Annotated in this window: 58 protein-coding genes (2 of these 58 only partly in view); 22 read left to right on the top strand and 36 right to left on the bottom strand. The window is 64.0% G+C overall.

The genetic code is table 11. The features are described 5' to 3' along the window. Window positions 1-1,167 carry the 5' portion of a pilus assembly protein TadG-related protein gene (locus tag RBB42_RS09845; protein ID WP_305969545.1) on the bottom strand. Its footprint begins 645 nt before the window's first position, so the window shows 1,167 of its 1,812 coding nt (coding positions 1-1,167); it begins with the start codon at window positions 1,165-1,167; its stop codon lies off the left edge, out of view. A 192-nt stretch (window positions 1,168-1,359) separates the two neighbouring features. Further along, window positions 1,360-2,814, bottom strand: a complete 1,455-nt coding sequence (locus RBB42_RS09840) for a Glu/Leu/Phe/Val family dehydrogenase (protein ID WP_305969546.1) — start codon at window positions 2,812-2,814, stop codon at window positions 1,360-1,362. 352 nt (window positions 2,815-3,166) lie between these two features. Between RBB42_RS09840 and RBB42_RS09835 the strand changes: the two genes are divergently transcribed. The 3 genes from RBB42_RS09835 to RBB42_RS09825 are packed head-to-tail and all read left to right on the top strand — an operon-like array spanning window position 3,167 to window position 6,294. Further along, a complete protein-coding gene (locus RBB42_RS09835; protein ID WP_305969547.1) occupies window positions 3,167-5,200 on the top strand; it encodes a TadE/TadG family type IV pilus assembly protein in 2,034 nt (677 codons plus the stop codon). Then, window positions 5,197-5,730: a TadE/TadG family type IV pilus assembly protein gene (locus tag RBB42_RS09830; protein WP_305969548.1), complete on the top strand. Its 534-nt coding sequence runs from the start codon at window positions 5,197-5,199 to the stop codon at window positions 5,728-5,730. The genes RBB42_RS09835 and RBB42_RS09830 overlap by 4 nt, the downstream gene beginning before the upstream one ends. A 12-nt stretch (window positions 5,731-5,742) precedes the next feature. Beyond that, entirely contained in the window at window positions 5,743-6,294 is a 552-nt protein-coding gene (locus tag RBB42_RS09825; RefSeq protein WP_305969549.1) for a TadE/TadG family type IV pilus assembly protein, read from the top strand. Between the two features lie 66 nt (window positions 6,295-6,360). On the opposite strand, the gene RBB42_RS09820 is transcribed toward RBB42_RS09825, so the two are convergent. Further along, window positions 6,361-6,837: a hypothetical protein gene (locus RBB42_RS09820; RefSeq protein ID WP_305969550.1), complete on the bottom strand. Its 477-nt coding sequence runs from the start codon at window positions 6,835-6,837 to the stop codon at window positions 6,361-6,363. A 182-nt stretch (window positions 6,838-7,019) separates the two neighbouring features. Here RBB42_RS09820 and RBB42_RS09815 point away from each other — a divergent pair, with 182 nt between their 5' ends. Together RBB42_RS09815 and RBB42_RS09810 are read left to right on the top strand one after the other, a co-directional pair. Beyond that, window positions 7,020-8,762: an alpha-amylase family glycosyl hydrolase gene (locus RBB42_RS09815; RefSeq protein ID WP_305969652.1), complete on the top strand. Its 1,743-nt coding sequence runs from the start codon at window positions 7,020-7,022 to the stop codon at window positions 8,760-8,762. Between the two features lie 213 nt (window positions 8,763-8,975). Further along, window positions 8,976-10,496: a COG3904 family protein gene (locus tag RBB42_RS09810; protein WP_305969551.1), complete on the top strand. Its 1,521-nt coding sequence runs from the start codon at window positions 8,976-8,978 to the stop codon at window positions 10,494-10,496. Window positions 10,497-10,616: 120 nt separating this feature from the next. On the opposite strand, the gene guaD is transcribed toward RBB42_RS09810, so the two are convergent. The 5 genes from guaD to xdhA are packed head-to-tail and all read right to left on the bottom strand — an operon-like array spanning window position 10,617 to window position 18,317. After that, window positions 10,617-11,939 carry a guanine deaminase gene (gene guaD / locus RBB42_RS09805; RefSeq protein ID WP_305969552.1) on the bottom strand — a complete coding sequence of 441 codons (1,323 nt, stop codon included), beginning with the start codon at window positions 11,937-11,939 and terminating at the stop codon, window positions 10,617-10,619. 51 nt (window positions 11,940-11,990) lie between these two features. Next, window positions 11,991-13,592 (bottom strand): xanthine/uracil/vitamin C permease, encoded by a 1,602-nt coding sequence (locus RBB42_RS09800; RefSeq protein WP_305969553.1) that lies wholly within the window; start codon window positions 13,590-13,592, stop codon window positions 11,991-11,993. Between the two features lie 42 nt (window positions 13,593-13,634). Further along, on the bottom strand, window positions 13,635-14,516 hold the full coding sequence (gene xdhC / locus RBB42_RS09795) for a xanthine dehydrogenase accessory protein XdhC (RefSeq protein WP_305969554.1): 882 nt from the start codon (window positions 14,514-14,516) through the stop codon (window positions 13,635-13,637). Between the two features lie 4 nt (window positions 14,517-14,520). Then, window positions 14,521-16,839 (bottom strand): xanthine dehydrogenase molybdopterin binding subunit, encoded by a 2,319-nt coding sequence (gene xdhB / locus RBB42_RS09790; protein WP_305969555.1) that lies wholly within the window; start codon window positions 16,837-16,839, stop codon window positions 14,521-14,523. 14 nt (window positions 16,840-16,853) lie between these two features. After that, window positions 16,854-18,317 (bottom strand): xanthine dehydrogenase small subunit, encoded by a 1,464-nt coding sequence (gene xdhA / locus RBB42_RS09785; RefSeq protein ID WP_305969556.1) that lies wholly within the window; start codon window positions 18,315-18,317, stop codon window positions 16,854-16,856. Between the two features lie 163 nt (window positions 18,318-18,480). Between xdhA and RBB42_RS09780 the strand changes: the two genes are divergently transcribed. Next, window positions 18,481-19,404, top strand: coding sequence for a LysR family transcriptional regulator (locus RBB42_RS09780; RefSeq protein WP_305969557.1), 924 nt, complete (start codon window positions 18,481-18,483; stop codon window positions 19,402-19,404). Here the strand turns inward: RBB42_RS09780 and RBB42_RS09775 are convergent. The 10 genes from RBB42_RS09775 to RBB42_RS09730 all read right to left on the bottom strand — a co-directional run bounded on the left by RBB42_RS09775 (window position 19,401) and on the right by RBB42_RS09730 (window position 28,623). Beyond that, window positions 19,401-19,751 carry a RidA family protein gene (locus tag RBB42_RS09775; protein ID WP_305969558.1) on the bottom strand — a complete coding sequence of 117 codons (351 nt, stop codon included), beginning with the start codon at window positions 19,749-19,751 and terminating at the stop codon, window positions 19,401-19,403. The genes RBB42_RS09780 and RBB42_RS09775 overlap by 4 nt on opposite strands. Window positions 19,752-19,767: 16 nt before the next feature. Further along, window positions 19,768-20,868: an NAD(P)/FAD-dependent oxidoreductase gene (locus RBB42_RS09770; RefSeq protein ID WP_305969559.1), complete on the bottom strand. Its 1,101-nt coding sequence runs from the start codon at window positions 20,866-20,868 to the stop codon at window positions 19,768-19,770. Next, the gene (locus tag RBB42_RS09765) at window positions 20,865-21,890 is read right to left on the bottom strand and encodes a histone deacetylase family protein (RefSeq protein WP_305969560.1); all 1,026 of its coding nucleotides are present in this window, start codon (window positions 21,888-21,890) and stop codon (window positions 20,865-20,867) included. The genes RBB42_RS09770 and RBB42_RS09765 overlap by 4 nt, the downstream gene beginning before the upstream one ends. Next, window positions 21,887-22,366, bottom strand: coding sequence for a GNAT family N-acetyltransferase (locus RBB42_RS09760; RefSeq protein WP_305969561.1), 480 nt, complete (start codon window positions 22,364-22,366; stop codon window positions 21,887-21,889). The genes RBB42_RS09765 and RBB42_RS09760 overlap by 4 nt, the downstream gene beginning before the upstream one ends. Next, on the bottom strand, window positions 22,366-23,292 hold the full coding sequence (gene kce / locus RBB42_RS09755) for a 3,5-dioxohexanoate:acetyl-CoA acetone transferase (RefSeq protein ID WP_305969562.1): 927 nt from the start codon (window positions 23,290-23,292) through the stop codon (window positions 22,366-22,368). Before kce ends, RBB42_RS09760 begins: the two co-directional genes overlap by 1 nt. A 1-nt stretch (window position 23,293) precedes the next feature. After that, window positions 23,294-24,631: an aminotransferase family protein gene (locus RBB42_RS09750; protein WP_305969563.1), complete on the bottom strand. Its 1,338-nt coding sequence runs from the start codon at window positions 24,629-24,631 to the stop codon at window positions 23,294-23,296. 4 nt (window positions 24,632-24,635) lie between these two features. Next, the gene (locus tag RBB42_RS09745) at window positions 24,636-25,709 is read right to left on the bottom strand and encodes an ABC transporter ATP-binding protein (RefSeq protein ID WP_305969564.1); all 1,074 of its coding nucleotides are present in this window, start codon (window positions 25,707-25,709) and stop codon (window positions 24,636-24,638) included. 69 nt (window positions 25,710-25,778) lie between these two features. Further along, window positions 25,779-26,927, bottom strand: coding sequence for an ABC transporter substrate-binding protein (locus RBB42_RS09740; protein WP_305969565.1), 1,149 nt, complete (start codon window positions 26,925-26,927; stop codon window positions 25,779-25,781). Between the two features lie 38 nt (window positions 26,928-26,965). Then, window positions 26,966-27,757 (bottom strand): ABC transporter permease, encoded by a 792-nt coding sequence (locus RBB42_RS09735; protein WP_305969566.1) that lies wholly within the window; start codon window positions 27,755-27,757, stop codon window positions 26,966-26,968. Next, complete coding sequence (locus RBB42_RS09730; protein WP_305969567.1) at window positions 27,757-28,623, bottom strand: ABC transporter permease; 867 nt, start codon at window positions 28,621-28,623, stop codon at window positions 27,757-27,759. Before RBB42_RS09730 ends, RBB42_RS09735 begins: the two co-directional genes overlap by 1 nt. Window positions 28,624-28,717: 94 nt before the next feature. Here RBB42_RS09730 and RBB42_RS09725 point away from each other — a divergent pair, with 94 nt between their 5' ends. After that, window positions 28,718-29,698, top strand: coding sequence for a LysR family transcriptional regulator (locus RBB42_RS09725; protein ID WP_305969568.1), 981 nt, complete (start codon window positions 28,718-28,720; stop codon window positions 29,696-29,698). A 1-nt stretch (window position 29,699) separates the two neighbouring features. Here the strand turns inward: RBB42_RS09725 and RBB42_RS09720 are convergent, their stop codons facing one another. The 4 genes from RBB42_RS09720 to RBB42_RS09705 form a co-directional block, all read right to left on the bottom strand. Next, on the bottom strand, window positions 29,700-30,932 hold the full coding sequence (locus tag RBB42_RS09720) for a glycosyltransferase family protein (protein ID WP_305969569.1): 1,233 nt from the start codon (window positions 30,930-30,932) through the stop codon (window positions 29,700-29,702). Between the two features lie 4 nt (window positions 30,933-30,936). Next, window positions 30,937-31,707 (bottom strand): HAD-IIB family hydrolase, encoded by a 771-nt coding sequence (locus RBB42_RS09715; protein ID WP_305969570.1) that lies wholly within the window; start codon window positions 31,705-31,707, stop codon window positions 30,937-30,939. Between the two features lie 136 nt (window positions 31,708-31,843). Next, window positions 31,844-32,473, bottom strand: a complete 630-nt coding sequence (locus RBB42_RS09710; protein WP_305969571.1) for a nucleoside triphosphate hydrolase — start codon at window positions 32,471-32,473, stop codon at window positions 31,844-31,846. 464 nt (window positions 32,474-32,937) lie between these two features. Further along, window positions 32,938-33,228: a hypothetical protein gene (locus RBB42_RS09705; RefSeq protein ID WP_305969572.1), complete on the bottom strand. Its 291-nt coding sequence runs from the start codon at window positions 33,226-33,228 to the stop codon at window positions 32,938-32,940. A 487-nt stretch (window positions 33,229-33,715) separates the two neighbouring features. Here RBB42_RS09705 and RBB42_RS09700 point away from each other — a divergent pair, with 487 nt between their 5' ends. Continuing rightward, window positions 33,716-34,567 (top strand): alpha/beta fold hydrolase, encoded by an 852-nt coding sequence (locus tag RBB42_RS09700; protein ID WP_305969573.1) that lies wholly within the window; start codon window positions 33,716-33,718, stop codon window positions 34,565-34,567. 4 nt (window positions 34,568-34,571) lie between these two features. Next, window positions 34,572-35,828, top strand: a complete 1,257-nt coding sequence (locus RBB42_RS09695; RefSeq protein ID WP_305969574.1) for a DUF2254 domain-containing protein — start codon at window positions 34,572-34,574, stop codon at window positions 35,826-35,828. 6 nt (window positions 35,829-35,834) lie between these two features. Here the strand turns inward: RBB42_RS09695 and RBB42_RS09690 are convergent, their stop codons facing one another. The 6 genes from RBB42_RS09690 to RBB42_RS09665 all read right to left on the bottom strand — a co-directional run bounded on the left by RBB42_RS09690 (window position 35,835) and on the right by RBB42_RS09665 (window position 38,603). Next, window positions 35,835-36,851, bottom strand: a complete 1,017-nt coding sequence (locus RBB42_RS09690; RefSeq protein WP_305969575.1) for an AI-2E family transporter — start codon at window positions 36,849-36,851, stop codon at window positions 35,835-35,837. 16 nt (window positions 36,852-36,867) lie between these two features. Then, a complete protein-coding gene (locus tag RBB42_RS09685; protein WP_305969576.1) occupies window positions 36,868-37,248 on the bottom strand; it encodes a hypothetical protein in 381 nt (126 codons plus the stop codon). After that, window positions 37,241-37,636: a phage holin family protein gene (locus RBB42_RS09680; protein ID WP_305969577.1), complete on the bottom strand. Its 396-nt coding sequence runs from the start codon at window positions 37,634-37,636 to the stop codon at window positions 37,241-37,243. Before RBB42_RS09680 ends, RBB42_RS09685 begins: the two co-directional genes overlap by 8 nt. Continuing rightward, window positions 37,623-37,982, bottom strand: a complete 360-nt coding sequence (locus RBB42_RS09675) for a hypothetical protein (protein WP_305969578.1) — start codon at window positions 37,980-37,982, stop codon at window positions 37,623-37,625. The genes RBB42_RS09680 and RBB42_RS09675 overlap by 14 nt, the downstream gene beginning before the upstream one ends. A gap of 131 nt (window positions 37,983-38,113) precedes the next feature. After that, a complete protein-coding gene (locus tag RBB42_RS09670; protein WP_305969579.1) occupies window positions 38,114-38,374 on the bottom strand; it encodes a hypothetical protein in 261 nt (86 codons plus the stop codon). Between the two features lie 67 nt (window positions 38,375-38,441). Next, the gene (locus tag RBB42_RS09665; protein ID WP_219514833.1) at window positions 38,442-38,603 is read right to left on the bottom strand and encodes a DUF1328 family protein; all 162 of its coding nucleotides are present in this window, start codon (window positions 38,601-38,603) and stop codon (window positions 38,442-38,444) included. Between the two features lie 205 nt (window positions 38,604-38,808). Between RBB42_RS09665 and RBB42_RS09660 the strand changes: the two genes are divergently transcribed. From RBB42_RS09660 to RBB42_RS09640, 5 genes are all read left to right on the top strand, one after another. Beyond that, window positions 38,809-39,963, top strand: coding sequence for a GAF domain-containing protein (locus RBB42_RS09660; protein WP_305969580.1), 1,155 nt, complete (start codon window positions 38,809-38,811; stop codon window positions 39,961-39,963). A 293-nt stretch (window positions 39,964-40,256) separates the two neighbouring features. Further along, entirely contained in the window at window positions 40,257-41,906 is a 1,650-nt protein-coding gene (locus RBB42_RS09655; RefSeq protein WP_306043675.1) for a sensor histidine kinase, read from the top strand. 12 nt (window positions 41,907-41,918) lie between these two features. After that, window positions 41,919-43,394 (top strand): phospholipase D family protein, encoded by a 1,476-nt coding sequence (locus tag RBB42_RS09650; RefSeq protein ID WP_305969582.1) that lies wholly within the window; start codon window positions 41,919-41,921, stop codon window positions 43,392-43,394. 143 nt (window positions 43,395-43,537) lie between these two features. Further along, window positions 43,538-44,005, top strand: coding sequence for a baeRF12 domain-containing protein (locus tag RBB42_RS09645; protein WP_305969583.1), 468 nt, complete (start codon window positions 43,538-43,540; stop codon window positions 44,003-44,005). Window positions 44,006-44,088: 83 nt separating this feature from the next. Further along, entirely contained in the window at window positions 44,089-44,286 is a 198-nt protein-coding gene (locus RBB42_RS09640; RefSeq protein WP_305969584.1) for a CsbD family protein, read from the top strand. A 67-nt stretch (window positions 44,287-44,353) separates the two neighbouring features. Here the strand turns inward: RBB42_RS09640 and RBB42_RS09635 are convergent, their stop codons facing one another. Both RBB42_RS09635 and RBB42_RS09630 read right to left on the bottom strand, forming a co-directional pair. Then, window positions 44,354-45,055, bottom strand: a complete 702-nt coding sequence (locus RBB42_RS09635) for a gamma-glutamyl-gamma-aminobutyrate hydrolase family protein (RefSeq protein ID WP_305969585.1) — start codon at window positions 45,053-45,055, stop codon at window positions 44,354-44,356. Beyond that, entirely contained in the window at window positions 45,052-46,014 is a 963-nt protein-coding gene (locus RBB42_RS09630) for an amidoligase family protein (protein WP_305969586.1), read from the bottom strand. The genes RBB42_RS09635 and RBB42_RS09630 overlap by 4 nt, the downstream gene beginning before the upstream one ends. 195 nt (window positions 46,015-46,209) lie before the next feature. On the opposite strand from RBB42_RS09630, the gene RBB42_RS09625 reads away from it, so the two are divergent. Both RBB42_RS09625 and RBB42_RS09620 read left to right on the top strand, forming a co-directional pair. Beyond that, a complete protein-coding gene (locus tag RBB42_RS09625; RefSeq protein ID WP_305969587.1) occupies window positions 46,210-46,470 on the top strand; it encodes a DUF7218 family protein in 261 nt (86 codons plus the stop codon). A gap of 36 nt (window positions 46,471-46,506) precedes the next feature. Further along, entirely contained in the window at window positions 46,507-46,695 is a 189-nt protein-coding gene (locus RBB42_RS09620; protein WP_371931736.1) for a PLDc N-terminal domain-containing protein, read from the top strand. A 69-nt stretch (window positions 46,696-46,764) separates the two neighbouring features. Here RBB42_RS09620 and RBB42_RS09615 read toward each other — a convergent pair whose 3' ends face one another. After that, window positions 46,765-46,962 (bottom strand): hypothetical protein, encoded by a 198-nt coding sequence (locus RBB42_RS09615; protein WP_305969589.1) that lies wholly within the window; start codon window positions 46,960-46,962, stop codon window positions 46,765-46,767. Window positions 46,963-47,087: 125 nt separating this feature from the next. Here RBB42_RS09615 and RBB42_RS09610 point away from each other — a divergent pair, with 125 nt between their 5' ends. Beyond that, window positions 47,088-47,585 (top strand): Dps family protein, encoded by a 498-nt coding sequence (locus RBB42_RS09610; protein ID WP_305969590.1) that lies wholly within the window; start codon window positions 47,088-47,090, stop codon window positions 47,583-47,585. 71 nt (window positions 47,586-47,656) lie between these two features. Here RBB42_RS09610 and RBB42_RS09605 read toward each other — a convergent pair whose 3' ends face one another. Continuing rightward, window positions 47,657-48,469 (bottom strand): response regulator, encoded by an 813-nt coding sequence (locus tag RBB42_RS09605; protein WP_305969591.1) that lies wholly within the window; start codon window positions 48,467-48,469, stop codon window positions 47,657-47,659. Between the two features lie 102 nt (window positions 48,470-48,571). Between RBB42_RS09605 and RBB42_RS09600 the strand changes: the two genes are divergently transcribed. Further along, window positions 48,572-48,742 (top strand): NepR family anti-sigma factor, encoded by a 171-nt coding sequence (locus RBB42_RS09600; RefSeq protein WP_305969592.1) that lies wholly within the window; start codon window positions 48,572-48,574, stop codon window positions 48,740-48,742. After that, the gene (locus RBB42_RS09595; RefSeq protein WP_305969593.1) at window positions 48,735-49,280 is read left to right on the top strand and encodes an RNA polymerase sigma factor; all 546 of its coding nucleotides are present in this window, start codon (window positions 48,735-48,737) and stop codon (window positions 49,278-49,280) included. Before RBB42_RS09600 ends, RBB42_RS09595 begins: the two co-directional genes overlap by 8 nt. Before the next feature lie 55 nt (window positions 49,281-49,335). On the opposite strand, the gene RBB42_RS09590 is transcribed toward RBB42_RS09595, so the two are convergent. Genes RBB42_RS09590 through RBB42_RS09575 form a run of 4 tightly spaced genes read right to left on the bottom strand, consistent with a single transcriptional unit; the run spans window position 49,336 to window position 53,241 of the window. Further along, complete coding sequence (locus RBB42_RS09590; RefSeq protein WP_305969594.1) at window positions 49,336-50,265, bottom strand: metal ABC transporter permease; 930 nt, start codon at window positions 50,263-50,265, stop codon at window positions 49,336-49,338. Beyond that, window positions 50,262-51,479, bottom strand: coding sequence for a metal ABC transporter permease (locus tag RBB42_RS09585; protein ID WP_305969595.1), 1,218 nt, complete (start codon window positions 51,477-51,479; stop codon window positions 50,262-50,264). The genes RBB42_RS09590 and RBB42_RS09585 overlap by 4 nt, the downstream gene beginning before the upstream one ends. Then, window positions 51,476-52,291, bottom strand: coding sequence for a metal ABC transporter ATP-binding protein (locus RBB42_RS09580; RefSeq protein ID WP_305969596.1), 816 nt, complete (start codon window positions 52,289-52,291; stop codon window positions 51,476-51,478). The genes RBB42_RS09585 and RBB42_RS09580 overlap by 4 nt, the downstream gene beginning before the upstream one ends. Beyond that, window positions 52,288-53,241 carry a metal ABC transporter solute-binding protein, Zn/Mn family gene (locus tag RBB42_RS09575; protein ID WP_371931735.1) on the bottom strand — a complete coding sequence of 318 codons (954 nt, stop codon included), beginning with the start codon at window positions 53,239-53,241 and terminating at the stop codon, window positions 52,288-52,290. The genes RBB42_RS09580 and RBB42_RS09575 overlap by 4 nt, the downstream gene beginning before the upstream one ends. 273 nt (window positions 53,242-53,514) lie before the next feature. Between RBB42_RS09575 and RBB42_RS09570 the strand changes: the two genes are divergently transcribed. The 3 genes from RBB42_RS09570 to RBB42_RS09560 all read left to right on the top strand — a co-directional run. Continuing rightward, complete coding sequence (locus tag RBB42_RS09570; RefSeq protein ID WP_305969597.1) at window positions 53,515-54,399, top strand: sulfotransferase; 885 nt, start codon at window positions 53,515-53,517, stop codon at window positions 54,397-54,399. Between the two features lie 130 nt (window positions 54,400-54,529). Next, entirely contained in the window at window positions 54,530-54,799 is a 270-nt protein-coding gene (locus RBB42_RS09565; RefSeq protein WP_305969598.1) for a hypothetical protein, read from the top strand. Window positions 54,800-54,935: 136 nt separating this feature from the next. Continuing rightward, on the top strand, window positions 54,936-55,331 hold the start of the coding sequence (locus RBB42_RS09560) for an adenosylcobalamin-dependent ribonucleoside-diphosphate reductase (protein ID WP_305969599.1). 2,106 nt of this gene lie beyond the right edge of the window; only the first 396 of its 2,502 coding nucleotides appear in the window; the start codon lies at window positions 54,936-54,938; its stop codon lies off the right edge, out of view.

Here is a 55,331-nt window from a genome sequence, read left to right as displayed (position 1 = left end):
GTCTGACACGGGCAGGTTGGAATTGGCGAATTCGAAGCTGTCGATCTCGATGCAGCTGGACGGCATGTTGATATTGATCTCGGCCAGCCCCTGCGCCGCGCCCGGGCCGTCGTAGGACGCCTCCCAACTCTCGAAGTCGATCGACCCATAGGACACTTCCGTCCCGGGGATCTTGCCCTTGTTCTTGGTGGGACCAAGGTCGGACAAGGGTCCGTTGGAATCGCCCCGCACCGTGAAATACCTGGTGGTTTGTGTGCCCCCCTTGATCGAGATGCCCAGAAACTCGCTGGAGGACGACAGTCGCCAGTCCCGTGAAACCGCCTCGGCCACGGCACCGCGAAAAAACTCATCGACGTCGCGCGGCGCGTCTTCGGGGAACCCTTGGATCTTGTGCGCGCGGTCAAAGATATCGTCACCGTCCGTGTCAAAATACATCACGATGTTCGAGATCGCCTGCTCCCAGGGCGGGAAGAAATCCGGTGTGCCGCCGTCAGGCACCTCGAGTTCGACCACCGGGACAGAAGGCCGCTCGCCGCGAAAATACTCGAACATCTCGTCGCCCGGGTTCACCTGGCCCGCGAAGGGGATCAGGTTCAGGGTCGTGACGCTTTCGGCGCTTTCGGACATGACCTTCTGGACAAAGTTCTTGGCGGCCGGCTTGAGATTGTCCAGCCGACCGTTCCAGCGCATCGATCCGGAAATATCCAGCACAAGGCTGATCTCGACGTTGGCGATGCGCTCCTCGGCAGTGGCCAGCGCGTTTGCGGGCAGAACGTCCCGGCCTGACATGCGCAGGAACAGGGTCGACAGGCTGGACGCCGCATCGGCGCCGACGGTGCGTTCGTTCAGGCCCTGGGTGACATTGATACTGGTGACGAACGAATCCAGCCCTGCCTTGGCGACGTAATCGTTCACCACGAAGGTCGGATCCTGGAACTGGTCCAGATCGGCGGCGGCCAGCACCGCGCGGTCCAGTGTCGTCTGCAGTCGCGCCCGCGACGCTTCTTGCCGCATGAGATCGACAGAGGCGCCCATGATCGTCATGGCCAGCAGCGCGATGTAGACCGAATAGATGGTGATGGTGCCGCTCTCGTCGCGGACGAAACGTCCGATCGCGCTTGAGGCGCGCAGCAGGGGGGAGCGGGACGTGAATGCAAATCTTGCCATCTTGGGTCTCCGATTTGACCGCACGGAACGAAACCGGCGGAACGGAACCCGTTTTCGAGTAAGATTCGGTCAACCCTCCGGCCAGAAATGCGGCAGAAGAATGGCCTAAGAAGATGATTTTCTACAAGTTCGGTCGGCTTTCATCACAAAGGGCGACCGATCCGGCCGCCCCTTGCGGTGCATTTGCCGCGATCAGAGCCCCTTGGCGCGATAGCTGGCCGCAACCCTGTCGATGGCCACGATGAAGGCGGCGGTGCGCAGGTCGGTGACATCCTTGCGGCTGTGCCAGACCTCGCTGATGGACTGGTAGGCGATACGCATCGTGTCATCCAGCCCCGAGCGCACCAGTTCCAGTTCGTCCGCCCCGCGCAGGTAGCGCGCCTTGAAGTCCGGCGTCATTGACCACTTGTCGCCCAAATGATCCGACAACCGCTCTAGCTCGCGCACGATCAGCTCGTGCCGGGCCTCTTCCTGGCGGCGCTGCATCCGGCCAAAGCGGATGTGACTCAGGTTCTTGACCCATTCGAAATAGGACACCGTCACACCACCGGCGTTGGCGTACATGTCGGGAATGATGACGACGCCCCTTTCACGCAGGATGTCATCGGCCCCGGCAGTGATCGGGCCGTTCGCGGCCTCGATGATCAGCGAGGCCTTGATGTTATGCGCGTTGCCAAGGTTGATGACCCCTTCCAGCGCGGCCGGGATAAGGATGTCGCATTCCGCTTCCAGCACCTGTGCGCCCTCGGCGGTATGATTGGCGTCCGGATAGCCCGTCACTCCACCATGACGGACGATCCAGTCACGCACCGATTGCACGTCCAGCCCGTCTGGATTGAACAGCGCCCCGTCCCTCTCGATGATACCGGTGATCCGGGCGCCGTCTTCCTCCTGCAGGAACTTGGCGGCGTGGAAACCCACGTTGCCCAGCCCCTGGACGACGATGCGCTTGCCGTCCAGCGTGCCCGCAAGCCCCGCCTTGGCCTTGTCCTCGGTATGGCGAAAGAACTCGCGCAGCGCGTATTGCACGCCGCGACCGGTGGCCTCTGTCCGGCCCTGGATACCGCCGGCATTGGTCGGCTTGCCGGTGACACAGGCGTTGCCGTTGATGTCGGTGGTATGCATGCGCCGGTACTGGTCGGCGATCCAGGCCATCTCGCGCTCGCTGGTGCCCATGTCGGGCGCGGGCACGTTCTGCGAGGGATTGATCAGGTCCCGCTTGATCAGCTCATAGGCAAAGCGCCGGGTGATCTGCTCCAGCTCATGCTCGTCGTATTGGCGGGGATCGACGCAAAGCCCGCCCTTGGACCCGCCGAACGGCGTTTCGACCAGGGCACATTTATAGGTCATCAGTGCGGCCAGGGCCTCGACCTCGTCCTGGTTGACCTCGGGGGCGAAACGGATGCCGCCCTTGACCGGCTCCATGTGTTCCGAGTGCACCGAGCGATAGCCGGTAAACGTCTGGATCTTGCCCCGCAGCCGCACGCCGAAGCGGACCGTGTAGGTGGCGTTGCACACCCTGATCTTTTCCTCCAGGCCGGGCGGAAGGTCCATCAGCGCAACCGCGCGGTTGAACATAAGATCGACTGACTGTCTGAAGGTCGGCTCATTGGACGGCACGGCGGGCCGCTCGGTAACGACGGACATGGGTTTCCTTCCTTTCCAGTGTCCGCGCGGGGCGCGCCGCACCCCGCGCGCATGGCTCCTCTTGACGGGAGCACGCAGGATCAGCCTAGCCCGGCATGGGCCGTGTCCCAACCCCGGATTTGACCGAGTCGCCCGCAGCGCCTGCCACAACCCCTGCGGGACCATCGTCGGCCCAGGTGAAACAATGCCACAAAGCCGCCTCGCACTGTCCCGCCAACCCCTTGAGTTCAAGGAAAACTCGACCACGACCGCCCAAGTTTGGCCATTTTGAAATGGCATAAAATTGTCATCAAATCTGATCCGTCCACGGCGTTCCGGGGCTGCCGTGGCGACCCGGTTGAAAGGTGTCCGAATGTTTAGATCAACCACCAGCCTCACGGCGCTCGCGTCGTGCGGCGCCGGCCTGCGAAACGAGCTTCGCCGCTTTGCCGCCGACACATCCGGCAACATGTCCTACCTCGCGATCGTCGGATCGCTGGTCATGATGATCTTCGGGGGCGTCGGCGTCGACATGATGCATGCCGAACTGAAGCGCACCAAGGTCCAGAACACGCTTGACCGCGCGGTTCTGGCCGCCGCCAACCTCGACAACGTGCAAGCGCCCGAGACCGTCGTCCGCGACTATCTCACGGTCATGGGGTTGGGCGACGCGCTGACCACGGTGCAGATCGAACAGGACCTGTCTTCGAAACGCGTGGCGGCAAGGGGCGAGGCATCGATCCAATCCGGTTTCATGTCACTGATCGGCGTGGATTCGCTGGACTCTTCCGGCCTTGCCGCAGCCGAGCATTACAGTTCCAACCTGGAAATCTCGATGGTGCTCGACGTGTCGGGGTCGATGGGCAGAAACAGCAAGATCGACAACCTGCGCGACGCCGCACAGGAGTTCGTCAACATCCTGATGCCGCCCGGAACCGACACGGGGGTTTCGATCTCGGTCATTCCCTACAACGCGACCGTCAACATGGGTGCCACGGTATCGCAGTATTTCGCACTGGACCGCCAGCATTTCCATTCGGCCTGCGCCGAGTTCTCCGCGGCCTCCTTTGCGACGACGGCACTTGCCCCCGACACACCATTGCAACAGGTCGGCCATTTCGACCCCTATTCACGCTCGACCGCCGGAGGCCACACCCCCTATCAGTGGTGTCGCGATGGCGACAACGCCGCGATTGTGCCGCACAGTTCCGATGCCACCCAGCTGAAGACGCAGATCGCCGCGCTCGAGGCCTGGGGCAATACGGCAATCGACGTGGGCATGAAATGGGGCACCGCACTGCTTGATCCCGCAGCCCGCCCGGCGGTTCAGGCAATGGCCGACGATGGCCTTGTCGCCGTGTCCAATGCCGCGCGCCCCGTGGATTTCGACGTGAACAACACGATGAAATACATCGTCGTGATGACGGATGGGGAAAACACCACGCAATTCGACCTGCCCGAAACCATGAAGGATCCCGGCGCTATGACCGGCGTCTGGGTCAACACCAAGGGCACAGAGACATTCGCAGACGATGACTACTCGGTCCGCCTGGAACGCTACAGTAGCAGCACGGATATCACCGACTACTTCCCGACCTATTCGAAAGACATTTCGAACGTCGTGTTCTACTTCGACACGAACAACGACGGAATTCATGACATCGCGCACAAGATCGAAGGCTTCCCGGACGGGGGCCCGAAGGACGTTGACGATTTCCTTGAAGGTGCAATCGCGACCCTGATCGCGACAGACGCTGATCTGACCGACAGCGCGCAATTCATGGGCGCGTCGGTCAAGGCTGGCAGGACTTCGCTTTACTACGGGGTGAACAACGACACCAATGGTTCCCTGCCCGATTTGGGACCGGTCATGAACCACGAGACGATCCCGGGACGCACCTACAACTATTCGACCTTCGATTTCACAAGCTGGTCAACCGGCACAGAGATCGCGAAATACTACTGGACCCGCACGGCAAGCGACTGGTCCGAACGATACCAGTCCACGGTTGACGGGGTTGGTGGCGATCCGGATCACGTCCACGAACTGAATTACATCGAACTCTACGACCGGTTCGGGACGCAGGCCGCGGCAAGCTACCTTTTCTCTCAGCCGGTCAACCACGGTTTCATCAGCAACGCGCGATACCATACGATCTCGCAGCCTTACGAGGTGGTGGCCGGCCCCAACAGCGCCGATGCGCGGCTGGACGCGATCTGCGACTCCGCCAAGGCGCAGGGGATCGTGGTTTTTGCAATCGGTTTCGAAGCCCCCTCGCGCGGCCTGGAGGCCATGTCGAACTGCGCCTCCTCGCCCGCGCATTTCTTCGATGTCGAAGGCGCCGACCTGCATGACACCTTCGCAGGTATAGCGCAGACCATCACCCAACTGAGGCTGACCCAATGACCCGCGCGTCCTGTCCCGCCCTGCGCCGCTTCTGGTCCGACGAGGCCGGCAACGCGGTTGTCCCCTACGCCCTCTGGGTGCCGCTGTTCGTGGCCATCATCGTCTCGGCGGTCGAAATCGGCATGATCACCGTGCGCCACACCCAATTGGAGCGCGCCCTGGACCAGTCCGTGCGCGAACTCAAGATCGGCGTGACCGCGCCCAGCCATGACGCGCTCAAGGCATCGATCTGTGCCAAGACCACGGTCCTGCCCGGCTGCAACGAGACGCTGCACCTGGAAATGATCCCGCTGGACATGCGCAACTACGTCGCCCCGCCGGCCTCGGCCGATTGCGCGGACATCAGCCAGGAGGCGACGCCCCAGCGCAATTTCAGTCACGGGGCCGGAGGCCAGATGATGTTCCTGCGCGCCTGCTACAAGTTCCGCCCACTGACACCCGCGTCGACGCTGAACGCCAGCCTGCCCAAGGACACCGAGGGCTATACCGCCATCGTGTCGACCTCTGCCTTCGTCTACGAGCCCAGCTGAGGAGATCCAGCCATGCGACTTCCCGCTTTCCTTGCCCGCTTTGCGCGCGACACCCGTGGCTTCGTCAACGTCGAGGCAGTGATCGTCTTTCCCGCACTGCTGTTCCTGTTCGGTGTCGGATGGACCTATTTCGACGCCTTCCGACAGCAAGCGGTCAACCAGAAGGCCAACTACGTCATCGGTGACATGCTGTCCCGCGAGACCGGGGCGATCACGCCGGATTACCTGACCAATGCCCGCCACCTCCTGCGCAACCTGACCAAGACCAGCGGCGCCGAGAGCGACCTGCGCATCACGATCGTGCAATACAGCGAAAGCCATGGCGGTTGGCGGGTGAGCTGGTCGCAGCAACGCGGCGACTATCCCAGTCTCGCAGACGCGGACCTCGCGGCCTATGCAGACAAGCTGCCGTCCGGCGTCAACGGTGAACAGCTGATCCTGGTCGAGACATGGGACAACTACAGCCCGGTGTTCAGCGTCGGCCTCGATACTTTCGAGATCCGCACCTACAGTTTCACGCGCCCGCGCTACGCACCGCAAGTCGTCTTCGAGCAGCCGGCCTGATTACCCCAATCGGTTGTCCGAAGAGCAAGGGGCCGCGGCATCTGCCGTGGCCCCTTCGCTATCCGATCAGCTCTTTCGCTGGCTCAGCAGGTGGATCATGATATCGGCCACCGGCTTTGTCTGCGAGGCGGCGGTGACGCCGCCAATGGCCACCCTGCGGCCCAGCCGCCACCAAAGGCCCAGCCGCCAGACGCGGCTCCCCGGTTCCTTGAGAATGATGATGAATCCGTTCGACGGCTTCATCGCAAACATGCCGCGGTCGACCTTCTCGATCTCGTCCAGACGGGCCACCACGGTGCCGTCGCTGTCGGTCAGCGCGTCTTCGGTGAGGATCAGGGAATGCCCCGTCGCCTGCCACATCACCTGCCCCGCCCAGAGCGCCCCCGCGCCCAGCGCAATCAGCACGACCTTCCAGCCCAGCGCCATTCCCGCCGTCATGAAGGCCATCCACAGCATCAGGCCACCCAGGCCCAGCATCGAGACGACCCCGATCACCCGGCGCGATGCGGATGTCGTGATGCGTGCCAGTTCTTCCTCTGCCATCTCCGGGCCTCCCGCGGTTGCGCCGGTCCGTCCTACTGTGGGTCCAGCCCGGGGGAAAGACCCCAGCCCGCCCAACATCCGTGCAAAAGGCCTTAAATCGCGCCGGTTACGGCCCGCACCGCTTCCAAGCCCGGGCACGACGCGATTATATGGTTGGCATGACCACAGCCGGACCATCCGCGATGACGCCCCCCGCCCAGCTTTCCAACCGCCTGCGCGCCCTGTTGATGCGCATTTACCCCGACCGTGACACCGATGAGCTGACCACCAGGTTGATCGAGGCGTTTTGGCCGGAAAGCGCGACGGCCCGCAAACGCGCCCGCAAGCCGGGAAACTCGCTATGGTCGCAAAAGGACGCGGTGCTGATCACCTATGGCGACAGCCTCATCGACGGGGTCTACAAGCCGTTGGACCTGCTGCGCGATTTCCTGGGCAACTACATGACGGGCGTGGTCAACGGCGTGCATATCCTGCCCTTCTTTCCCTTCACCTCGGACGACGGATTTGCCGTCACGGATTACCGCAAGGTGAACCCGACGCTGGGGGACTGGCCCGACATCAGCAGGATCGGCGCGGAATGGCACCTGATGTCCGACCTGGTATTGAACCATGTCTCAAGCCAGGGCACCTGGTTCAACGCCTACCGGCAGGGCCAGGAACCCTACGACAAGTTCTTTTACGAGGCCTCGCCCGAGGACGACCTCTCCGCCGTGGTCCGTCCCCGCACCACGCCCCTGTTGCAGGAGGTCGAGACCTCGAACGGGCTCAAGCATGTCTGGTGCACCTTCAGCCACGACCAGGTGGACCTTGATTTCCGCAACCCCGAGGTGCTGCTGGAAATCATTCGCATCATCCGGCTGCACGTCGATGCCGGGGTCAAGATCATCCGACTGGATGCCGTGGCCTTCATCTGGAAAGAGCCGGGCACCCCCTCGATCCACCTGCCCAAGACCCACGCCATCGTGCAGCTGTTGCGCGTGCTGGCGGATTTCGCCGCCGAACCGATTGTCCTGCTGACCGAAACCAACGTCCCCAAGACGGAAAACCTCAGCTATTTCGGCCAGTTGAACGAGGCGCACTGGATCTACAATTTCCCGCTGCCGCCGCTGATCCTGCACGCGATGCTGGCCGGCGATGCGCGGGCGCTGTCCAACTGGCAAAGGGCCATGCCCCCTGCCCCGCACGGCTGCGCCTATCTCAACTTCTCGTCCAGCCATGACGGTATCGGGATGCGTCCCGCTGAGGGGCTGTTGCCGGACGAGGAAATCGCCCAGATGATCAAGACGGTCCAGGCGACGGGCGGGCTTGCCTCGATGCGGGCACTGCCCGGCGGCGGCACGGCGGTCTACGAGTTGAACACCACCTTCTTTTCCGCCATGCAGCGCACCTACAAGGGCGAGGACGGGCTGCAGGTGGATCGCTTCATCTGCTCGCAGACCATCGTCATGTCGCTGGAGGGCATCCCGGCCTTCTACATCCACGCCATGCTGGCGACGGAAAACGACCTGGAGGGCGTGGCGCGGCGCGGCATGAACCGGGCGATCAACCGGCATCGCTGGAACTACCCGGAATTGCGGGAAAAGCTGGCCGATCCGGACAGCGACCAGTCCCGCGTGCTGACCGCCCTGTCAGACCGGTTGCGGTTGCGCGCCAAACAACCGGCGTTCCATCCCAACGCCACGAATTTCACGCTCTCCGTGGACGACCGGGTTTTTGCGGTCTGGCGGCAAGCACTGGACCGCAGCCAGTCGATCTTTGCCCTGCACAATGTTTCCGCCGAAGAGCTGGAACTGCCGCCCAAGTCGCTCAACCTGATTGCGGACGAGGAATGGGTGGACCTGCTGTCTGGGGAAACGCTGCATCCTGAGGAGGACGGCGTGACGCTGGCCCCCTACCAGTGCCGCTGGATCACCAACAGAGGTTAGGAGAGATGAGCGACGGCCTTAACGGTTGATCGCGACGAGCCATCTCAAAATCAGAAACGATCCTTTGCCGGACGGCCTCAACTATATGTCGGCGAAAGGCAAAGTTTGGATCAACCTGACTCGTCAGGGGCACTTTACTTCAGAGCGGAATACTGGACTTGGAAAGGAGCCAATGTCACACTCCGATCACCAAGAAATTCGATGAGAGCTATTATGTCGAGATTTCTCTCTTTGTTGTTTTTCCTTTTCCCCATGCAACTTTTCGCGGCTGACTTCGAGTTGGTAGAGGGGCGCGACTGTGGCATCTTACTCACCGGTCAGATTCAACCCGGAGATCTGGATCGTTTCCGCGATGCCTATGAACGGGCCTACCCGGAAGAGTCCCAGTTCACAAGCGGGCAGACCATCTGCCTGGATAGCCCGGGCGGAAGCATCGCCGAAGCGCTGCGGCTTGCGGAGGAAATTCGAAACCTTGGTGTGGGCACGGTTCTGCGCCAGGATTCGTCTTGCTTATCAGCCTGTGCAGTTCTGTTTATGTTCGGAACGAAGAAAGGCTTGGACGGGCGGGAATTCAACCGTCGCATGCACTACACAGCCACCCTTGGCTTCCATCGGCCCAGCCTGACAGTTGACGAGACGCAAACGTACAGCGCGGACGCAGTAAGCCAAGGTTTTGACCTGTCCACGGATGTATTGCAGCGCTTGACAGAATTGGGGTCGCAAACTCACCAGAACTCGCCAATTCCCATAATCTCGACCGACATACTTGTCCAGATGATGATATATGAGGGGCAGAACTTTTTTTACATCGACACCGTTGACAAGGCGGGGAAGTGGATGATCGACGTCTACGGCATTCGATCCCGGGAACGATACGGCATGAAACAAGTGCTGATTGCCTGTGACAATCTCTGGAACTGGAGCAGTTCCGGCCCCTATCAACCCGTGATTGAGCCGACGTTCGATGAAATTAGAGAAAGGGTTTACAAGGTCTACTACGACAAAAGAGAACCTTATGCCACATACACAGAAGAACAACTTCGAAACCCCGCCTGGACCCACAACGTTCAGTACTTGGTCCATGCTCGCGCACAAACTAAAATTCAGGGGTTCGAGACGACACGTTTTTGCCGGATTGACGACTCAAATGTTAGCGCCTGCGGGTATGATTCTCCATACGAAACAAGTCTACTAAGGCGCGCCCACCCAAACTCCATTTGCCACTCAAGGATTGATGCTGATGTAGGATTTAATGATTACCCACTAATTTCTCTCGCTCCCTCCAATTTCCTCCTAAAAGATCTGCAAGGTTATTTCGACGGATTTGAAAAGGAAACCCTAGAGGATGTCCAGAAATTCGCATTGGACATCGTTGGACACTGCTCGCCATCTACAAGTTTTGGCGCCATCGTCAAGTCAACCACAACAGATGTGTCAGTCAAGGCCTCACCGGATCCAAATTCAGAAGACGTCGGAAAACTTATCACCCTGGAATGGGTGGATATTGCCAGCGAAACTCCCAAGTTCAGTGGACCAGCCGACGCCGTCGCAAGATGTAAATCCATTTGTGAAAGCTACGAAGTGGTTTGGGGCGACGACTCGGTAACAAATTGGGCCCCGCTGAACCCGACGCAGAAGGCGCTTCGTCAGTGTCTCGATGATGACATTATCTGGTGGCAGGTCAAAATCAAGAACGGTCCAAAGGGCTTGGTGAGTGTGCGCCACTTCGGGTGAGGAATGTTTTTTCCTGCTGCCCCTTGCAGTTCTGCGCGGGGCAACATGTCGCCAGCATTGAGTTCGCATTCGTCTCCCTGACGCTGGTCTACGACCAGATGCAACGCGACTGATACCAGGTCAAGCCGCCACCCGGGCGGAGTGTGCGCCCGGCGACTTGCTCGCCTGCCCTGCTACATAGACCTCTTCCACCGCCCGATCGTCGCCCATGACCTGAAGGATGAACAGCTCTTCGGCGAGCGTTTCCGCGCGCTCCATGCGCAGCGCCATCGCCCCGGTCGCGCGGGCGTTCAGCACGACGATATCCGCTTCGGAGCCTTCCTCCAGAGTGCCGATCCTGTCGGCCATGCCCAGCACTTCGGCATTGCCGCGCGTGGCCCAGTCAAAGGCCTGCAACGGGTGTAGGGCTTGGCCCTGCAGTTGCAGCACCTTGTAGCCTTCGTTCAGAGTCTGCAGCATGGAATAGCTGGTGCCCGCCCCGACGTCCGTGGCGATCCCGCTGGTGATCCCGCGCGCGGACAGCCCGCCGTGATCAAACAGGCCGGATCCGAGGAACAGGTTGGAGGTCGGGCAGAACACGGGATGCGCGCCGGTCTCTGCCAAGGCGTCGATCTCGCGTGGTTCCAGGTGGATGGCATGGCCCAGCAGGCTGTTGTCCCGCAGCAGGCCGTAGCCCTGGTAGACGTCCAGATAATCGCGCGCCTGCGGGTATAGCTCCAGCGTGTAGGCGATCTCATCTCGGTTTTCCGACAGGTGGGTCTGGATCGGGCACGTCGGGTTTTCCTGCGCCAGCGCCTGCGCCATCTCCATCTGTTCAGGCGTCGAGGTGATTGCGAAGCGCGGCGAGATCACATAGCCGCAGCGCCCCTTGCCGTGCCATCTGCCAATCAGCGCGGTGCTGTCGTCATAGCCCGATTGCGGCGTGTCGCGCAGACCATCGGGCGCGTTGCGGTCCATCAGAACCTTGCCACCCAGCATCCGCATGTTGCGGCGCACAGCCTCGGTGAAAAAGGCCTCGACCGAGGTGCCATGCACCGAACAGAAGGCCACGGCGCTGGTCGTGCCATGCGCCACCAATTGATCCATGAAGGCCGTCGCCATGCGCGCTGCGTGCGCCTCATCGGAAAAGCGCGTTTCCTCGGGGAAGGTGTAGCTGTTCAACCAATCCAGAAGTTGTGCGCCCCAGGAGGCGATCACCTGAACCTGCGGGAAATGAATATGGGTGTCGATGAAACCGGCCAACAGCAGGTGCGGGCGGTGATCTGTCACGGGCACGCCGGGGGCCGTCCTGGCCACTTCGTCGAAATCCCCGCGCCGGACGATCATCCCGTCCCGTAGCCACAGGGCGCCATCCTCGATGTAGGTAAAGGCGTCGGTATCCTTGCCATCCGCTGGGGCGCGGTGAAAGCTCAGGATGCGGCCGCGCAAGAGTGTCTCTGTCATGGGGTTTCTCGTCTGTTGGCGGGGCGGCCTCTGAGGCCGCCCCTTGGTGTGTCAAGCGCGTTGCGCGGGCGGAATATCGTCCATCATGTCCGGTTCATCCGGCACGATCACACGCTCTTCCAGGTCCTCTTTCGGGGCCACGAGCGGGTAGAGGTACAGAAAGGCCCCGATGATGACGTAGCCCAGGGTGATCCCGTCGAACTGCGGCATCTGGAGGGTCGGCGCGTGGATGATCCCCAGCGAGGACATCGCGGCAGCCGCCAGCGCAAAGGCCCCCGCCATGCGGAACCGCGCGTCGATCACGTCGGCAACGATGGCGCCCCAGATCAGCCCGGTCAGGATCGCCCCCTGGCTGAGCGCAAGGTGCCCCTCGTAATGCGCTCCTTCCATCAGCAGGGCGGCGGTCAGGTTCGCATCGCCCAGGGCGGGCAGTCCCTCGACGCCCGAACTGCGCAACGCGTTCATCAGCGACCCCCATTTGACCATCAGGAACTCCGAGATATGCGGCAGGATGGCAAAGGACACGGCGGCCATGTGCATCGGTTTGATCGACCATGCGGTGTTTGTGATGAGGCTCACCGAGACAAAGACCAGCACGGGGGCGGCGGCGGCAATCGGGATCAACCCGGCCAAGAACGACAGGAAGCCCAGAAAGGCTGCGGCCGCGATCACGACAGCGACGCCGACGATATAGCCTGCGTGGGCATCCAGTCGCTTGTAGGCCGGGTGGCCGATGTAGACCGTGGTCGGAAAGGGAGAGCCGAAGACCGCGCCGATCATCGTGCCCGCCCCGTCCGTCACCTGGCACAGGCCCACGGGATAGCTGTCCCCGGCGGCCTCGGCGCTCTCGACATTGTTCATCGTCTCGATGAAGTTGTAGATCTGCACCGGGATCAGCACCAGGAACAGTTCCGGGTTGGCGAACAGGTACTGGATACCCGCGATCATGTCGCCGAGATAGGGCACCGGCGGATAGGCCCCGACGTCGGAGAAATCGAACTTTGCCTCCCCCAGAACGATGGCGATCACGGTGCCGGCGCCGATGGCCACAAGCCCCGCAGGCACGTTGCCCGGCAGGCGAAAGCGTCCGATCAGCCCCCAGAGGATGAACAGCAGCGAGGTGAAGCCGATGACCGGGTTTTCAAAGATCTCTGCCAGCGGCACCGACCCGATAAAGACCAGAGCGATCCCGCAAAGCGTCCCCAGCATCCCCGCGCGCGGCGTGATGCGTTTGAGGAAGGGACCGACCACGGCGCCCAGCGCCGCGACGATCCCGCCCATGAAGCCTGCGCCGATGCCCACCTGCCATGCCAGCAGCGGATCCTGCGTCGCCCAGTAGATCGGGCCGATGACGCCAAAGAGATAGACGAACATCACCGGGGTGGAGATGCCGTAGGGCAAGGCCGTCACGTCGCGGCCCTGCCGCGTCGCCGCCCATTTCGCCATGACAGTATAGACCGCGACCCCAGCCAGGATGGCCACCGCCGCGCCCGGTACGATGCGGCCATAGACGATCTCGGCCGGCATCTGGAACACGAACTGGCAGACCCCAGACAGGATCAGCAGATTCACGAGATTGTCGGTGAACAACGCCCAGAAGGCGCTGAAATCGCTGCGTGTGAACAGCCTGTAGGTGTAGCTTGCACCGTCCATGACGGTTTCCTCCTCCGATGTGACCAGCTCCACGGCCCGGTGTCAGGCCGTCAGTCCCTCCTGGTCTTGGTGATGGCCCTTTCGGGCCGCCTGGGTTGCCCTCTCTGGGCAGGTCGCGGCAGGTTCAGAGGTCAATTCAGCCATGACTTCGGCCACCACGAAGGCGGCGATCAGGCTGGGCCGCTTGTCGCGGCTACCGCTTGCCCCGATGGGGCAGATCAATGTGTCGATGTCACCGGCCTCGCAGTTCCGGTGCATCCAGTTCCTGAATTTTGCCCGCTTGGTGGCAGAGCCGATCATGCCGACATAGGCCGCGTCACCGCGTTCCAGAGCGGCGGCGGTCAGCAGGAAGTCCAGCGCATGATCATGCGTCAGCACGACAAAGGCGCTGCCCGCCGGGGCCGTCATGATGTCGATCTCGGGGATCGCGCGGACACGCGTGTCGACCTCCGCAGTGCAGAGCGCGATTTCCTCGGGCCGCGTGTCGATCACGATGCAGGTGACCGGCAGGTGCTGGAACAGGTCGGCCAGTGCGCGGCCCACATGGCCCGCGCCCAGAACGTAGACATGCGGGCGGCTGTCCTTGGCGCGCGCCTCGCGGGTAATGGCCGCGCGCCTGTCCGAGGCGCGCAGCCGCGTCAGACCCATTTCGACCCGCCCGCCACAGCATTGCCCGATCTCGGGTCCCAGCGGCAGGTCCAACGTTCGGCTCAGAACGCCGTCACGCAGCATCCCGCGCGCCGTTTCGATGGCCCGGTATTCCAACTGGCCGCCGCCAATCGTGCCCCAGAGGCCGGAGGCGGCGACGAACATCTCCGTACCCTCGCCGCGCGGAGAAGAGCCGCGCACCCGCGTCAGCTCCACACGGATCACTGCGCCTTCCGCGCCAAGGAACTCCGCCAATGACGTGATTGCGGATGCCATCGGCTCACCCCCCGGCCTGCAGACGGGTGACGGCCATCAGCACGCGTTCCGGCGTGGCCGGGGCATCGAGACGCGGGCAGACGCGGTAATCGGCAACCGAGGCCACCGCCATCGACAGCGCCTCGAAGACCGAGATGCCCAACATGAAGGGCGGCTCGCCCACGGCCTTGGACCGCTTGATCGTCAGTTCGCGGTTCTCAGACCAATCCGCGAGGTTCACGTTGAAGATACGCGGCCGGTCCGAGGCCAGCGGGATCTTGTAGGTCGAAGGCGCATGGGTGCGCAGACGGCCCGCGTCGTCCCACCAGAGTTCCTCACTGGTCAGCCAGCCCATGCCCTGCACGAAGGCGCCTTCGACCTGCCCCTTGTCCAGCACCGGGTTCAGCGAGCGGCCCACGTCATGCAGGATATCGGTGCGGTCGATCCGGTATTCCCCGGTCAGCGTGTCGATCGTCACCTCGGAACAGGCGGCGCCATAGGCATAGTAGTAGAACGGCCGCCCCTGCCCCTTGTCGCGGTCCCAGTGGATCTTGGGGGTCTTGTAGAACCCGGCCGCCGAAAGTTGGACCCGCGCCATGTAGGCGGCCTTGATGACCGCATCGAAGGACAGAACCTCGTCCCCGATCTGCACCCGATTGGCGAGGAACCGCACCTCTTCCGGCGCGACGCCCCATTTCTCGGCGGCGAACTCCACCAGCCGCGCCTTAATCTGCTCGACCGCGTTCAGCGCCGCCATGCCGTTCAGGTCCGACCCCGAAGACGCCGCGGTGGCCGAAGTATTGGGCACCTTCTCGGTCGTGGTCCTGGTGATCTTGATGCGTTCGAAATCCACCTGGAAGGCATCGGCCACCACCTGCGCCACCTTGGTGTTCAGCCCCTGACCCATCTCTGTCCCGCCGTGGTTCAGGTGGATGGACCCGTCGTTGTAGACATGCACCAAGGCGCCCGCCTGATTGTAATGCGTCGCTGTAAAGGAGATGCCGAATTTCACCGGCGTCAGCGCGATGCCCTTTTTCAGAACCGGCGACGTTCGGTTGGTGTCGACGATCTCTGCACGGCGGCGGCGATACTCGGCGCTTTCCTCCAGTTCAGTCACGAGCCGGTCCAGGATGTTGTCCTCGACCTGCTGATGATAGGGGGTCACGTCCCGCCCCTCTCCGCCATAGAAATTGGCCTTGCGCACATCCAGCGGGTCTTGCCCCGTGGCATAGGCGATTTCCTCGATGATGCGTTCTGCGGCAACCACGCCCTGCGGCCCGCCAAAGCCCCGGAAGGCGGTGTTGGAGACCGTGTTCGTCTTCATCGGGCGCGAGGTCAGGCGCACATGGGGATAGAAATAGGCGTTGTCCGCATGGAACAGCGCGCGGTCGGTGACCGGCCCCGAAAGATCGGACGAGTAGCCGCAGCGCGCTGCGAAACTGCCTTCGACCGCCTGTATTCGGCCTCCGTCGTCAAAACTCACGTCATAGTCGATCACAAAGTCATGGCGCTTGCCCGTGGCGGTCATGTCCTGATCGCGGTCGGGGCGGATCTTGACGGCGCGGTTCCATTTCTTCGCGGCCACGGCGGCGATGGCACAGAACAGGTTCATCTGGCTTTCCTTGCCGCCGAACCCGCCCCCCATGCGCCGCACGTTCACCGTGACCGCATTGGAGGGCACGCCAAGCACATGGGCCACCATGTGCTGCGCCTCGGAGGGGTGCTGCGTCGAACAATGCACCTGCACGTCATCGTCCTCTCCCGGAATGGCGCAGGCGATATGGCCTTCGAGGTACATGTGGTCCTGACCACCGACCTGCATCCGGCCCTTGATCCGATGCACTGCCGCCTGACGCCCGGCCTCCACGTCGCCGCGTTCCAGCTTTAGCGGCAGGGTGACATGGGGATAGCCCGCATCCATGGCCGCCTGCGGATCCAGCGCATGGGGCAGAACCTCGTAGTCCACCTTGGCCAGCGTTGCCGCGCGTCGAGCTGCATCGCGGGTTTCGGCGATCACCGCGAACAAGGGCTGGCCGTGGAACTCGATCTTTTCCGTGGGAAAGACCGGCTCGTCGTTGCGGCCCGTGGGGCTGATGTCGTTGACGCCCGGAATGTCGTCGGCGGTCAACACGCCGATGACGCCGGGCGCCGCCCGAACGGCGGTCAGGTCGATGCCCTTCAACGTGGCATGGGCCACGTCCGAAACACCCAGGTAGGCGTGCAGTGTGCCCTCGGGCAGCGCGATATCGTCGGTGTAGTCGGCACGCCCGGTGACATGCTTGGTGGCGCTGTCGTGGATACGGTCCTGATGCACGGTGCCGGTGATGGTCACGGCGTCTTTCATCGATCTGTCCCCTCTCAGGCGGTGGTCAGTTGCACGGGCGCATCCGTCGCCGCGTCGTTTTCAAGGAAGAACCGGCGCAGAAGGTTGCCTGCCGAAAGGCTGCGATAGTCGGCAGAGGCGCGCCAGTCGCTCAGCGGCGTGAAATCCTGCGCGAGAGCGGCGGCCGCCTTGGCGAATGCCTCTTCGGACCAGACCTGCCCAAGCAGCGCGTTTTCGGCCTTGGCGGCCCGTTTCGGCGTCGCTGCCATGCCGCCAAAGGCGATGCGACAATCGGTGATCCGGCCCTCTTCGACCGTGACGCGGATGCCCGCCGCAACCGAGGAAATATCCTCGTCCCGGCGCTTGGAAATCTTGTAGGCTGCGTGTCGCTGGCCGGGTTGCGGCAGCGGCACGCGGATCGCCTCGACGAATTCGCCCGCCTGCCGGTCCTGCTTGCCGTAATCGACAAAGAACTCCTGCAGCGGCAGCACGCGGCGGGCATCGCCTTTGCGCAGCGTGATCTCTGCCCCCAGCGCAATCAGCACCGGCGGCGTGTCCCCGATGGGTGAGCCGTTGGCGATATTGCCGCCCACGGTCCCCATGTTGCGCACCTGCCAACCTGCGATCCGGTCCCAGTAACCGGCGAGATGCGGAAAGGCCCCGGTCAGTTCATCCTGGCATTCGGTGTAGCTGGCCCCCGCCCCGATCCAGAGCGCGTCATCGCGGATCTCGACCGCCTTCAGCCCCTCGAGGTGCCCGGTGAAGATCGCCGGGCCGATGGGCCGCAGGAATTTGGTCACCCAAAGGCCCACATCCGTTGCTCCGGCGACAATGGTCGCCTCCGGATGATCCAGCAGGCAGGCGGCCAGATCGTCCACATCCGCCGGCAGGATCGCGCGGTTGTCCTCGGGGCCGGTCTCCACCCGTTGACCGTCGCGCAGCGCCGTCAGGCGGGCGGTGATCTCTTCGCGTTCACGGGCGATCGGGTCGGCGGCAGGAGAGCCATAGCGGCTGATCGCAACGGCAGCGCGGATGATCGGCGCATAGCCCGTGCAACGGCAGAGATTGCCCTGAAGCGCCGTTTCCACCTGCGCCTCGGTCGGCTCGGGAACCGCCATCCAAAGCGCGTAGAGCGACATGACGAACCCCGGGGTGCAGAACCCGCACTGGCTGCCGTGATGATCGACAAGCGCCTGTTGCACCGGGTGCAATCCGCCATCCGCCCCGGCAAGATGTTCGACGGTCACGACATGGCAGCCATCCAGCGAGGCCAAAAAGCGGATGCAGGCGTTGACCGGGTCATAGCGCAGGCCATCCCGCGTCAGGCGGCCCACCAGAACCGTGCAGGCACCGCAATCGCCCTCGGCGCAGCCTTCCTTGGTGCCGGTCAGGCGACGGTCCAACCGCAGGAAATCCAGCAGGGTGCGATCTGCCCCGACGTCGCTGATGGAAACATCGCGCCCGTTCAGAATGAATCGGATCTCGGATCGGTGCGGCATGACTTCCTCCCTGAAGACTCGCTGGATTGCGGGGTTGCCAGGAAGGCTACAGCTTGCATTAGCCTCAAAAAACATCCGCAAGCGGCAAATACTTTCAACAGGATGTTGATAATGACCCCCGGGCCTGCAAGGCTGCGACGGGTCTTGCCCGGGGGGTAACGTCATGTCCTACATTGAAAGCCTGCAAGTCTTTGTCCGCGTCACGGAACTGGGCAGCATCACATCGGGCGGGCGCGATCTGCGCCTGACCCCGGCGGTGGCCAGCAAAAGAATCAAGGAGTTGGAGCGCCACCTGGGCGTTCGGCTGTTCAATCGGACCACCCGATCCATCACGCCGACAGAGGTGGGCCGCGTCTTTTACGAAGAGGCCCGCAGGGTGTTGCAGGCGCTGGAGACCGCCGAGGCACGGGTGGCCAGTTTTTCCGACACCCCGCGCGGCGCGCTGCGCGTGACGGCGCCCCTTGGCGTCGGTCGCCGGATCGTGGCACCGCTGGTGCCCGCCTTCACCGATTCCTACCCGGAAACAGAAGTGCGGATGCGCCTGTCGGACCGGCGAGTCGACATTCTGGCAGACGGTCAGGACGTGGCATTCTTTATCGGTGCGCCCAAGGACAGCAACATGAAGCTGCGCAAGATCGCCGATTGCGCCCGCGTGCTTTGCGCCTCGCCGGACTACCTGCGCACGGCGGGCACTCCCATGCAGCCCGAGGATCTGCTGAACCAGAACCACAACTGCCTGTTGCTGCGCTATCCACGCTCGCCCGAGTATTTCTGGACGCTGAACACCGCCGGAGGTCCCCTGAAACTGGAGGTTCGGGGACGGTTCGATGCCGACGATGGCGACGTTCTCACCGATTGGGCATTGGCCGGGTGCGGGATCGTCAACAAGCCCCGCTTTGACGTTGCCCATCACCTGGCAGACGGGCGGCTGATCGAGGTTCTGCCCGACACGCCGCCCTTGCCGATGATTTTTGGTTGTCTCTATCCGCACAAGAAACTGCAGGACCCGAAGGTCCGGCTGTTCGTGGAACATGTCGCCAGCCACAGCAAGGCACTGCTGGCAGGGTCAGAGACGGCCCCGGTCTAGGCCTTCGCCGCGATGACGATGAATTCGACCTTGTAGTCCGGCGTCGCCAGCTGGGCCTCGCCACAGGCGCGGGCGGGCGCGTGGCCCTCTGGCACCCAGGCGTCCCAGACCGCGTTCATCTCGGCGAAGTCGCCCATGTCCGCCAGCCAGATCACGCATTGCAGGATGCGCGTCTTGTCCGACCCGGCCTCGGCAAGAAGCGCGTCGATCTTTTCCAGGCAATCCAGCGTCTGCTGCGTGACGCTGGCGCCAGCGGTGCCGACTTGGCCCGCCAGGTAGATCGTATCGCCATGCGTCACGATCTGGCTCATGCGCGGGCCGGTATGGCTTCGTGTGATCTCTGTCATGTCTTGCCTCTTGGGATCAGGAAGAAAACCGCGCCGGGGACAGCGCCCCGATGACGGTGTCGGAAACGGGTGGGGCCGTGTCAGTGACAAGCCGGGCGGTGACGCGGGACAGCACGGGCGCGGTCTGCACGCCATAGCCCCCCTGGCCCGCCAGCCAGAAGAAGCTCGGTTCATCGGGATCGTGGCCGACAACCGGCGTCCGGTCCGGTGTAAAGCTGCGCAGCCCCGCCCAGGTATGTTCGACACGGGTAACGGGCATCGTGACCGCCTGTTCGAACCTATGCAGTCCCTCGGCCAGCACCATGTCGTCGGCCCAAGCGTCATGAGGTTCCACCGGGTCCTCGTCGGCGGGGCTGACCATCAGCTTGCCTGCCTCGGGTTTGGCGTACCACTGCTCGGATGCCGAGACGAAGAGAGGCCAGCGGGTGACGTCATGGGCCTCCGGCGCGGGCAGGATCGCCGCCGAGCGCCGCAAGGGATGCATCGGGATGGTGCGGACGCCAGCCAGGTCCGCCACCTGCGCAGCCCAGGCCCCGGCGGCATTGACGATCAACGGCGCGCGGTAATCCTGCGTGCCGGCGGTGACGACCCACTGCCATCCCTCGCGCCGGATCTCCGTCACCTGGGCGCCTGTCTCGATCCGGCCGCCCCGGCCGCGCAGCAACCGCGCGTAGCCATTCAGCATCCGGTCCACGTCGATGTCCTGCGCGTCCCACTCGATCACCGCCGCGGCGATCAGTTCGGGCCGCAGGATCGGCACCAACTCGACCGCCTGCGCGGCGCTCAGTCGTTCGAGGCCCTGGGCCCCGGCGCAGTAGTCCTCCAGCGTGGCCACCTCGTCCTCGGTGGCCACCATCATCTCGCCGCGCGGCGACAGCAGGCTGCTGTCCGACACGCCCTCGGGCCGTTCCATCAGGCCCGCGGACACCGCGTTGAGTGCCCGCAGCGTCGCATTGCCATAGTTGCGGATGAAGATCGCCGCAGATCGGCCCGTGGAATGATAACCGATCTGGCGCTCACCCTCGAGCACGGTCACCGACATGTCCGCGGCCAGTTCCGCGCCTGCGCTGATCCCGGCGATGCCGCCGCCGATCACGATCACGTCCGAGGTTGTCACGCGCCCTCCTGAAACCCGGTCAGGGTTTTGGTCAGGTTCGCGCCCAGCGTGTCCGAAAGGTATCCGCCCTCCTGGACAAACAGCACGGGCAGGCCGGTGGCGGCGATGGCAGCACCAATGCGGGCAAAACCGTCCTGCGTGACCGCCAGCCCCTGAAAGGGATCGTCGATCGAGGCATCGAGGCCCAGGGCCACAACAAGCGCATCAGTGCCAAAGCTGCGTACCCGCCCCAGCGCCGTGTCCAGCGTCTTGAGGAAATCCGCGTCCCCCGTGCCGCGCGCCAGCGGCAGGTTCAGGTTGCAGCCCATCCCCCGGCCCGCGCCGCGTTCCTGCGCGTGGCCCCAGAAAAACGGGTAGAACCGCGCCGGATCGGCGTGAATGGATACGGTCAGCACGTCGTCGCGGTCATAGAACATGCCCTGCGTGCCGTTGCCGTGGTGCACGTCCACATCAAGGATCGCGGGGCGGAAACCCCAGCCGCGCAAGCGTTCGGCGGCAATGCCCGAGTTGTTGAGGAAGCAGAAGCCCCCCGCCAGGTCCGCAAAGGCATGGTGCCCCGGCGGGCGCGACAGGGCATAGACGGCGCGTTCGTCACTGGCGATCAGGTCGGCTCCGGTGATGGCGCTCTGCGCGGACCAATAGGCCGCCTGCCATGTGCCTTCGGCGATGGGACAGGCGGTGTCGGCCTGGTGATAGCCGGCCTGACCCACGGCGGATTTGGGATAGCCATCGGTGCGGTTGGCCGGGTGGACGTTGGGGATCACCTCTTCGCCCGCGCCCTCGATCCGGCGCCAGCGGGTGTAGATGCTTTCGAGAAAGGTCAGGTACTCGGGGGTATGCACCGCCGCGATGGGGCCAAGGCCCGCGTCCTGCGGCGGCTGAAACGCACAGCCCGCCTCTTCGGCGGCGGCCTTCAGCACCTCGATCCGGCGCGGTTGCTCAGGGTTGGGCATGATCGCCCCGTTGGCCATGAAATGCTTGGGATCATGGCGCCATTGTCGGTCGTCAAAGACGGCTTTCATCGCTCTCCTTCCAGGGCCGCGCATCCGGCCTCATCCAAGAACAAATCGGTGTGACCCTTGGCGGGGACAAATCCCAGCCGGTCGTAGAAACGGCGCGCCGCGGGGGTCCGGTCATAGACTTGCAGGCGCAGGAAGCAAGCCCCCCAAGCCGACGCTGCGTCGGCATAGGCCGCGGCCAGCAACCGCCGTCCGAGCCCTCCGGATCGCTGGGCAGGCGACACCCAGAGGTCCGAGACATAGAGCCCCGCACCGCCGCGCACCGTGGACAGCCCCGGCGAGTAGAGCGCCAGCCCGGCCATCGCGCCGCTCTCCTCGGCCAGTTGGGCGCGAAAGGCCGGAACCTCACCCCAGCCCGCACGCGCTAGAGCCTCGGGCGAGGCGTTGTAGGTATCACCCAGGTCCCGCGCCAGGGCGGCAAGCGCCTGGTCGAGCCGCTCCACGTCAGAGCGCGCGGCCGTCCTGATCGTCAATCCCATCAGATCGCCGTCCTGTCCGCGCCCTTCAGCCCCAGCATTCGGCGGGCGTCCTCCGGCGTGGCTACCTCGCGGCCCATGTCCTCGACGATGCGGCGGATCTTGGCCACCTGCTCGGCATTGCTCCGCGCCAGTTGCCCGCGCGCGATCATCAGGCTGTCTTCCAGCCCGACGCGCACATGCCCCCCCATCGCAGCGGCCATGCTGGTCAGCGGGATCTGGTGCCGCCCGGCCGCCAGAACCGAAAACATGTAATCCTCGCCGAACAGCTTGTCGGCGATGGTCTTCATGTGGGTCAGATTCTCCGGGTCCGGTCCCATGCCCCCCAGCACGCCAAAGACGAACTGGATGAAGAATGGCGCCAATACCAATCCGCGATCCGCGAAATGGCGCAGCATGTAGAGGTGACTCAGGTCGTAGCATTCGAACTCGAACCGCGCGCCGCGCTCCTTGCCCATCGTCTGCAGGATGCCTGCGATGTCGCGCGGCGTGTTCTTGAAGACGAGGTCGTCGGAGTTTTCCAGGAACGGCTGTTCCCAGTCATGTTTCCATTCGTCGATCCGCGCCGCCGCAGGATAAAGAGCAAAGTTCATCGACCCCATGTTCAGGCTGCACATCTCTGGTTCGGCCAACCTGGGCGCGGCCAGCCGCTGGTCCAGCGTCATCACCGCGCTGCCGCCGGTGGAAATGTTCAGGACCGCGCCTGTCGCCTGCTTGATCCGCGGCAGGAAGGCCATGAAATGCGCCGGGTCGGCAGAGGGCTGCCCGGTCTCGGGATCGCGGGCGTGCAGGTGCAGGATCGATGCCCCGGCCTCTGCCGCGCCAACGGCGTGTTCCGTGATCTGATCCGCCGTCACCGGCAGGTGGGGCGACATCGACGGCGTATGGATCGAGCCGGTGACAGCGCAGGTGATGAGGATCTTGCTCATGTCATCCGGCCTGCATCGCGGGTGCGATTTCATGTGCAAACTGGACAAGGGACGCATCCAGCCCCTCGATGATCTCGTCGATATGCCCCTCGTTCAGGATCAGCGGCGGGCAGACAAGGATGTGATCCCCTTCCAGCCCGTCGCGCGTGCGACGCGAATAGACGATCAACCCCTTGTCATAGGCGATGTCCACGAACCGCTGATGCGCGTTCAGGTGTTTCGGCAGGGGCGCCTTTGTGCTCCGGTCCGACATGAACTCGAAGGCGGTCAACAGGCCCTTGCCGCGCACGTCCCCGATGATGTCGTGGCGTTGCATCAAGCCGTTCAGCCGCGCCAGCAGTTTTTCCCCCATCGCGGCGGCATTGGCGCAAAGATCCTGCCTGTCGATCTCTTCCAGAACGGCAAGGCCCGCCGCGCAGGCCAGCGGGTTGCCCGCGTAGGTGAACCCATGCGCAAACCCGCCCGCGTCCAGCACGGGATCCACCAGCCGCCTGTCGGCCACCATCGCGCCCAGAGGCGCATAGCCAGAGCCGATCCCTTTGGACAGAACCACGATGTCGGGCCGCACGCCCCAGTGATCGACCCCCAGAAAGGCGCCGGTGCGCCCCGCCCCGGTCATGACCTCGTCGAGGATCAGCAGGATACCATAGGCGTCGCAGATCTCGCGTACCCGTTCGAGATAACCCGGCGGAGAGACCAGCGCCCCCGTCGAAGCACCGCCGATCGGCTCGACGATGAAGGCCAGCACGCTGTCCGGGCCCTCCTCTTCGATCCTCTGGGCCAGCATGTCGGCATAGTGCCGCCCCGTCGCCGCGTCCTCTGGGTCCAGCCCGTCGAGATAGGCGCGCGGCGCCGGCACCTTGGGCATGATCCGCATCATGGGTTCAAACGGCGCGGTCAGCGTGGTGTAGCCCGTGGTTGCCAGCGCCCCCAAAGTGCAGCCGTGATAGGAGGGCGTGCGCGAGATGATCTTCCACCGGCTGCCCTGCCCCGCCGCCAGCGCGTATTGCCGCGCCAGTTTCATCGCGCTCTCCACCGCCTCGGACCCGCCAGAGACAAAGAACACGCGGTCCAGCCCTTCGGGCATTTTCCCGGCCAGTTTCTCGGCCATGTTCTCCGAGGCCTCGGTCTCGAAATGCAGGCGATAGCCAAAGGTGGATTTTTCCATCTGGCGCTGCATCGCCGCCAGCACATGTTCGTTGGAATGACCGATATTGCAGACCATCGCGCCGGACGACCCGTCAAGATAGCGGCGCCCGTTCTTGTCCCACATGTAGACGCCGCGGGCCTGGTCCAGCACCGGTTTGCGCCCGCGGCCCTGGTAGAAAAGCTTGCTCATCCCGTCACCCCGGCAATGCAGCGCAATCGATGGGCCGAAACCCTGCTGTCACTGTCGTGCCTTCGGCAAAGGGATGACCGTCGATCATGTTGATCGCCTGGAACTGGCGATCACCGGCACGGATGAAATAGCGTACGGTCTGGCCCTGGTAGTCGACGGTTTCCACCACCGCCTCGGATGTGACCATGCCGGTCGTGTCCGCGCCCTGCGGCATCAATTGCAGTTTCTCGGCCCGCAGCACCAGCTTGGCAGCGCCTTCGCTGACCTGCGGCGCCTTGTCGGCGGGCACCGGCACATGGCCGAACACCGGCACATCTAGCGCAGCCGTCTCTGCATCCTTGCCGGTGCATTTGCCCTCGATGATGTTGGAGGCGCCCAGGAAATTGGCGACGAATTCGCTGGCTGGGCGATTATAGACTTCTTCCGGCGTGCCGACCTGTTCGACGCGGCCCGCGCTCATGACGACGATCTGGTCGGACATGGCCAGCGCTTCGGACTGGTCATGCGTGACAAAGACGGTCGTGACACCGATCTGGTCCTGGATGCGCTTCAACTCCACGCGCATGTCCTCGCGCAGGTTGGCATCCAGTGCGGACAGCGGTTCGTCCAGCAGCAGCACGTCCGGTTCGATGACGATGGCGCGGGCCAGCGCGATACGCTGTTGCTGACCGCCCGACAGTGCCTTGGGGTAGCGGCCACCCACATCGGGCAATTGCACCAGGTCCAGCGCCTTTTGCACGCGCCCCGGGATCTCGGAGGCGGGCACATCGCGGTATTTCAGGCCAAAGGCCACGTTGTCGGCCACGCTCTTGTGCGGGAACAGGGCGTAGTTCTGGAACACGATGCCAAGGTTGCGCTTGTGGATCGGCACGTTGTTCACGCTTTTGCCGCCGATGCGGATTTCGCCCTCGGTCGGGTCCAGCAGGCCGGCGATCATCCGCAGGTTGGTCGTCTTGCCACAGCCCGATGGTCCGAGCAGCGTCAGGAAGGTGCCCTCGGGGATTTCCAGGTTGGTCGGATGCACGGCGGTGAAGGTGCCGAACCGCTTGACGATATTGTCCAGGGTGACGGTACTCATGGGCAAGGTCCTGCGACAGAGGGGCGCCCGCCCCGACACGCTGGCCGGGGCAGGCAGGTTGGCTTGGGGTCAGTAGCCCTTCTGGACACGGCCGAAGGTCTTCGACCAGGCGGCCTCGTGGCCGTTCCAGTAGTCCGGATCGGCAAAGGTAAGACCATCCAGCGTGCCCGTGGGGTCGAAGGCAGGCAGCGTCGGGATCTTGTCGCCCAGGTCGACCTTCTGGGGGTCCAGTGCAGGCGGATAGCTCTGCCCCTCGGCCACGGCGATCGAGGTCGCCGGATCAAGCATGAAGTTCAGCAGTTCCTCGCAGGCCTCCAGCGGCGAGCCCTTGATGACGAACATGCATTCCTGCCAGCCAAAGCCGTTGGGCGGGTCCATGTAGCCGATGTCATGCCCCTGTTCCTGCAGGGCGTAGATGCGGCCGGACCAGCCCTCGGTGACGTGGATCTCTTCCTCGGCCAAAAGGCTCATCAGCTCGGCGCCCGAACCCCAGTATTTCAGCGCGAGGTCGCGGTGCTGGCGCACGGCATCCCAGCAGGCCTCTTCGTCGGTGACGCCGTTCGGATCCTGCCCGGTCTGCAGAGAGGCATACCACATCCGCGTGCGCCAGTCGGACCAACCGCCGATCTTGCCCTTGTGGGCTTCGTCGATCAGGATCTTGGCGCCCTTTTCCTGCATCTCCTCGTCCGAGATGTACTTGCGGTTATAGGCCAGCCCGGTGGTGCCGTAATCATAGGGCACGCAGCTGAGCGATCCGTCGGTGACGTTCCGGAAGACGTCGACCAGCTTGGGGATCACGAACTGCAGGTTGGGGATCCTTTCCTCGTTCAGCTTGGTGGTCAGGCCCAGCCCGTGATAGCGCGCGTAGTCGAAAACGCCCGACAGGTGGGCGATGTTGTATTCGCCCGGCTGACTGGCCTTGACCCGGCTGAGGTATTCGTCACCGCCGCCGAACGTGCCGTCGACCACCTCGATGCCGGTTTTCGCGGTGAACGGGTCGAAGGCATTGGCGCGCAGCGCCTCGGAGACCACGCCGCCCCAGCCGTCGAACCGGACCTGGCTGACGCTTTGTGCCAAGGCGCGGTAGGGTGTCACAAGGCCGTAGGCCGTGCCTGCGGCGCCCAGAAGGCCCAGGAAACTGCGGCGGTCCAGCCCACCGTTCATGTAGCGCTCGCGCAGGCGTTCATAACGTGTCGTGTCGTCGATTTTCCGTGTCATCTTCATCTCCTTGTCGGGTCGTGGATATGCAGGCGGTTCTATGTGCCGCTCTTGCGGGCGAGTTGCCGTGCGATCGCCGCCCCGATCAGGGGCAGACCGACCGTCATGACAATCATGACAGTGCCAAGCGCGTTGATTTCCGGGCTGATGGAATTGCGCAGCATGGCAAAGATCTGCGTCGGCACGGTTTCCACCCCGCCGGGTTTCCAGAAAAGCGTGCCGGTGATGTCGTCAAAGCTGATGGTGAAGGCAAAGAGCGCCCCCGCCAGCACCGCCGGCATCATCAGCGGCAGCGTGATCTGAAAGAAGGTCTGGACCGGGCTGGCGCCAAGGCTCATCGCCGCTTCCTCGACGTCGCGGCGGATGGAAACCAATCGCGCCTGGACCACGAGGATCACGAAGGGCAGCGTAAAGATCACATGGCCGAACAGCAGCAGGGCAAAGCTCTTGTGCAGGCCGAGGAAGTTGAGGAACAGCAGGAGCGCCACCGCCAGCACCACTTCCGGCACCAGGATGGGCGCGATCAGAAGGGTCGAGATCATGTTGGCGCCCGGCACCTTGTACCGGACCAGCGCGAGGCTGGCCAAGACCCCCAAGGTGGTCGAGATCAGTGCCGTCATCAGGCCAAGAACGATAGAGGTGCGAAAGGCGCGCATGATCGCGTCGTTGTTCCACAGCTCCACGAACCAGCGGAAGGAAAAGCCCGTCATCGGAAAACTGCCGAACTGGCTGGCGTTGAAGCTCAGCAGAACCACGACGGCCACTGGCAGGAACATGAAACCGTAGACAAGCAGGCTCCACAGGCGGATCAGGTGCCATCCCCAGCGCATCAGCCCAGCCCCTTCATCAGTTGCGCCATGCCCAGATAGCGGTTGTAGATCATGACCAGAGCCCCCAGCACGACCAGAAGCATCAGGCTGAGTGCAGACCCCAGCGGCCAGTTGAGCTGCGTGATGATCGCCTCGAAGACGAGGTTGGCGAACATGGCGTCACGCGGCCCGCCCAACACCAGCGGCGTAATGTAAGTCCCCGCGCCCAGCACGAAACAAAGCAGCCCGCCCGCTGCGAGACCGGGCAGCGACAGCGGCAGCGTGACCTGAATGAAGGACTGCCACTTGGTTGCACCCAGCGAATTTGCGGCATCCTCGAGATTGGTGTCGATGCCGTCGAGGCTGACAAAGACGTTCAGCACCATGAAGGGCAGCAGGAAATGCACGAGACCGAGGATCACCGTGGTCTCGTTGTAAAGCATGTTCAGCGGCTCGGTGATGATGCCCACGCTCATAAGCAGCGTGTTCAGCGCGCCCGAGACGCCAAGGATATTGATCCAGCTCATCGTGCGGATGATGTAGCTGATCCAGAACGGCAGCATCAGAAGCAGCAGCAAGAGCACCTTGTTGCCGCGCGACCGCGCGATGAAATAGGCCGCCGGATAGCCCATCAGGGCGCAGACAATCGTGGTGATCGCAGCGATGCGCAGGGTGCTGAACAGGATGTCGCGGTAGAAGCGGTCGGTCAGCGCCTCGCGCCAGTTGTCGAGGTAAAAGCCGACCTGGTCGGCGCCTGTGGCCGTGCGCAGCCAGAAGCTGTAGACCACGATGAAGATCAGCGGCACCAGAAGCAGCAGAGTGACCGCGCTGATGGCCGGGGCCAGCAGGATCCAGGGTTGGCGCGCCTCACGGGCTTCGACGGACATGCGTTTCCTCGTGTCTGGAGACTTGCGGAAACCATGCGAAGCGGACAATCATAGATCAAATAGATATGCAGAATGATGACTATAGGCACAGCCTATGACCCCAGCCGATCCCGCAAGCGATCCGCGCTATGAACCAGAGCGTATTGCACGCGAGCTGGACTGGAACCTGTTGCGTACTTTCGTGGTGCTGGCGGACAGTCACTCGATCACCGAGGCGGCACAGCGACTGAGGCTGAAGCAACCCTCTGTTTCCGCGGCACTTCAAAGGCTTGAGGACCGGATCGGCCGCAAGCTGGTCAACCGGTCACCGGGGCATTTCCAGCTGACCGATGCGGGCCGCCTGCTGTACCGCGAAGCGGTGGAAATCAATGGCTCTGTCCTGCGCCTGTCGACCCTGGTGCGCGAACTGACGGACGAGGTGCAGGGCCACGTCAAGATCGAGGTGGCCAGCCACGTCGTCTGCCCGGTTTTTGACCAGACACTGGCCGCGTTCCACCGCTCTCATCCCCGCGCCAGCCTGTCGATCGAGGTCCGTTCCAGCGCCGAGGCCATCGCCGAGGTCCTTGCCAAGCGCGCGTCCTTCGCCATCTGCCTGGTGCGGGATCACAGCCCCAAGCTGGAATATCGGCGCCTCTACCGCGAGTATTTCGGCCTGTTCTGCGGGCCGGAACATGCGCTCTTCGGCCGGGACGACCTGTCGATCAGCGATCTTGCGGGGCTGGGGTCCGTCAGTTTCGAAACCGACCGGCTGCAGGATGTGCTGCGGCCCGTCACGCTGATGCGGGCCCAGGCCGACCTGGGCCAGCGGATCACCGGCGTCTCGACCAATCTCGAAGAGGTGCGGCGGATGATCATCGCCGGACTGGGCATCGGCCCCCTGCCCGTCCATGTGGCGGCGCGCGATGTACACGACGGGTTGCTGTGGCAACTGCCCCCCTACACCGACCTGCCCGCCATCGACGTGCATGTGGTCTGGAACCCAAAGGCCGTCAAGAACCGGGCCGAGGACCTGCTGCTGGCCGCCCTGCTGGAAGCCATCGAGGCCACGCCGATGGAGGAGCGCACCTACCGCTGACTCAGAACGCCATCGGAGTGAATTCCTCGTTGTCCGCGGCGACGGCGGCCCGCAATTCGCCCACGACGCCCGGGTCGGCGGCGTTCACGCGGCTCCAGTTCGGGACGAAGGGCGTCTCGTTGGGGTTGTCGAGAAAGACCTTGCCCGCCTCCACGATATTGTTGGCGAAAAGTTCGACCGTCAGTTCCTCGCGGTGGCGGTCGATGGTCAGCCCGTTCATCTTGGCGTCGTTGTCGTAGAACTCGATAAGGTCCAGCGCCACGCGGTAGTAGGTGGCCTTGAGCGCGCGGAAGACATTGGGCGTAAAGACGGTGCCATCTGCCGCCAGCTTTCGGAAGACCGCCTTGCAGATGTCCATCGACATGCGGTTGAGACCCGTGGCCGCGTCCTCTTCGCTGACCTGCTGGTGCTTGTGGTCATAGGCATCCGCGATTTCAACCTGGCAGACGGAATGCCGGCCCAGATTCCGCCAGACCTCTGACAGGACGCCGATTTCCAGCCCCCAGTCCGAGGGAATGCGCAGATCGGGCAAGAGCGACGTGCGCAGGGCAAATTCGCCCGACAGCGGGTAACGGAAGGCGCGCAGGTAATCGATGTAGTCGCGGTCCCCGATGGTACGTTTCAGCGCGATCAGCAACGGCGACACCAACAGGCGCGTGACCCGCCCGTTCAGCTTTCCATCGCCGATGCGCGGATAATAACCCTTGGACAGCTGGTAGCGGAAATTCGGGTTCACGACGGGGTAGACCAGCCGGTCGAGCAGGTCGCGTTTGTAGGTGACGATATCGCAGTCGTGCAGCGCCATGACCGAGGTATCGGCGCAGGAGATCAGGTAGCCCATGCAGGTCCACATGTTCTTGCCCTTGCCCTGTTCCTGCGGCGCCAGCCCCATCTCGGCCAGTTTGGCGTCCAGCTTTCGCATCCGGGGGCTGTCGTTCCAGAGGACAACGTGATCCTGCGGCAGCCGGGCAAAGAAATCTCGGGCGCGGCGGAACTGCTGTTCGGTGGCACGGTCGAGCCCGATGATGATCCGGTGCAGATAGGTGATCTTGCTCAGCTCATCGAGGATATTTCCCATCGCCGGCCCTTCGAGCTCGGAGTAGAGACAGGGCAGGACGAGCGTGATCTTGCGGGTCTGGGCGTAGGTCTCGATCTCGTAGATCAGCTCTTCCAGAGGGCGACTGCGCAGGTTGTGAAACTGCGCGATATTGCCGTTCTGATGGAAATCAGACATGAGATCAGTCCTTTATGTCGTTCAGTATGGCGAGGACCGCCGTATTCCAGCCTTCGGGGCCGGGACGCGCGGTGCGCCGAATGGTGCCTTGGCCCTCACCCGGAAGGGTCGGGATGCCGGGCCCGTGGTCGTTGCGCACGATCACGCCAAGGTCGGCGGCCTGCAGCATGTCGGTGTCATTGGGCGCATCGCCCAACGCCAGCGTCCGTTCGGCCCCAAGCTCGGCGGCAATCTCGCGCAGCCCGTCGGCCTTGGTGCGCCCATGCGACAGCGTCAGAAAACGCCCGCCGGACCTGCACGCGATGCCCCTGTCCGCCAGGGCTGCAAGGAATGTCTCCCGCATGGTCTCGTTCCCCTGCCAGAGTCCCGGCTCGGAATGTTGCCGTTGGCGCGCCAACGAGGCGGCTTCGGGGGTCAGGCCGGTGATCTCTGCCACTTCGGCATCGCTCATATCGCCAAAGCCCCTGAACGGCGCGCGCAAATCCGGCGGCAAGGCGTCCAGTGCGGACCGCAGGGCAACATAGGGCGTGGCGTCCCCTGCCGCGCGGCCGGGGCGATAGATCCCGGCCCCGTTCTCGACGATGGCGGGCCGGTCGCCCAGCGACAAGGCCGCGTGCAGGACGGCGACCTCGGCAGCCGTCTTGGAGGTGGCAAGGATCAGCGGAATGCCTCGCGCGGCCAATGCGTCCAGCGCGGGCTGCGCCGGGGCGAAAGAGTAATTTGCATGATCCAGAAGCGTTCCGTCCAGATCGCTGAAGACAACGAGTTTGTTCACATGGTCAACCGTTCATCCCACCCATGTGTGGACTATGGCCGTACCAAAGGTCGCTGGCCACAGCCAGCCAGGGCAACTCACGCAGCGCGCCCAATACATGAGCAAATGCACGCCATGCAGGCGGCACGCCCAATTTTTAGGCGATTTGTGAATGACGCAGTACTATGTCCACTGCCTCACGCTCGGCCATGACACGGCGGGCGTTGGGGATGTCATTGGCCAGCGCCTTGCGTTGCGCGGTTTCCTCGTCGAACCCGAATCCCAACCAGCGCGCCATCAGGCGGCGTTCCAGCTCTGCTTCGGGAACCTCCAGGAAGACCGACAGATCCCAGAGCGGCATCAGATCGGACCAGGGCGGTTCGGCGAAACACAGGTAATTGCCTTCGGCCACCACGATGCGCGTTTCCGGCCCGATTTCCTGGGCCCCGGCGATGGCGATCTCGCGCGAACGGTCAAAGACAGGCAGGAAGACCGAGGGATCCGCGGCGACGCGTCCCAGCGCGGTTTTCAGCCCGTCGAAATCAAAGGTCTCGGGCGCGCCCTTGCGCGACAACAGCCCGCGCGGCTCCAGCAGGCGATCATCCAGATGGAACCCGTCCATCGGCATCAGGGCTGCCTCGGGGCCGAGCCGGTCCACCAGCGCTTCGGCCAGGGTAGATTTGCCCGACCCGGGCGGACCGGCCACCGCAACCATCAGGCGGCGCCCCTTGGGCGTGATCCCCGACAGCCGATCGGTGATGTCGCGAAGATGTGTTTCCGGGATCATCGGTCAGACCTCCTGCGCTGCGGCGACGGCGCCATTCCAGGCAGCACTTTGTGCAGCGGTTTCCCGCATTTTTGGCCAGTGCGCCCGTCGCACGAAGATGTCTGACGGGACGTGCCTCGTCCAGCCCCAAGCGCACATGCGGCTGTTCACCCGAAGCACCGTGTTGCTTGAACTGGTCCCATCCGCCTGCCTCGCGTCCAAATGGCTGAGGGGCTGGCAGCCAGGATCGGGACAACCGGTCTTGCCGGCGCAAAAAAAGATGCTCTTGACGGGAACCAATTGCTGCCTCGTGCATTTTCTTTTTGACAGGCACGTCATGTGCGGGCGCAAATCTTTTCCCCCAACGCCCGCACCAATCGCCCCCGCCCATTTTTTCCGGCGGGGGCTTTTTTCGATCAAGTGGCAACGAAAAAGCCGCGCACCCGACCGGGAGCGCGGCTTTCTCAGCGGAGAGCCCGTATTGATCAGTTACGCAGGGACGAATGAAGTGTTGGCGCGTCGCCATGCATGTCCACATGGCGCAGCGCGTCATGGTCTTGAAGGATCTCGTGGATCGCCATGACCTTGGCCACATGCGACGCGTCTGGGTGATCCACGATCACCCGGAGACGGGCCTGCTCTGTTGCGGGTACCTGCGACAGCTCGAAGGCCTCGACGAAATTCTGCAGGTCGGAGGCGAGCGCGTCCCGGACCTGCGCCTCGGCAGTGCCCACCATCAATGTGGCGGCGATAGAAAGGGCAAGAAAGCGGAGCATTGGGCAGCCTCCTGTTCTTTGGGTCGTCGAGGTTCGGGCGAAACTTGCCCGGCCGGCCAGGCCACCTTGGCCTGGTCGGATGTCACAATCTGCGGATTGGGGTGTCTTTCGCTTCAGCGCCGCATCTACGGAAACATGGGAAACGGGCGCGTCCAGCAAAAGGGGAAAGAATCGCGCGACAGGCCCCTTTGGGATGATGATACGTTGATCGTGTTCATCGCGTTCATTCCTTTACACGTCGGCGTGCCCGCCTCTGCGGCACCGCGGATTGCGGCACCCCGGCGGAGGGTTCTTGTCTGTGCAGGCGCATTTGCCTGCGGACGTGGACCTCCTTCCGCCGTCTTCGCAAATTCAACGCACGCATCGACCGAGAAGTTCCGCCAGGTCGATAATTCGCCCGGCAAGTCCGTACCGGGAACCGCAGAGACGCCCGCCGCGTTGTCACCGAGCCGGAGGCTTGTCTCCGACAGATGGCCAAAGGTTTCCGATGAACGTGATGTCCCTGCCCGATTGCCACCGCTCCCCCGGCAAACACCCCTTGCGCGGCGGGGCCCCGCTGGTCTTTCTGCCCGGTCTCTTCATGACATGCGAGGCTTGGCTGCCGTTGTGCCGAGACATGGGGTTGCGCAACCGGTTGTTCCTCGACCTGCCAGGCCACGGGCCGCAGGAAGATCCAGAGACGGTGACACAGGATCTGGCATCGGGCAAATGGCTGCACCTGATGCTTGAGCGGATCATGGCGTTTTCCGGCGGTCGGCCCGTGCACCTCGTCGGCCATTCCAGCGGCGGACTCGTCAGCCTGCTGCTGGCGCGCCGTGCCCCGGAACTCGTGCGGTCACTCGTTCTGGTGGGATCGCCGGTCACGGGACACCGCGACCTGCCGCGAGACATCGGCGCGGCGATCCTCGCGCATGACATGGCCGGGCGCTGGTCGCTGTCGATGATGTGGCGCCTGAGCCTTGCCACGCGCGGGAATTTCGAGCGTGCAATGGCGACGGTCCTGCCACGCAAGGCCGCCGCCGGTGTGCCCGACGAGATGCGCCTGGCCCTGCAGGACCGCACCCCCGAAGCGATCCGCCAATTCGGCAAATGGGTGCTGAAGCAGGACATCACCGGGAACATGGCCGAGATCGCCCAGCCCTGCCTCGCCGTGATCGGACGGCAGGACACGGTCGTTCCGCCGCATCACCAGCTGAAGCTCTTGCGCCATCTGCCCCGGTCCCATGCCCAGCTTGTGCAAGGCGGGCACCTGCCCTTCATCGAACACCCGCGCGGTTTTTCCCGCGCGCTGCGCGGCTGGCTTGCGCTTGACCATTCCCCCGGAATGGTGGCCTGCTGACCGCATGGCAGGCAAGCACACAATGAAACTGGTCCAGACGATGCTGACCCTGCGTCGGATCAGCCGCATTCTCTGGGTCAGGGTCGCATTGCTGTCCGCTCTCTCGGTACTGGCCGCACTGTCGGCGGAACTGCTGGGGCCGTTGATCCCGGACGGCCCGCGTGATCGCTTTTCCGAAGACGCGACCATGCCGATCCTGACCATCCTTGCCAATGGCATGCTGGCTGTGGCCACCTTTTCGCTGGGGGTCATGGTTTCGACCCACCGCACGCTGGCCCAGCAGACCACGCCGCGCATTCACCGCCTGCTGATGGAAGACACCTCGACCCAGACGATGCTGGCGACCTTCATCGGGGCCTTCGTCTTTGCCCTCTCCTCGATCATCCTTTACCGCGCCGGATACTATTCCGACAGCGCCTCGGTGATCGTCTTTGCCGTCACGGTTTTCGTAGTGGCCGCCATCGTGGTCTCGCTGGTGCGCTGGATCGGGCAATTGTCGCGGATCGGCAGCTTGGAATATGCGTTGCTGCGCGCCGAACAGACCGCGCGTGAAATCCTGTACCAACAGCGGCGCCTGCCCCGGCTGGGGGGCTGCAAGCTGGCGGATATGCCCGCGGGCGGCGTCGCAATCGAGGCGTCGCGCTCTGGCTTTCTGCGGCGCATCGACATGGACGAGTTGCAGAAACTGGCGAGATCCCATGAGGCCCGGGTCCATCTGGAGCATCTGCCCGGAGACATCGTTCTGCGCAGTCAGCGTCTGGGCCTGTTGCACGGCTGTGACGAGCCCGAGAAGTTCGCCGCCTGTTTTGTGCTGGCCACCGACCGAACCTATGAACAGGATCCGGCCTATGCGCTGCAGGCGCTCAGGGAGTCCGCCTCCAAGGCGCTGTCTCCCGGGATCAACGACCCCAAGACCGCCATCGACGTGATCGCGCGGCTGGAACGGCTGCTGTGGGACTGGGCGCTGAACCCGCCCGAAACCGAAGACCCTGTCTATGACCGCGTGTTCCTGGGCGAACTGGGCGCCGGTGATCTGGTCGAAGCCGGCTTTCGCGACATCACCCGTGACGCGGCAGGTTTCGGCGATGTGCTGACCGCCGTGGCAGAGGCGCTGGTACGGCTGCGCGGCGCGATGCCAGAGGACGGTCGCAACGCTATTTCGGACCTGCTGGACGACCTGCGCGCGCATGGCGAGGCAGGGCTGATGACCGCGCGAGAACGCCGGCGGCTGACCGACCGGCTGGCCGATCTGGACGCCTGACCGCGCCTACTCCGCCGGTTGCAACTGCTCGGCACCCGATGGTCGCTTCAGCATCTCGGGTCTCATCAAGACGCCGAACCACAGCAACACCGGAAGCGCCACGATTGCCCCGACCGGCCCCCAGAGCCAGAGGCCAAAGACGATTGCCACGAAGACCCCCAGCGGATTCATCGCCAGCCTCTGCCCGACCACCCAGGGGGTGACGAAATTGGCCTCGGTGAAATTGGCCAGCAGGAACAAGGCAGGCGGCAGCAGGGACATGGCGCCGGTAAACTGCAACAACCCGGCGATGGCCAGACCGAAGATGATCAGCAGCGGCCCAAGGTACAGCATGTAATTCAGGATGGCGGCCGCCAGCCCCCAAAGCATGGGATACTCGACACCGATGGCCAGCATGATCAACGCCGTCACGACGCCCAGCCCCGCGTTGACCAGCGTCACGGCGGCAAAGTAGCGGGCCACGGCGCGGTCCGCCTTGCGCAGTTTCGGCTCCAACGGGCCGACGGCGGAATAGAGATCGTTGCGGGTGAGCACGAAGAAGAACAGCGTCCCGACAAAGACAAAGAACTGCGCACCAAAGTTGGGCGCCATCCACAGCGCGTCCCGCACGGTTGGCAGCGCGCTTTCGCCGTCTTCGGCGGCAGGCTTGGCGCCTTCGATCTCTTCGCTGATTGTCTCGATCCCGCGAAGCACGTCCGAGAGCGAGGCGATCCAGCGTGTCGCCGCGGCCTTGAGCCGGGGCAGTTGTTCGATGAACATGTTGAGGAGCGGCTCGATCATCAGGATCAGCAGCGCGATCAGGCTGGTCGTCACCAGCAGCAAGAGGATCGCAACCGCGACCCGCGGGATGCCAACGTCGGTCAGGCGTTCGGCCAAAGGTGAAACGACGATGCCCAGAACCACCGCAAAGACGATGGGCGCAAGCAGTTGCTGCCCCAGTTGCAAGGCGCCGGTCAAGGCGATCACGGTAAGGATCAGCAACATCACGCGTTGCGCGCGTTCGCTGAGAACGGTGGTGAGCATGGTCAGGTCTCGCAGATCAATCGTCGCCGTGACTGTCACGGCCCAAGCCAGGCAGAAGCGCGCCGGCCAAGGCGCCTGCCCCAAGGACCAGCGCCCCGGCTGTCAACATCGGTGCGCGGCTTTTCGGGGCATCATCCTTGGCAGAGCCGGAGGATCGTGCCCCCGTTCCCGTTGCGAACAGGCCCACGCCAAGGCCGATCAGCGCCGCAGCCGTCGGGTTGCGGCCCGCCGCGCCGACAGCGCCCCGGCCCAGACGTCCGGCCTGTCCCATCGCGGCCCCGGTCAGCGGCGCGGCGATGGCGCTTTTGCTGGTGCTTCCGCCCAGCGCCTCCAGCGCGATTTTCAGCCGGGCGCGGTCTTCGGCCGCCCGCATTTCGAGTTTCTCGATCTCAGCCACGGCGGACCTCCTGCAGGGTTTCCAGATCGCGTTTGACGTTGTTCAGGCTGCGCTTGGGCGTCAGGACCCGGGCGTTGATCCGTTTGCGGGCGATCAACACGCAAATCAGGGCAAGCACCAAGAGGCCGCCCCCCATTCCGCCCGCAGCCTCGACCAGCGTCAGGCCGCGCGTTTCCATCCAGGCGATCCCGGCGGTCGCGAGCGCATTCACTCCCGCGATGATCAGGACCAACGCCAAGGCGTAGAACACCAGGCCCGTCCCGGCCCGCGACAGGTTCTCCCCGATCTCGGCCCGCGCAAGCCGCATCTCGCTTTGCAGCAGGGAGGTCACCTGGCGCAGGACCTCGGTCAGGATGCGCGGTGCGTCGCGCAGGTCAGGACCGCTCATCATGTTCCTCCATCTGCATCCGTGTCAGAAGGTTGCGGTGATCCTGAGCGGGTGGGTGGGCGCCTCGGGCGCCGCTGTTGCGCGGCGCCCATGCATCGCGCACCTTGGTGTCGCGGGGCGGCAGATATGTTCCGCGCCGCTGCGCACGGCGACCGGCTGCGTAACCGGCCAAGGCGGTGGCCGCCAAGGCGAGTGCCGGATACCGGCGGGCCACGCCCAGCGCCTGCGAGATCAGCCCCGCGGGACCGCCCGCGCCGGCGCGCAGCGCCAAGGTGCCCGCGTCGCGCGCAGCTTGCTTTTTTCCGGTAGAGCGAGAGGGTTTGCGGTCTTGCGTCTTGCGGGTCATCGGAAGGTGTCCCCTGGATTGCGTCCGTTGCAAAATGAACTGCCGGCGGCGCGAAAGGTTCCGCCTTCGGTCGCCGAACCGTCCGCCGAAAGGAAAAGGGCGCCCTTTTCAACGGCCAAGTCACTGGCAGATCATCCCTTCTTGCGCATTGCCAGTCCCAGCAGGAGCCCGACACCAACGGCACCGGCAACAGCAAGGACAGGGTTGTCCCGCACCATCTGCGTGGAGTGGCGCGCGGCACGCTCGATCTCGTCCCGGCCTTCTTCGATGGCCCGGTCGATGGACGCCTGCGCCTCGTCCAGCCGTTCGCCTGCGGCGCGGGCATAGGCGGCGCCTGCCTCTGCGGCGTCGGAGGCGCCGTTGCGATGGCGGTCTTGGGTGTTCTTGCTCATGTCGTCCGTCCTTTGTCAGTGACCTTGGAAGATGCGCGGCCCGGACCGTGCCGGGCCGAGGCTCAAGTCATCCTCGGACCACGCGCGCCACCAGCGACACGACGAAGAGAACGAGGAAAACGAAGAACAGGATTTGCGCAATCCCGGCAGATGCGCCGGCGATGCCACCGAATCCAAGTGCAGCAGCGATAAGTGCGATGATGAGGAACGTCAGGGCCCAGCCAAGCATGGTAAGTCTCCTTGTGTTTTTCCCTATGCGCCGTCCGTGGCGCTCTGGCAAAGGAACGTGCCCTGCCGCATAAAGGTTCCCGCCTTCCTGGTCGGAGACATGCCAACCTCCCGGGCGGAGAGGCAAAAAAACGCCTGAAGGGGCTTTCTTTTGGCCTTTCAATCCTACTTACCCAAGGTGATGCATTGATGATTGGGTTGGTCCGATGAAAGATACTCCGGAATTCACGACAAAGGTTGAGGACGTGACCCACCAAGACCGGCTTCGGGACCGGGAACGCCTGCAGGCGCTGGAACGGACCGGGCTGATGGACAGCCCCGCACCCGGAGCACACCAACGAGCCGCGCGCATCGCTGCACGCCTGATGGATGTTCCCGTCAGCCTCGTGTCATTCGTGGACGACGAACGGCAATTCTTCTCCGCCCAGACCGGGCTGACCGGAGACGTCGCCGAGCAGCGCGGTACGCCGCTCAGCCATTCCTTCTGCCAGCACGTCGTCTCTTCCGAGGAACCGCTGGTTGTGCCGAACGCAGAGGCCGACAGCCGGGTCTGCGACAATGGCGCGGTCCGGGACATGAATGTCAGGGCCTACCTCGGCGTGCCGATCCGGTCCCCCGACGGCCATGTGCTGGGGTCGTTTTGCGTCATCGACGACAAGCCGCGCGACTGGACGCCAGATGACATCGCCAATATGCGCGACATCGCAGACATGATCGAATCCGACCTTCGCCTGCGAGAGACGCTCGAAGAGCGCGATATCGTCATGCAGGAGTTGACGCATCGCGTGAAGAACCTCTTTACCGTCATCAACAGCATCCTGCGCATGGAGCGCAACGCGCACGAGACCGCCGAGGCCCTGGCGGCAAGCGTGGGCGCGCGGCTCAAGGCGTTGAGCGATGCGCATGAGATGATCGTGCCCGTTGTCAACGTTCGCCGCAGCGAAGGGGCGACCACCACGCTGGATGCACTGACCCACAAGCTCTTGGCGCCGCATGGGTCGGGACACGAGACGCGGATCACAATCGACGGCGAACATGTGCCCGTGGGGCCCAAGGCCGCGGTCTATCTGACACTAGCCCTGCACGAGCTGGCGACCAATGCGGCCAAGTATGGCGGCCTCTCCACCGACGGCGGGCAGCTAACGGTGAAATGGGAACGCAGCGGGTCCGAAGACGTCGTCATCAACTGGGAAGAGACCGGCCTGTCCTGGGACACCGAGGCCCGGCCGCGTTCGGGTTTCGGCTCTCGTCTTCTTTCGATCGCGGTCGAGGGGCAGCTTGCGGGTGAGATGACCACCCAGATAGAAGCGGGCATGTTCCAGAGACGGTTGCAGATTCCCCTGACCAGCCTGCAGGCCTGAGCCTCGAGAAAATCTTGGGAACCAATTCGGGACTTGCGGCATTCGCCCTTAGGGGACTGTAATTTCAGATGGGGTTACTGCATGAGCAGGCAACGGCGAAATCCGCGTGAGCGGCGCGTGGGATCGGGGACATGTCCCGTCGTGCACCGACGGCATGTGCCCCAGATAGCGGCCATTGCCGCCCCGCGTGTCCTCGCCCGTCCCCTTGTCTTTGCGTCCCGCCTTTCATGCCCAAGCGTCTGAACAGCCTCTATCGACTTGCACGCAGCCTGCCGGCGCGCATTGCCTGCCTGATGACCATTGCGATGTTGCCGGTGGGTCTGATCGCAGTCTACCAGACCCAGGCCGTGATCGAGAGCGCGCGCGAACAGAACCGCGCCGCGCTGATGGCACAGTTGCGCGCCGAGGCCTCGCCTCAGGCCGAGACCATCGAAAGCGCCCTGGCCGCGGCACAGGGGCTTTCGGTGCTGATCACCAAGCTCGGCGCGGAAGACTGCAGCGACATCCTGAAGGGCTTTGTCGAAAGCAACGAGACCTATGCCTTTGCCGGGTTCATCGAATCCTCGGGCTGGCTGACCTGCAGTTCGACCGCCGACCGGATGGACCTGTCGCGCCGCGCGCCGTTCAAGACCGTGATGGCCCGCGGCGGCGACAGCGTGCAGGTCAATCCCGAGGGCGCCGTGACGGGGCGCGATATCGTCATGGTGACGCATCCCGTGCGCGAAGGCGGCGAGATGGTCGGCTTTGTCTCGTTGTCGATCCCCCACGCGACCCTGAATGAAACCCTGGAAGATCCCGACCACGACGGGGCATTGCGGCTGGCGGCGCTGGACATCGAGGGCGAGATCCTTGCCGCCTCGCTGGGACGTGACGCAGCACCTGACTACCTGCCGCGCGACATGGCCATGTCCGAGATCCTCCGGGAACCGGGCCGGACATTCCGCGCGGTCAGTGGTTCGGGCGAAACGCGCTATTTCGCCGTCACGCAGATGGTGCCGGGCAAGGTCATGCTTCTGGGCAGCTGGCCGCTTTCGGCCGTGCCCGATGCGGATAGCCGGCTGCAAAGCGCGATTGCCACCTCGCTGCCAGTGCTGATGTGGCTGGCCGGGGTCGGCGTGGCCCTGTTCGGCATCCAACGGCTCGTGATCCGCCATGTCGCGCAACTGCGCAACGCGATGCGCCGCTTTGCCCTGGGCGAACGCCAAGAAACGACGCTGGACCTGCGCGACCCTCCGGCGGAACTGGAGGAGGCGCAGCGCGCCTTCAACCGCATGGCCTTGCTGATCGCCGAGGGCGAACAACGCCGCGAACAGGATCTCAAAGACAAGGAAGTGCTGCTGCGCGAGGTGCATCACCGGGTCAAGAACAACCTGCAACTGATCGCCTCGATCATGAACATGCAATCGCGCGACCTGGAAACCGACGAGGCCAAGCACGTCGTGTCCGAGCTGCAGCGCCGGGTGCGCGGCATGGCGGTGCTGCACCGCGCGCTTTACAACACGCCGACCAGCACGACGGTGGACGCCGCCGACCTGGTGCAGGCGGTGGTCCGCGATACGCAGGACCTCGTCGGCGCGCGCGGCAAGATCGAAATCGACACCGCGCTGGAGCATGTGGCCCTCTATCCCGATCAGGCCATCCCCCTGTCGCTGTTCGTGGCCGAGACGCTGAACACCGCGATCCGGCAAACCTGCAACGCGGACCCGCGCGACCGGATCGGCGTCCGGCTGTCTTCGGGCGGCGGTGACGAGGTGCAGCTGTGTATCGACAGCTCCCCCGCCGACCCCCTGGCCGCCGGGGCAGAGGCACCGCTCCCGGACGGCATGGCGCAGAAGATGATCGCCGCCTTTCTGCGGCAATTGGACGGAAAGATGGAAACCACATCGGATGATGGACGTTACCGGGTGACAGTCATATTTCCACGCGCCGCCTACGGCGCCTGACAGGGGGGCCGGATGGCCGGCGACTTCGAAGTGATGATCACGGCCGACGAGGCCTGGCCGGCATTCGAGCGGGCGGTGCTGGCTGCACGCAAGCACGTGGTGGCCGGTTTCCGGATCTTCGACCTGTCGACCAAGCTGCGCAGCGCCGAGGCCCGCGAGATCGGCACGGACTGGTTCGACCTGCTCGCCCATGCCGTGCAGCGCGGCGTGCGGATCAACCTGACCGTCAGCGATTTCGACCCGGTCATGGCCACTGAACTGCACGAACTCAGCTGGCGGACCGTGCGACAGGGTGTGGCCCTGTCCGAGGCGACAGGCGCGGGCAAGGATCTGCTGAACATCCGCGCTCACCAGCACAGCGCGCGCGCCGGGATGCTGCCGCGCCTGGCCTTCCTGCCAGCGGTCCTGCGCCGACGCTGGGAACGCCTGCGCGAAACGACCCCGGTCGAACGCCGGTTCGAGGCGGTCGGCCTGCAACGGACCGTCATGCCGAACCTGCACACGGTGTCCCATCACCACAAGGCGGCCGTTGTCGACGACGAATGGCTTTATGTCGGTGGGTTGGACCTGAACGAAAGGCGCTACGACACCCCAGATCATGATCGACCTGCGCGGCACACCTGGTCTGACGTGCAGGTGATGCTGCGCGGCCCCGAGGCTGCTGCCGCACGTGCGCACCTCGAAAGTTTTCAAAAGGTGACCGAGGGCCGTGCGCCGCCGCCGCCCTGCCCCGGGCTGAAACGGACATTGTCGGCGCCTCGGCGCCTGCAACTGCCTTATCTCTCGCCCCGCACTCTGGTGTCCGAAATCGAGGAGGCGCACCTGGAGGCCTTTCGCAAGGCACACCACCTGGTCCATATCGAGACCCAGTTCATCCGCTCCAGCCGGATCGCCGAGGCGCTGGCAGAAGCCGCAACGCGCAATCGCGACCTGAACGCCATCATCGTCATGCCGGGACTGCCCGAGGACGTGGCCTTCGACTCCTCCGAGAGCCTGGACGCCCGCTATGGTCTTGCCCTGCGCCAGCAGGCGGTTGCCACCCTGCGCGAGGCGTTCGGCGACCGGCTGACGATCGCGACGCCGGTGCGCCCGGTGCTGGCCGCCCGCGATAGTTGCGAGACGCTGGCCGGGTCGCCGCTGATCCATGTGCACAACAAGGTGCTGATCCGCGATGCGGCCTCCGTCCTGATCGGGTCTGCCAACCTGAACGGGCGGTCGATGCGCTGGGATACGGAACTGGCGGTCGAGATCACCCAGCCGGACCGCGTGGCGCGGGCGCGTCACCGGCTGTTGTCGCACTGGTGGCATGAACCGCTTGCCCCAAAGGCGATGTCGCCGGACACGCTTTATCCCCTGTGGCGCGACGAGATCCGCCGCAACGGCCTGCGTCGCCCCGAGAACCGGAGCGGTTTCCTGGTGCCCTTCGACGCCGCAGAAGGCGCCGATCTGGCGCAGGAACTGCCTGGCGTGACCGAAGACATCGTCTGAGCAGGGAACACCGGCCCGCATTCGCGCGTTGGTTTCTTGCCAGCGTGCAGAGCGAACGCGCTCTGCGCGCCGGGCAGTCGCTGCCTGCGAGCAGCCGACTGGCCGCCCCGATGTCACCACGGACAACAAAGGAGGATCACGACATGATGAGAGCCAAGGGCGTGCCGCATGGCACCTGGGTGCTGATCGCCGATGGAGAAAAGGCGCTGTATCTGGTGAACAAGGGCGACAAGGCGCATCTGCACCTGGTGGTGCGGGACCGCGCGGATCAGGAAAATCCCAAGGCACAGGACTGGGCCGAGAACCGCCCCGGCCGTTTCAACGACGGGCCCGGCGCACAGCGCTCCGCCGTGGATGACACCGATTGGCACGAGTTGGAAAAGGAACGCTTTGCCAAGACCATCAGCGAGGACCTCTACAAGGCCGCCCATGCCGGCAAGTTCGACCGGCTTATCATCGCTGCAAGCCGCCCGGTGCTGAGCGCTCTGCGCGAGGAAATGCACGAGGAGGTCGCCTCCAAACTGGTGCTGGACCTGCCGAAGGTACTGACCAACCATCCGCTGGACGAGATCGAGACTGCGATCACCCGCGCTCTGGAAGACGCCGCCTGAGGTGGAACGGATCGCCCTGCGGGGCGTTCTACCAACAGAGGCCCGGAACGGCTCCGGGCAATGAGATGCAAAGGAGATATCCGATGGACAGGGATCGCCTCGAAGGAAAATGGACCGAGATCAAAGGCCGTCTGCGCGAAGCCTATGGCGTGCTTTCGGAAGACGAACTGGAAGAGGCTCGCGGCGACCGCGAGCAGTTGGAAGGCAAGCTACAGCAGCGGCTGGGCCAGACCAAGGACGAAGCCCGCAAGACGCTGGACGACATCCTGGCAAAGGTCTGAACAACAAACGGCTGACACGACAAAAGGCCCGCCACTCCGGCGGGCCTTTTTCGTATTCAGGGGGCACTCATGCGGGCGAGAGGATTTGCGACCGGTCTTCTGAATAGGCCAATGCAGCGCGGCTTAGCGCGCGAAAGATCGCGCGCTGCCGATGTGCATAAAACAGGTGTTCGGGATGCCACTGCACGCCTAGCGCAAAGGGATCGTGACAGCGTTCGATGGCCTGCACCATGCCGTGCGTATCGCGCGCGGCGACGCGAAAATCCCGGCCCAGCCGATCGACGGCCTGGGTATGCAGGGCATTGACGGCCATCGGCGCCTCACCCGACCAGGCTGCCAGTTGCGTCCCTGCTTGGACATGTACCTCGCGCCGCGGCAGGATGGTCTTGATCGGCTGGGCCTCGGGATAAAGGGACCAGGCATCCTGGTGCAGAGTCCCGCCCGCCGCGACGTTGAGCATCTGTGCCCCGCGGCAGATGCCCAGCACGGGAATGCCGCTGGACAGCGCCTTGCGTGCGATGTCGTGTTCCATTGCGTCGCGGTCGTGGTCCAACCGCGCGGTCACTTCAAGACGGGCACCGTACAGATCGGGCGAGATGTCGTCGCCGCCACCGATGATGACGCCGTCGACGCGGTCAAGGTCGATGTCCGACCGCGTTGTCCACCGCAGGGCACGCGCCCCGGCCAACCAGAGATTCAGTCGCACCAGCGGAAAAATGCGCCACCCCGAACGTGTCGAGGTGGTCACTGCGATCAAGGGGCGGCTCACCGGAACAGCTCCTCGCCGTTCTTGCCGATCACCTGGATCACTTCCTCTACCCAGCGCCCGCCATGTCCGCCACCACGCCGCCAGGCCTCGTGCAACCTGTCAAAGCGCGCTTCGTCCGTCGCCAGCGCTTCGACCAGCCACCATCGTTCCCATTCGTCCGCGATCGACCATTCCGGCTCATCCAGGCGGCAATCCGGCAGGCGAAAGTGAAAGGCAGGACGGGCGCCGCTGGCCTCCTTTCCGAAGGTCGCCGCAAACCCATCGGGGTCATGCGCATGCAGGATCGGCAAGAGATCCAGCCCGTAGTTCCGCCCGTGGAGATGTTTGTGAACCAAGTCCCGGAGCACCGCCAGGTCCAGATCCTCGGCTGTGACAAGCGCATCGGTGAACTGCACGGGCCAAGGATCGACAAAGGGAAGGATGCGGCGCGACATGTCCAGCGGGCGCCAGTCGCGCAGCCAAGGTTCCAGAAGGCCATAGGCGACCACCGTACGCAGCATGTAGGGATCGTCGTATCCGGTGATCTCGGGATTGAAATGGATGCCGAACCCGGCAAATAGGCTGTCAGACGTACCCTTGCCACCAGCGTTTCGAAGAGCCTCGGTCAGGTCCAGCACCCGGTCCATCTGCTCTGGCGTCAATGGGGGCGTGACCACTTCGACGGGCACGACGGCGCGGGCGGCATCCAGCACACCTTCGGGCAGGAACTGCTGTCCGGGCTTTGCATACCGCGTGTCCAGCTCGACGCAGATCGTGCCAAGGCCACTGTCCTCGATCGTGAACAGATGCTGCCCCTGTTGCTTGACCACGCCGCCCAGCGTCCGGGCCACGATCTGCGCGGTATTTGCCTCGTCAACTCCCGAAAACTCTATTTCGATTCCGCAACGGCGCAGTTTGCCGGCACGCGTTTTCTCATTGGGCAGGGCGCGAAACCCGCCGACACGATTGCTGTTGTCCATGCCTGCGCAACGCTCCTTCCCCCCTGCCGGTTCCCGAAAAAACCGGCGCATTTTAGTGGCAGCGGCGCGAAACAAAGGGAACCGCCGCGGGCGCCGGGCGTTTCATCCCTGAACAGTTTCGCACTTTCGAACCCGCCGGCAATGCAAAACCGCCAAGCCGGTCGCATGCGGGACAAGTATGCAGGAGACGAAGCGATGGCCAAGCAACACGGCCCCTCGATCGAGGACGACGAAACCTACCAGGCACTGCGCGACAAGGGCTACGCCAAGCCGAAGGCCGCGGCGATCGCCAATGCACAGGCGAACGACAACATGGCCCCGTCCCGCAAGGGCGGCAAGGCGGCCCCCTACGAAGAGTGGACCCGCGATGAACTGTACGACCGGGCGCGTGAACTGGATGTCGATGGCCGTTCGAAGATGACCAAGTCGGAACTGATCGACGCACTGCGCGGCTGAACCGCGACACGAAACCGAAAGGAGACTATCATGGGTATCGAAATTGCAGGTTTGGGCGGATTGATCCTGTTGGGCCTCGCGGTCTGGGCAATCGTCAACATCGTCAATTCCAGCGCAAGCACCGGCGGAAAGGTCCTGTGGACGCTGTTCGTGCTGTTGCTGCCACTGCTGGGCTTCATCATCTGGCTGATCGCGGGCCCGCGCGCCACGCGCCGCCTGGCCTGACCGAACTGCCAGATCCGATCACGGAAAAGGCCCAGGCTGGTACAGCCTGGGCCTTTTCATATGCGGCGGTCAATCAGCGTATGTCACAGCTCCGGTGCGCCCGTCGATCTGTGTCTCTGCCCCTTCGGGCGCATCAGCGCTCATGGTGATGTAGACCAGTAGACCTGCCAACAAGAGCGCCGCGACCGCTCCTGCGGTTCCGATGCCGGTCAATGCAGGACGATGGCGGCGCGTTTGTCTTTCGATGTCGGTGTCAGGTGGGGACATTTTGCTTCCTCTGCAGTTGTTCGCAAGGAAACGCCGACCTCTCTCCTTGCGTTCCGCGACACCTTGTCCGGAACCTTTCCGGATGCTGTTCGTTGTCTGATTAACCAACGAAAAAGGAGACTTAGATGACTGACTCGCTGAAGGTCGTTCCCACCGAAGATTCCGTTTCCACCGGGGTCAAGGACACCGAAACCCTGGCAAGCGGCCTGTCGGACGTATTGGCCGACACCTACCGGTTGCTGTTCAAGACCCACGCAATTCACTGGAACGTCGAAGGGCCGCTGTTCTTTTCCGTGCACAACCTGACCGAAGAACAGTACCAGGATCTCTTTGCTGCGGCTGATGAGCTGGCCGAACGGATCCGCGCCCTGGGCCATCTTGCACCGGCGCGCCTGGACGACATCACCAACAGATCGCGGGTCGACGACGTGTCCGCCAAGGCGACAACCGCCGACATGATCGTGGAACTGGCCCATGATCACGAGAAACTGGCACATCGGCTGCATGCGCTGATCGCCTTGGCCGACACGCATCGTGACCCTGTGACCGAAGACTTGGCGACCGCGCGCAGCGCCTTTCACGAAAAGGCAGCCTGGATGCTGCGCGCTCTGGCAAAAAGCTGAGGCACCGACCTGCGCAAACAAAAGGCCCGCCGAAACCGGCGGGCCTTTTCTTGTTCGCACCAGCGATCCGGTCAGCGGATCAATGTCTCTGTCGAGGCAAAGAACAGCGCCTGGCTGACCGCCGACCGCACCTGGTTTTCGGTGTACGGCTTGGAAATCAGGAAGGCCGGCTCCGGCCCCTCGCCTGTCAGCAGACGTTCCGGGAAGGCGGTGATGAAGATCACCGGCCGCTCTCCGTCGCGGTCAAGGATCTGGTTGACCGCGTCGATACCGCTGGAATCATCCGCCAGCTGGATGTCCGACAGGATCAGGTCCGGGGCTTCGCTGCCGGCAAGATCCAGCGCCGCCGCCTCGGTCCGGGCGACCCCGGTCACACGGTGTCCCATGTCCATCACGATGCTTTCAAGATCCATCGCGATGACCGCTTCGTCCTCGATGATCATGATCTTGCCGGAAATCGCATCGCGCATCTCCAGGAAGGCCGTGTCGACATACTGTCCCGCTTCCTCGGCCGAGACCTGCATGATCTGGGCGACCTCCTCGATCGAGAATTCCTCGATCGTGTGCAGCAAAAGCGCCTCGCGCGTGTTTTCCGTCAAGCGCGACAGGTGTTTCTGCGCCCGCGCGGCCAGCCCCGTTTCGCCCCCATCTTCGACCGGCATGCCCGAGGACATCCAGATCGCATGGAACACGCGGAACAGCGCGACCTTGTCGGTTAGGCCCGCATCGTACAGTTCGGGGTCGTTCAGGATCGCCTCAAGCGCTGCAGCGGCATAGCGGTCGCCGCTGTCTTGGCGCCCGGTGAGTGCGCGGGCGTAGCGGCGCAGGTAGGGAAGGTTGCCGCCGATTGCGGTTGTCATGTCCGAAGATGACTGAGCCGTCATGCTTGTTGCTCCAAATATTAGTGCTACCTATGGAACCGAACGCAGGCTGCAACGTTTTGGTTCCGTAATGAGGCGTTGCGAGATCCAAAGATGACAAGACACATGACGCGAAAACAACTCAATTCAAGAGTCGTCGATGAAATCGACCGGAACTTGAGGCAGGCCTTCGATGATATGGCCCAACAGCCCGTGCCTGATCGGTTCACCGATCTGCTGGCACAATTGAAGGCTGCCGAAGAAAAGAAAAGCAGCGGGGGCCAGCAAGATGCGTGACCCCCGCGAGGAACTGACCGATCATATCGGCTCGTTGCGCGCCTTTGCGCTGTCGCTGACCCGGAACGCCGCGACGGCGGATGACTTGGTGCAGGAGACGCTGGTCAAGGCATGGACGAACATCGACAGCTTTCAGCAGGGCACCAACATGCGGGCTTGGCTGTTCACGATCCTGCGCAACACGTTCTATTCGCTGCGGCGCAAGCGCAAGCGCGAGGTCGAGGATGCCGACGGCACGATGGGTGAAAGTCTTGCGACCAAACCGGATCACGATGGCCGTCTGAACCTCCGCGATTTCAAGGTGGCCTTTGACCAGCTGCCCGATACCCAGCGCGAGGCGCTGGTGCTGATCGGCGCTCAGGGCCTCGCCTACGAAGAGGCGGCAGAGGTCTGCGGCGTCGCTGTGGGCACGATCAAGAGCCGCGTGGGCCGCGCCCGCACCCGCCTTGCTGAATTGATGGAACTGTCCGAGGAAGAAAGCCTCGAGATCACGGACTCCGTCACGCAGGGCGTCGTGGGGTCTCGCCCGGCCGCCTGATCCGTTTCGCCGCCTCACACAACTCGGCCCGCCTGATGCGGGCCGTTTTTTCGTTTCAGACCTCTGCGCGCGCGCCCACGCGTGCGCGATGCGGGCCAAAGGCGCAGGCCAGCGCCAGGATGATCCCCGAGACGGTGGCAATCATGCCCGCAGCGCTGACGGCATTTTCGCCGCCCAACCAGAGCGGCCCGTAGCCCGCCAGGACATACCCAAGCACCGCAGATATCACGGCGAACAGCACCGACCACCAGACCTGCCGCTCCAGCCCGTTGGTCATCATCCTCGCCGCCGCAGGCGGGCAGATGAACATGGCGATCACGATGATCGACCCCACCGCGTCGAAGGCGGCCACCGCAGCCACCGCAGCCGTGATGACCAGCCCCATGCCGATCGCACCCACCGGCAGGCCCAAAGCCTGGGCAAAGCCCTCGTCAAATGTGGAAATCTTCAGCCAGCGCCAGAAGACCAGCGTCAGCAGGATCACGCCCGCGCAGACCACGGCAATGCGCGGCAATTCTTCGGGCACGCCGGCCAGCGCCCAGGGATCGATCAGCGAGGACCAGTCCGTCGCGCGCAGCCAGACCAGCGATTCAAGATTGCCCATCAGCGCGTGCTCCACGTCCAGGTGGACGCTGGACGTATCGCTTTGTTCAAGCAGCAAGACGCCGCCGGCAAAGAGCGTGGTAAAGGTCACGCCCATCGCCGCGCCCGGCTCGATCCGGCCAAGGCGCTTGATCGCCTCGATCAGAACAACCGCCACCACGGCGGCCCCGGCGGCCCCCAACAACATAGGGATCGCAGCCACGACGCCTGTTAGCAGAAAAGCCACCACGATCCCGGGCAGGACAACATGGCTGATGGCATCGCCGATCAACGCCTGCCGCCGCAGGATCAGGAAATTTCCCGGCAGGGCGCAGGCGACAGAGGCCAGCACGCCGATCAGCATCGGCGTCAGAGAGAACATGACGAATTCGCTGCCCATCACGGCCCCTCTCGTTTGGCGCGCGGACCGCCGATGCGACGGTCGAACTCGGCAATCTCGTCAGGGGCAAAGACCTCCTCGATCGGTGTCAGCCCGTCATAGCGCCCGGCCAGCCCGGTATCCTGATGGATTTCGCGCGCAACGTCCCAACGGCGTTCGTCGCGGGCGATCTTCGCCGCCTGGGCCCGTCCCGTTTCGGTGGCCACGCCATCTGCACGGATCAACCCCTCACCCCGCAGGACACGCAGGGTCAACTCGTCATGGATCGGCTCCCGTCGTGCCAGCGCCAGCAGCCCTTGCCGCCGGTGCACCTTGCGCTGAAAGCGCCGATGCCGGAACACCGCCGCGGCCACGCCGCGTGCGGGCGCCAGGAACAACGACAGCAGGAACAACAGCGCGGCGACCAGCACGATGATCGGCCCGGTGGGCAGATCGGGGGCCGAGGCCGAAAACGCCGCGCCCAGGTAGCCGGACACACCGCCGATGCCCCCGGCGTACCAGATCAGAGACTGGCTGCGCTCTGTCCAGAACCGGGCGGTGACCGGCGGGATGATCAGCATCGCCACGATCAGGATCAGCCCGACGATCTTGAGCCCGATCACAGTGACCGCCATGACCAGCGCCATCATCAGCCGGTCGATCCCCGGCACGTTGACGCCGCTCGCCGCCGCGTATTCCGCGTCAAAGGCCACCAGCGTCATCGGCCGCCGCATCACCCAGGTCGCCAGAACCGCCAATGAGCCCCCCACGGCGATCACGATGGCATCCTGGAACAACATCCCGGCGGTCGAGCCCAGCAGAAAGCTCTCGAGCCCCGCCTGGCGGCCGGAACTCATGGTCTGGATCACGGTCAGGATGACGATCCCCAGCCCGAAAAAAACCGAGAGCACCGCGCCGATGGCCGCGTCCTCGCTCAGCCGGGTGCGCCGGGTCATCCATTCCACCGCCAAGAGGCCGATCCCGGCGGTCACGGCAGACCCGGTCAACAATCCCAGCAGGTTGCGCCCGTCGCCGCCCAGCCAGACCATCGCGATGAAGGCAAGCCCGACGCCCGGCAGCGTGGCATGGGCGACGGCGTCGGAGACCAGCGCGCGCTTGCGCAGGAAAAGAAAAGTCCCGGCGGCGCCCGCAGCAAAGCCCAGCAGCGCGGCGCCCACCGCGACCAACGCCGCGTTGTAGCCCGCCTGCAGCAACAGCGCCTCGATCAGCGGTGTCACGCGCCCTCCACCAGATTCAACTGGTCGATGTGCGTCGCGGCCAGGCGCCCGCCATAGGTGGCATTCAGCGTTTCTCCGTTGAAGGTGGTCGCAACGGGCCCTTCGGCGATGCGGCGCACGTTGATCATGAAGACATTGTCGAAATAGTCGCGCACCGTGGCCAGGTCATGGTGGACGCAGACCACCGCCTTGCCTTCGGACTTGAGCGATTTCAGCACGTCGATGATCGCCCGTTCGGTCGCGGCGTCCACCCCGGCAAAAGGTTCGTCCAGCAGGTAGAGATCCGCGTCCTGCGCCAGTGCCCGGGCCAGAAAGACCCGTTGTTGCTGACCACCGGAGAGCTGGCCGATCTGACGGTCGGCAAAACTGGCCATGCCGACCCGGTCGAGGCAGGACAGCGCCCGCGCCTTTAGCGCGCCGGTCAGCCGCCCCAGCAGGCCGACTTGCCGGTAAAGCCCCATCATCACCACGTCGATCACCGTGGTCGGGAAATCCCAGTCGACGCTGGCGCGCTGAGGGACATAGGCGATGCGCCCGCGAACCGTCTCGATCGGCTGCCCAAAGACGCTGACCTCACCCGAAAGCCGCGGGATCACGCCCAGTGCCGCCTTGAGCAAGGTCGACTTGCCGGCGCCATTCGGCCCAATGATGGCGGTCATCTCGCCCGCCGGAAACGCCGCGTCGACGGAAAATACAGCGGGCTTCTCACCGTAGGACACCGTCAGCCCGCGCAGGCTCAGGGCGGCATCCGGGCGTACCTGCGCCGCCGCCTGTCCGCCGGATGCGGCCAGGGTCACGGAAGGATCGGTCATCCGTTCAACAATCCTTTCATGCCGTCAGGGGGCACGTCGCCGCCCAGGGCCCCGGCAATGGTGGTCGCGTTGTGGTCGATCATGCCGATATAGGTGCCGACATAGGTGCCCGGCTCGCCCATCGCGTCCGAGAACAGCTCGCCACCGATGACAACCTCGTGCCCCTTGGCGGCGGCCCCTTCGATCAGCGCGCGGATGTTGCGGTCGGAGACCGAGCTTTCGACAAAGACCGCGCCGATCCGGCGATCCACCAGCACATCCACAAGATCCGCGATCCGGCGCAGCCCGGCCTCGGACTCGGTCGAGATGCCCTGGATGCCCATGACCTCGAACCCGTAGGCCTGCCCGAAGTAGTTGAAGGCATCATGCGCCGTGACCAGCACGCGGCTTTCCTCGGGCACGCTGGCAAGGATACCGGCGGCATAGGTGGCCAGTTCGTCCAGTTCTGCCAGGTGCGCGGCGGCATTGGCAGCAAAGACCTCGGCACTGTCGGGCCGGGCCGCGCTCAATGCATCGCGCACGTTTTCCACGACATGCTTCCAGAGATCGGGCACCATCCAGACGTGCGGGTCGAACTTGTCGTCGTAGTCGTCATGGGCCATCAGCAGGTCGCGCGGCATACTCTCGGCCACTGCGGTAACGGTGCCACGGTCGCCAAGGTCCTGAAGAAACTCCTCCATCTGCGCCTCGAGAAAGAGCCCATGCCAGAGCACCACATCCGCGCGGGCCATCGCCACGATGTCGCTGCGGGTCTGGCGATAGCTGTGCGGGTCGACACCGGGCCCCATCAGGCCACGGACCTCGACTAGATCGCCTCCGACCTGCCGCGCCGCGTCTGCGATCATGCCCGTGGTCGCGACCACGGTTGTCACGCCCTGCGCCGCCAGGCCTTTGGCCGACAGTGCCAACGGCAGGGTCGCCAGTCCGGCAAGAAGCTCTCGCTTGGTCAAAGTCACTGTGCACCTCCTCAAGACGACACCCCGGCGATGCACTCGCCGAGGCGTTTTCACCTGCGAGATATAGTGCGACTAATTCGCAAGAGTCAATGAAATTGAGAATTACTCGCAACTAAGAGGTCAGAAGCCATCCACGCGAACAAGTTTGCCCGTTTTTTCAGCATTTCCGCCGCCGCGGGTTTGCCCTGTGCAAGGCGTCTGCGGGCTTGAGCGCTGTCCGGTGCCGTGTCAGCCTGACCTCCTGTTGCGAAATGGCAGGAGGCGCGCATGGCGGAGGGGCTTGCGCATATCCGGCACTACCTCGAGCTGGACGGCAAGACACTGCTGGTCTGCGTCGGCGCCATGAAATGCGCCACAAGCTGGCTGCACGCCTACATGGGCGAATTGGAGGGCGTCACGCCTTCGCCGCTCAAAGAGCTGCATTTCTTCAACCGAGGTTTCCCGGAACATGCCCTGAGTGACATCGACCTTCTGGCAGTTCGTCGCCTGACGCTGTTCCTGTCGCAAGAGGGCCACCCGGCAGAGCATCTGGCCATTTCGCCGATGATCCAGGCTGCGCTGGATCGGGTACAGATGATCTACGACGACAACGCCTATTTCGGTCACATGGCCCGGATAAGCACGCCTCGGACACGGGTGATTTGCGATGTCACCCCTGCCTATTCGGTGCTGGGGACGGCCGGTTTTGCCCGGATGCGGGCCTTTTGCGCTACGCAGGACATCCGGCTGAAACTGTTGTTTGTCATGCGCGACCCTGTCGCGCGGCTGTGGTCGCAATTGCGGCACATGCAGCAGCAGGGCCTGACCGAAGACGCCACACAGGCCTGGAGCGACGCCCTGGGCGCGCCCGCGATTATGGCACGGGGCGACTATCGGGCGACGGTCACGGCGCTGGACGACTGTTTCGCGCCCGAGGATCTCTTGTACCTCTTCTACGAGGATCTGGCGGAGGGCGATGCCCTGCCCCGGCTATGTCACTTTCTTGGCACCAGTTGGCAGGCGCCGGGCCCCGGACTGCGCCGGAACGCCACCACGGTCGAGACCGCCCTGCCCCGTGACGCGCATGATGCCCTGGCCGCGGCCCTGGCGCCGCAATACGCGTTCTGCCGCGCACGGTTCGGCAGAGACCTGCCGGGGCAATGGCAAGGTTAACCTGACTGTCCGCAATGCGACGGATGCGGGATATTGGCAGGCACACCGCTGACACCGGTGCAGGCCTGAAACTTCCTTGACCAGTAGTCCCGCCCCTCGGTTCGGGGCGCCCATCCAGGAGACCAGACCCATGCCCGAAGACTGTATCATCATCGACGACATCGGCTTTCGTTTTTTCAGCGAGGACAACGGCCCCTTCATCTCAAATGACCGCGCCGTGCTGCAGACATTCGACCAACTGGCCGATCGCATCGTCCAGGAAGCCGCGTTCGACCACCTTGGCGCCGCCAGCGAGGCCGTTCAAACCGCCGCAAGCCGCAAATTCGCCGAAGCGCCGCAGGACCAACCGGATCCGCAGGACATCGACGATTACGTGCCCGGAGACGAGTTCTTTTTCTGAACAAGTGGCAATGTGCCGGAGCAAACCACTTGCATTCGGCGCATGATCTGGGGGACATGCCGGCAAGGCTGTCAATCTGTTGTGGAAAACTCGGGTTGCAGCTACATTGTTCAGCCTGCCACCTGAGGGAATCGCCATGACCCGCTTTGCCGCCCCCATCGCCGAACAGATCTGGGACATGAAATACCGCCTGAAACAGGCGGACGGCACGCCGCTTGACCTCAGCGTCGAGGACAGCTGGCGCCGCATCGCCAGGGCCCTTGCCACGGTCGAAAAGGACCCGGCCCACTGGGAAGAGCGGTTCTACGAAGCGCTTGAGGACTTCAAGTACCTGCCCGCGGGCCGGATCACCGCAGGCGCCGGCACCGACCGCAGCGTGACCCTGTTCAACTGTTTCGTCATGGGCACCATCCCCGACAACATGGGCGGCATTTTCGACCAGCTGCGCGAAGCGGCGCTGACCATGCAGCAGGGCGGCGGGATCGGTTACGATTTCTCGACCATCCGGCCCAAGGGCGCGCCCGTGGCAGGC

It is taken from the genome of Mameliella sp. MMSF_3455, from assembly GCF_030733205.1.
Lineage (GTDB): Bacteria > Pseudomonadota > Alphaproteobacteria > Rhodobacterales > Rhodobacteraceae > Antarctobacter.
Note: the sequence above shows the minus strand (reverse complement) of the source record. Positions and strands in the feature narration are given on the sequence as shown.

Bases quoted from the DNA above. Each gene is read 5' to 3' on its own strand.
- RBB42_RS09840 (WP_305969546.1), bottom strand. From the start codon at position 2,814: ATGTCCGTCGTTACCGAGCGGCCCGCCGTGCCGTCCAATGAGCCGACC.
- RBB42_RS09835 (WP_305969547.1), top strand. From the start codon at position 3,167: ATGTTTAGATCAACCACCAGCCTCACGGCGCTCGCGTCGTGCGGCGCC.
- RBB42_RS09830 (WP_305969548.1), top strand. From the start codon at position 5,197: ATGACCCGCGCGTCCTGTCCCGCCCTGCGCCGCTTCTGGTCCGACGAG.
- RBB42_RS09825 (WP_305969549.1), top strand. From the start codon at position 5,743: ATGCGACTTCCCGCTTTCCTTGCCCGCTTTGCGCGCGACACCCGTGGC.
- RBB42_RS09820 (WP_305969550.1), bottom strand. From the start codon at position 6,837: ATGGCAGAGGAAGAACTGGCACGCATCACGACATCCGCATCGCGCCGG.
- RBB42_RS09815 (WP_305969652.1), top strand. From the start codon at position 7,020: ATGACGCCCCCCGCCCAGCTTTCCAACCGCCTGCGCGCCCTGTTGATG.
- RBB42_RS09810 (WP_305969551.1), top strand. From the start codon at position 8,976: ATGTCGAGATTTCTCTCTTTGTTGTTTTTCCTTTTCCCCATGCAACTT.
- guaD (WP_305969552.1), bottom strand. From the start codon at position 11,939: ATGACAGAGACACTCTTGCGCGGCCGCATCCTGAGCTTTCACCGCGCC.
- RBB42_RS09800 (WP_305969553.1), bottom strand. From the start codon at position 13,592: ATGGACGGTGCAAGCTACACCTACAGGCTGTTCACACGCAGCGATTTC.
- xdhC (WP_305969554.1), bottom strand. From the start codon at position 14,516: ATGGCATCCGCAATCACGTCATTGGCGGAGTTCCTTGGCGCGGAAGGC.
- xdhB (WP_305969555.1), bottom strand. From the start codon at position 16,839: ATGAAAGACGCCGTGACCATCACCGGCACCGTGCATCAGGACCGTATC.
- xdhA (WP_305969556.1), bottom strand. From the start codon at position 18,317: ATGCCGCACCGATCCGAGATCCGATTCATTCTGAACGGGCGCGATGTT.
- RBB42_RS09780 (WP_305969557.1), top strand. From the start codon at position 18,481: ATGTCCTACATTGAAAGCCTGCAAGTCTTTGTCCGCGTCACGGAACTG.
- RBB42_RS09775 (WP_305969558.1), bottom strand. From the start codon at position 19,751: ATGACAGAGATCACACGAAGCCATACCGGCCCGCGCATGAGCCAGATC.
- RBB42_RS09765 (WP_305969560.1), bottom strand. From the start codon at position 21,890: ATGAAAGCCGTCTTTGACGACCGACAATGGCGCCATGATCCCAAGCAT.
- RBB42_RS09760 (WP_305969561.1), bottom strand. From the start codon at position 22,366: ATGGGATTGACGATCAGGACGGCCGCGCGCTCTGACGTGGAGCGGCTC.
- kce (WP_305969562.1), bottom strand. From the start codon at position 23,292: ATGAGCAAGATCCTCATCACCTGCGCTGTCACCGGCTCGATCCATACG.
- RBB42_RS09750 (WP_305969563.1), bottom strand. From the start codon at position 24,631: ATGAGCAAGCTTTTCTACCAGGGCCGCGGGCGCAAACCGGTGCTGGAC.
- RBB42_RS09745 (WP_305969564.1), bottom strand. From the start codon at position 25,709: ATGAGTACCGTCACCCTGGACAATATCGTCAAGCGGTTCGGCACCTTC.
- RBB42_RS09740 (WP_305969565.1), bottom strand. From the start codon at position 26,927: ATGACACGGAAAATCGACGACACGACACGTTATGAACGCCTGCGCGAG.
- RBB42_RS09735 (WP_305969566.1), bottom strand. From the start codon at position 27,757: ATGCGCTGGGGATGGCACCTGATCCGCCTGTGGAGCCTGCTTGTCTAC.
- RBB42_RS09730 (WP_305969567.1), bottom strand. From the start codon at position 28,623: ATGTCCGTCGAAGCCCGTGAGGCGCGCCAACCCTGGATCCTGCTGGCC.
- RBB42_RS09725 (WP_305969568.1), top strand. From the start codon at position 28,718: ATGACCCCAGCCGATCCCGCAAGCGATCCGCGCTATGAACCAGAGCGT.
- RBB42_RS09720 (WP_305969569.1), bottom strand. From the start codon at position 30,932: ATGTCTGATTTCCATCAGAACGGCAATATCGCGCAGTTTCACAACCTG.
- RBB42_RS09710 (WP_305969571.1), bottom strand. From the start codon at position 32,473: ATGATCCCGGAAACACATCTTCGCGACATCACCGATCGGCTGTCGGGG.
- RBB42_RS09705 (WP_305969572.1), bottom strand. From the start codon at position 33,228: ATGCTCCGCTTTCTTGCCCTTTCTATCGCCGCCACATTGATGGTGGGC.
- RBB42_RS09700 (WP_305969573.1), top strand. From the start codon at position 33,716: ATGAACGTGATGTCCCTGCCCGATTGCCACCGCTCCCCCGGCAAACAC.
- RBB42_RS09695 (WP_305969574.1), top strand. From the start codon at position 34,572: ATGGCAGGCAAGCACACAATGAAACTGGTCCAGACGATGCTGACCCTG.
- RBB42_RS09690 (WP_305969575.1), bottom strand. From the start codon at position 36,851: ATGCTCACCACCGTTCTCAGCGAACGCGCGCAACGCGTGATGTTGCTG.
- RBB42_RS09680 (WP_305969577.1), bottom strand. From the start codon at position 37,636: ATGAGCGGTCCTGACCTGCGCGACGCACCGCGCATCCTGACCGAGGTC.
- RBB42_RS09675 (WP_305969578.1), bottom strand. From the start codon at position 37,982: ATGACCCGCAAGACGCAAGACCGCAAACCCTCTCGCTCTACCGGAAAA.
- RBB42_RS09670 (WP_305969579.1), bottom strand. From the start codon at position 38,374: ATGAGCAAGAACACCCAAGACCGCCATCGCAACGGCGCCTCCGACGCC.
- RBB42_RS09665 (WP_219514833.1), bottom strand. From the start codon at position 38,603: ATGCTTGGCTGGGCCCTGACGTTCCTCATCATCGCACTTATCGCTGCT.
- RBB42_RS09660 (WP_305969580.1), top strand. From the start codon at position 38,809: ATGAAAGATACTCCGGAATTCACGACAAAGGTTGAGGACGTGACCCAC.
- RBB42_RS09655 (WP_306043675.1), top strand. From the start codon at position 40,257: ATGACCATTGCGATGTTGCCGGTGGGTCTGATCGCAGTCTACCAGACC.
- RBB42_RS09650 (WP_305969582.1), top strand. From the start codon at position 41,919: ATGGCCGGCGACTTCGAAGTGATGATCACGGCCGACGAGGCCTGGCCG.
- RBB42_RS09645 (WP_305969583.1), top strand. From the start codon at position 43,538: ATGATGAGAGCCAAGGGCGTGCCGCATGGCACCTGGGTGCTGATCGCC.
- RBB42_RS09640 (WP_305969584.1), top strand. From the start codon at position 44,089: ATGGACAGGGATCGCCTCGAAGGAAAATGGACCGAGATCAAAGGCCGT.
- RBB42_RS09630 (WP_305969586.1), bottom strand. From the start codon at position 46,014: ATGGACAACAGCAATCGTGTCGGCGGGTTTCGCGCCCTGCCCAATGAG.
- RBB42_RS09625 (WP_305969587.1), top strand. From the start codon at position 46,210: ATGGCCAAGCAACACGGCCCCTCGATCGAGGACGACGAAACCTACCAG.
- RBB42_RS09615 (WP_305969589.1), bottom strand. From the start codon at position 46,962: ATGTCCCCACCTGACACCGACATCGAAAGACAAACGCGCCGCCATCGT.
- RBB42_RS09610 (WP_305969590.1), top strand. From the start codon at position 47,088: ATGACTGACTCGCTGAAGGTCGTTCCCACCGAAGATTCCGTTTCCACC.
- RBB42_RS09605 (WP_305969591.1), bottom strand. From the start codon at position 48,469: ATGACGGCTCAGTCATCTTCGGACATGACAACCGCAATCGGCGGCAAC.
- RBB42_RS09600 (WP_305969592.1), top strand. From the start codon at position 48,572: ATGACGCGAAAACAACTCAATTCAAGAGTCGTCGATGAAATCGACCGG.
- RBB42_RS09595 (WP_305969593.1), top strand. From the start codon at position 48,735: ATGCGTGACCCCCGCGAGGAACTGACCGATCATATCGGCTCGTTGCGC.
- RBB42_RS09580 (WP_305969596.1), bottom strand. From the start codon at position 52,291: ATGACCGATCCTTCCGTGACCCTGGCCGCATCCGGCGGACAGGCGGCG.
- RBB42_RS09570 (WP_305969597.1), top strand. From the start codon at position 53,515: ATGGCGGAGGGGCTTGCGCATATCCGGCACTACCTCGAGCTGGACGGC.
- RBB42_RS09565 (WP_305969598.1), top strand. From the start codon at position 54,530: ATGCCCGAAGACTGTATCATCATCGACGACATCGGCTTTCGTTTTTTC.